Origin of the sequence: Meiothermus sp. QL-1 (assembly GCF_003351145.1) — a bacterium.
Lineage (GTDB): Bacteria > Deinococcota > Deinococci > Deinococcales > Thermaceae > Meiothermus.
In genome coordinates, this window is record NZ_QQSV01000004.1 from 1 (window position 1) to 56,125 (window position 56,125).

A 56,125-nucleotide genomic window follows, 5' to 3' on the forward strand; every position below is an offset into this window, starting at 1 on the left:
GAGTATCTTGGCCACGTCCGAGGGGGCCCACCTGGGCGGCACGGAGAGGAACAGATGCACGTGGTCGGGCATGACCTCCATGTCCAAAACGATCCAGTCCCTCATCGAGCAGGTCTCCCGGAATACCTGCATCAGCCTTTCGCGCACCTCGCCTACAAAAGCGTGCCTGCGGTACTTGGGGGTGAACACCAGATGGTAGTTCAGATTGTAATGTGAATGGCGTGTAGTGCGCTCTTTTGGCACGTGCATATGATAGCACATCCGCCGCCCACTATGCTATGGGCTCCTTCGGAGCACGTGGAGGAGTCCATGTATCCCCGGTTTGAAAACCGGGGGATTATAGATCCCCCACACCCCCTCTTTTCTCTAAACGCCCCGCCGCCAGCGGGCTGCCTTGACGGTGTTGTAAAGGAGCATGGCCACCGTCATAGGGCCCACCCCCCCGGGCACCGGGGTCAGGGCCGAGGCCACCTGGGCCACCTCGGGGGCCACATCGCCCACCAGGATATCGCGGCCCTCCGGGCTTTGCCCTACGCGGTTGATGCCCACGTCCACCACCACCGCCCCGGGCCGCACCATCTCAGGGGTGATGAGACCGGGCCTGCCCACAGCGACCACCAGGACGTCGGCCCGACGGCAGACCTCGGGGAGGTTATGGGTGCGGGAGTGGGCCAGGGTCACGGTGGCGTTCTCCCTGAGCATCAGCGCCGCCAGGGGTTTGCCCACCAAATTGCTGCGCCCCACGATCACCACTTCCCTGCCCGCCAAAGGAATGCGGTAATGCTTCAGCAGGCGCACCACCCCCGCAGGCGTACAGGACTCCAGCGCCTCCAGGCCCATCCAAAGCCGCCCGGTGTTGAGGGGGGTCAGCCCGTCCACGTCCTTCTGGGGGTCGATAGCCTGCAAAACGGCGTTGAAGTCGACCTGAGGCGGCAGGGGCGACTGCACCAGAATCCCGTCCACACCGGGGTCCGCATTCAAGCGGGCGATGTGGGCCAGCAGGGCTTCTTGGGGAGTGCCGGCAGGGAACACGTCCACCTGGCTGGACAGGCCTAGCCGTCTGGCCTGGCGGTCCTTGAGGCGCACGTAGGCCACCGAGGCAGGGTCGTCCCCCAGACGCACCACCCGCAGGTGGGGTACGTAGGGCATCTGGGCCAGAAGGGCCCGGAGTTCGGCGTATACAGCTTCGGCTACCGGAGGACCTGCAAGTCGCAACATCGCATCTCCTAGACTTTACGCAGAAGAGCAGGGCCAGCCATCCAGGCTGGTCGCCCAGGGCGAAGGGCTCAGTCCCGCTCGAGCTTGGCGGTTGCTTCGAACTCACCCGCCTCTATGCGCGCAAGCAGGCGGGCCAGCACCCCATTCACGAAGCGCCCGGAGTCCTCACCCCCATAGCGCTTGGCAATTTTCACCGCTACCTCGATCAGGGGGGCGTAGGGGGTAGGCTCGAACAGCATCTCGTAGGCCGCCAGGCGCAGCACCGAAAGGTCGGTCTGGGCCATCTGACCAAAGCTCCAGCCCTGGATGGTGGACCGAAGCGCCTCGTCCACCAAGGACCGCTGCGCCTGGTAGCCCTGCACCAGCCGGCTGGCAAAGGCCAGGCTTTCCTCGTCCAGCGCCTCCCCCTCCTCGGAGGCCTGGGCCTCCCTCACATGCTGCCAGGCCTCTTCCAGGGAAACCCCACCCACCGTGTGCTCGAAGAGGGCCTTGAAGGCCAGTTCGCGCGCCTTACGCCGCATGGGGCTCCTTGTATTCCACCGCCACCACGGTCACGTTCACCGCTTGCACCCTGAGGCCGGTGGAGGCTGTGATCACCTCGGCCACCGCCCGCTGGGCCTCCCGGGCCGCTTCGATGAGCGAACGCCCGTACTCCACGCTCAGGTTTAGGTCCACCGTAAGGTTGTCCCCGTCCCGCTCAACCCGCACCGGCCGGCCCCGCCGGGAAAACACCTCCCCCACGCTGCGGGCCGTGCCCTGGGCCAGCCGAACCCCCTTCTGTTCTTCCAAAGCCAGGGTCACCAGGCTCACGAGGGCCGACTCGGATAGGTCGTAATCCACCATACCCGTAGTTTACCGCCTCAGTAGGGCAGGGGCCAGGTGCGGAAGTAATCGCGAATCCTACCCCACAGGCCCACCAGGCCGCGGGGCTCCAGAATCAGAAAGAGAAGAATCAGCGCGCCAAAGGCCACGCTCCGCCAGGCCGCAAGCTGGGCCACGTATTGCGGCCCAAAAGCCCCGGCAATCACGCTCAGAAGCTCGGGAACGAGCACGATGAAGACCGAGCCCAAGACCGCCCCCAGGACCGTACCCGCCCCGCCCACGATCACAATCGCCAGGTACTGGATGCTAAAGGCCAGCACGAAGTTGTCCGGGGTCACCGCGCCCAGCAGGTGCATCAGGATGCCCCCCGCCACCCCGCCGTAGAAGGCCGAGAGGGCAAAGGCGGTGAGCTTGGCGCGTACCAAATCCACCCCTGAAAGCTGGGCCGAAAGGTCGTTGTCCCGCACCGCAAACCAAGCCCGCCCCGCTCGGGTGGAAAGCAGGCGCTTGGCGTAGAAAAACATGGGGATGGCGAAGGCCAGCCCGATGTAGAAGACCACCCGGTCATCGGCCAGCAGAAAGCCCAGAAAGGTTCCCTCGGCCGGCAGCTTGCGCCCGGCCACCCCGCCGGTGAACTCAACCCAGCGCTTGAACACATAGTCGGCCAGGAACTGAAAGGCCAGGGTGGCAATGGCCAGGTAAACCCCCTTGATGCGGAGGGAGGGTATGCCCAGCACCACCCCAATCGCCCCGGCCACCACCCCCCCCAGGAGGATGCCCAGGGGGGCCAGATCGCCCGAGAGGTGGCTCGAGACGTAGGCCCCCACCCCCACGAAGGCCGCCTGGCCCAAGGAGATCTGGCCGGCCCCCCCCACCAGGAGGTGCAGGCCCAGCCCGGCCAGCGCCGCCACCAGAATCTGGGTGGCCACGAACATGGGGTACTGGGGTAGAAAAAGCGGCAGGAGCAGCAGCCCCACCAGGGCCAAAGCCAGCCAAAAGCGGCCCTGCGGGGTGCTGGCATAGGCCTCGTCCTGGCGGTAGTCCTCGCGCACGGTGCGAGAGAAGCGGCGGCTGAAAGCGTCGGTCAGGGTCTGGCTCAGGCGATACATGCGTCCTCCAAAGTTCAGGCCCCTACCCGCTGCGGCTGGCCAGTAGAAAAGCCCACCTCGGCCACCCGCACCTCGGCCTCGAGCACCCCCTGTCCCTCCAGATAGCGGATGGGTAGGGAGAGCCGGACCTGCTCTGAACCGTCGTACAGCGCGCGCAGAAGCTCGGCGTAGCGCGACTCCACCGCCCCCCGCTTGACCTTGCGGGTGCGGGTGATCTCCTCATCGTCGGCGTGGAGCTCCTTGGGCAGGATGGCAAAGCGCCGCACCCTGAGCTCCTCGGGCAGGCTCTCGCAGGCCATGCGCAGCTCCTGGCCTATGAGGGCATAGACCTCGGGGTGGGCGGCCAGGCTTTGGTAGGTGGTGAAGACGATGCCCCGCTTGCGGGCCCAGTTCTGGGTGTTTTCCGGGTCAAGCTCAATCAGCGCGGTCACAAAGGGTCTCCCGTGTCCGATGACCACCGCTTCGCGGATGTAGGGCGAGTACTTGAGGCGGTTCTCCAAAAACTGGGGAGCAAAGCGGGTCCCATCGCTCAAGGCCCCCACCTCCTTGAGGCGGCCCAGGAGGATCAGGTGGCCGTTCTCGTTGAAAAAACCCGCATCCCCGGTGCGGAACCAGCCATCCTCGGTAAAGCTCTCCCGGGTGGCGGTCTCGTTTTTGAAGTAGCCGGCGAAGACCTGGGGCCCCCGCACCTGGATCTCGCCGTCGGGGGCGATGCGCACCTCGGTCTTGGGCAGGGGCTTGCCCACCGTCTCGGGCGGGGTGTCGCCGGGCAGGTGGGCCACGGTGGTGGCCGCGGTCTCGGACTGGCCGTAGACCTGGCGGATATCCACCCCCAGCGCACGGAAAAAGGTGAAGACCTCGGGGCCCAGGGGTGCTCCACCGGTGGCCGCGATGCGGCAGGCCGCCAGGCCCAGCCTGGCCCTGATGGGGCGGGCCACCAGTGGGTAGGCCAAAGCCCGGGCCAGGTTCAGGCCAAAGCCGATGGGCTCCTTGCGGAACTCGCGCTGGGCGCACTCCAGCAAAACCCCCATCCCCCAGCGGTAGACCGCCTTCTTGAGCCCATCCGCATCCTCCATGCGGCTCCTGATGATGGCCGCAGCGTCCTCCCAGAGCCGGGCTGGGGCCAGGTAGAAGTCGGGCTGGACCTCCTTCAAATCCTCCCGCAGGGTGGCGGGGTCCTCGGGGAAGTGCACCACCGTGCCGTCGGTGAGGCTGCGCACCACCGTAAGCATCTGCTCGCCAATCCAGGGCAGGGGCAGGTAGGAGAAGACCCATTCCCCTCCTCGGACGTCGATGGTGGCCCGGCCCGCCTCGGCCCCCGCGATGAGCTGGGCGTGGGTGAGCATGGCCAGCTTGCTGCGGGCGGTGGTCCCCGAAGTAGGGGCGAGCAGGGCCACCGTATCCGGCCCCACCCGGGCGCGGGCCGCCTCCACCGCCTGGCGCGCCGCCGAGCGGCCCATCTCCACCACCCGGCTGAAGGGCTGGATCTTCTCGCTCCAGTAGCGGCTCATCCCGGCCTCTTCCCAGACCAGCACGAAGCGCAGCTTGTCCAGGTAGGGCAGCACCTTGTCGAGCTGCTCCTCATCGGAGAGCACAACCCCTCGGCACCCGGAGAACTCGAGGAAGTAGCCCACCTCCTCCGGCATGGCGTCGGCGTAGATGCCCATGGGCATCACCCCCAGGGTCTGGGCGGCCAGCTCGGCCTCCACCCACTCCGGGGCGTTCTGGCCCAGAATGGCCAGCACCCCCCCAGGCTCCAGACCGAGCTGGAGCATGCCCCCCGCCAGCTCCCGCACCCGCTTTTCTAGCTGGGCCCAGGAGGTGGTCTGCCAGACCCCCAAGCGCTTCACCCGCAGGGCCGGGGCCTGGGGGCGGGCCTGGGCGTGGCGAGCCAGGTGGTCAAGCAGGGTCTTCACGCCGACCTCCCCAGATAGGCCTCGGCCACCCGCGGGTCCTGGCGCACCCCGGCCGGCGAGCCCTGGTAGAGCACCTCGCCGTACGACATCACCATCACCCCGGTGGAAAGCTCCAGCACCGCTTTGAGGTCGTGCTCCACCAGGACCAGGGTCACCCCCCACTCCCGCCTGGCGTCGAGCAAAAAGCGGGCCAGGTCCTGTTTCTCCTCCAGGCTCAACCCCGCCATGGGCTCATCAAGCAGCAAAAGCCGGGGCCGTCCGGCCAGGGCCCGGGCCACCTCCACCCGCTTCTGCAGGCCGTAGGGCAGGGCCCCGGCCGGCATGTGGCGGTAGGGCGAGAGGTGCAGGTAATCGAGCACCTCCTCGGCGTGACGGCGAATCCGCCACTCCTGTGGGGCTCGCGGCAGCAGGTCGGTATACCCTCCCACGGCCAGCTCGGCCCCCAGTTTGACGTTGTCCAGCACGGTCATGCCGCGGAAGAGCTCGAGGTTCTGAAACGTCCGCCCCAGCCCCATCCGCACCCGCTCCTGGGGACTTCTGCCCGCCAGGTCCTCCCCCAGGAAAACCACCCGGCCCCGCTGCGGCCTGTAGAGGCCGGAAAGCACGTTCAGCAGGCTGGTCTTGCCCGCCCCGTTGGGGCCGATAATCGCGAACAAATCCCCCTCGGCCACGCTGAAGCTCACCCCCACCAGGGCCTTCACCCCACGAAAGGAAAGGTGGAGGTCCTGGGCCTCCAGAAGCACCCTAGCCAAAACTCACCTCCCTCATACCCACCGCTTCCTCCGACGGTAGCGCTTGGCCTCGGCAAAGCCGCCCGCCACCGCCCCGCCCAGGTAGAACTCCATCACGTCGGCATCGGCCTGGGCCTCCTGCGCGGTGCCTTCGAAGACAATACGCCCCTGCTCCATTACATAGACCCGCTCCACAACGGAAAAAGCCGCCCGGGCGTTCTGTTCTACCAGCAGCAGGGTCAGACCCTTTTCCCGCCGCAGCGCGTCCATCACGTTCATAACCTCCTCGGTGAGCTTGGGCGAGAGGCCCAGGCTGGGCTCGTCCACCACCAGGATTTTGGGCTCGGTGAGGAGGGCCATCCCCAGAAGGAGCATCTGCTGCTCGCCCCCTGAGAGATACCCCCCCTGCTCAAAGCGGCGCTCGTAAAGGCGGGGAAAGCGAGCGAAGATCTCCTCGGTTATCTCCTTCTGCCGCTCGGGGGAAAGCCGGTGCCCGGCAGCCCGCAGGTTCTCCAGCACGGTGAGATAGCGGAAGATGGGGCGGCCCTCGAGGATGGCGGTCAGCCCCAGCGCCGCCACCCGCAAAGCCGGCAGGTGGTGGGTCTCCTGGGCATTGATGCGAATCCGCCCGTCCAGCACCCGCCCGTCGTACTGGGGCAGCAGGCCCGCGATGGCCCGCACCAGGGTGCTCTTGCCGGCCCCGTTGGGGCCCAGCAAGGCCACCGCCTCCCCAGCCCCGGCCCGCATGCTCACCCCCTGCAGGGCCAGGATGACCCCCCGGTAGACCACCTTGAGGTTCTCGACCTGTATTTCTGCCATGCTACACCCGCTCGATGCGGTGCTGACCCAAAAGGCCGTAGGGCCGGAACAAGAGCACCAGCAAGACGATCACAAAGGGGATGGCCTGGGTGATGCCGGGCAGGAGCGACTCCAGGTAAAGCTGCGAGAAGGCCTCAATCACCCCGATGATAAGCCCGGCCAGGACCGCCCCTGGCACCGAGTCAAAACCCCCCAGAATGGCCACCGGGAAGACCACCAGGCCCAAAAGGACCAGGTGGTGCCCCGGCCCCCCGCCCCCAGCCGCCCCGGCCAGAAAGGCCCCGCCCACGGTGGCCATCACCGCCGAGATGCCCCAGGCCACCGCCACCACCCGCGGGGCATTGATGCCCAGGGCCAAAGCGGCGGTCTCGCTTTCGGAGATGGCCCGCAGGAGAACGCCATAGCGGCTGTACTTGAGCATGGCGATGAGCAGAAGGGCCAGCGGAAGGGCCAGAACGAGGCTCCAGACCGCTTTGGAGGAGAGGAAAATCCCCCCCAGGCCAAAGGCCAGGTTGGGCACCTCCTTGGGCGGCTGGAAGACGTTGGCCGCCCCCATGGCCTTCTGCTCTGGGCCCCAGATGAGCAAAGCGGCCCCGTCCAGGGCCGAGGCCAGCCCGATGGTGGCCATGATCACCGCCACCACATTGCGCCCCAGAAGGGGCCGCACAAAAACCCGCTCCACCAGCACCCCGAAGGCGAAGGCCAGGGGCAAGGCCAGCAGGATGGCGAACAGCAGCGGGAAGAAAAGCGAGAAGGTGTAGGTGAGATAGGCCCCAATGAGCAGGAACTCGGCGATGGCGAAGTTGACCACGCTGGTCGCACGGTAAACCAGGACAAAACCTGCCGCTATGACCGCGTACAAAGCGCCGTTGGCCAGGCCGTTGAGGGCCGTTTGGATAGTTAGGGATAAATCCATGCTGCCTCAACATGCCCTGCGGGCCCAGGCCCGCAGGGCCTTCTGCGGGGCCTTTAGACCCGGGTGCCGTCAATCCAGTCGCTGATGGCGTCGAAGCGGCCATCCCGCACGTTGGCCCGCCAGAGCCTGGTGTAGGGCAGCCGGCGGCTGACCCAGCGCAGGTTGCGGGCCTGACCCCCGGCGTTGTAGTCGCCCAGGCTTTCCAGGGCCTCGATCATGCCCGGCCGGGTCAGCTTGCCCGCCGCGTGGGCCCGGCGCATGGCCTCGGTGATCACGTCCATGGCCATCCAGGTGCCCATGTAGTAGGTGGTGCGGTAAGAGAGGTCGCGGCCTTTGGCGCGGCGCAGGGCCCGAATCTGCTCTACTGCGGGCACCGTGGCGTCGTAGTAGTAGGCGTTGTGGTAGGTCACGATGAAGCCATCGGCCGCTGGACCCGCCCGCTGCATCAGGGCCAGTTCGGCCGAGTAGTAGGTGCCCATGAAGGTGGCCCGCACCCCCTGCTCGCGGGCCGCCCGCACCACCAAAGGCTCCACCGTGAGCACGTAGCCGTGGAGGATTACGAAATCGGGCTGGGCCTGGCGCAGCTTGGTCACGATGGGGGTGGCATCGGCGATGGCCAGCGGGGTAATCTCCTCCCCCACGATCTGGAAGCCCAGCCGGGCCGCCCGCTCCTTGATAAAGGGGATGGGGTCGCGGCCGAACTCGGAGTTGGAGTAGCAGAGGAAGATCCTAGCCCCCCGACCCCGCTGGAGGCGAATCTGCTGCAAAAGGGCCCCGGCCATATCGTTGTAGGTGGGGCCAAAGACGAAGATGGTGGGGTAGGTGTTGGGGTCGGCCAGCTCGTTGGAGAAGGAGGTGGCGGTGTAGGGCAGGCGCAGCCGGGTAATCTCCGGGGCCAGCGCCTTGGAAAGCCCGGTGGAGTTGCCGTACACGAAGACCAGCTCCTCCGCGCTCTCGCGCTGCACGATGCGGTTGAAGACCGCCGTGCCCCGGGCCACGTCGTAACCGTCGTCCTCCACGATCAGCTCGAGCCTGCGCCCCCCAATCCCCCCGCTGTCGTTCACCCGGTCGGTGAAGTCGCGAAAAGCCTCCAGCGCAGCATTCCCTGCGAAGGCGAAGGCCCCCGTCAGGGGAAGGATGGCCGCCAGCTTGACCGGGCGGGCCTGGGCCCGGGCAATCATCCAGGGGCTGTAGACGGTGGATGCAGCGATACCTGCTTTGAGTAGTTGCCGACGCGTTATTTTCATGTAGGCCTCCTATTAGGTTTTGTGGTGTCCCTAGAATACATGACCTACCGAAATTTGTGTACCCGGTTCAAAAGCGTCGTGCCTACTCAACTCCCAACGCAAGAACGACCCCCTTTTGGGGGCCGGTCCGCCATGGCGGTAGCAGCAATTTGAACAAAAGACAAATTTCTCAATAACACCAACCAACCCAGCAGGCAAAAAGTGGGCGATCGCCCCGTGCAAACCGACCTAAAAAGCAAAAAACCGTTGACATTGCGACGACCGCTGCCTATACTCGGCCCCAGGTGTTGCCGGCACCGTAAGGAGGTTTTCCCATGTGGACTCGAGGCTTGCTCGCTGCTTTATTCCTAGTCAGCCTGGGCCTGGCCCAGCCCCGCACCAACGTGCGCTTCACCCTGGACTTCGCCTTCCAGGGGCCCACCGCCCCCTTCCTCCTCGCACTGGACAAGGGCTACTACGCCGCTGAGGGGCTCAACGTGAGCATCGACCGCGGCTTCGGCTCGGCCGACGCCATCAGCAAGGTGGCCGCTGGCAACTACGACATGGGTTTTGCCGACTTCAACACCCTCATCGAGTTCAACACCCGCAACCCCAACAACCAGCTTTTGGCGGTCTTCATGGTCTACAACACCACCCCAGCCGCGGTCTTCACCCTCAAGGGCAGGGGCATCGCCCGGCCCACCGACCTGGCCGGCAAGACCCTGGCCGCCCCTGTGGGGGACGCGGGGCGCCGGCTTTTTCCGGTCTTCGCCGAGGCGGTGGGGCTCGAGGCCAGCAGGGTGAACTTCATCAACGTGGACGTGCCCCTGCGGGAGCCCGCCCTAGCCCGCGGCCAGGCCGACGGCATCACCGGCTTCTACTTCACCTCCTTCCTGAACCTGCGCAACCTAGGGGTAAGGCCCGAGGACATGGTCATCTTCCGCTACGGCGACTACACCCAGGACCTCTACGGCAACGCGGTGGTGGTGCGCCGCGACTTCGCCCAGGCCAACCCCCAGGCGGTCGCCGCCTTTCTGCGCGCCTTGGTAAAAGGCTTCAAGGACGTGGTCGCCAACCCCGACGAGGGCATCGCCGCGGTTAGGCGGCGCGACGGCCTTATCAACGAGGCGCTGGAGCGGGAGCGGCTTTTGCTGGCCCTGAACACCCATGTCCTCACCCCGGATAGCCGGGCCTTCGGGCTGGGCTCGGTGCGGCGGGAGCGGGTGGAGCGCAACATCCGCGCGGTGGCCAAGGCCTTCGAGCTGCCCGCCACCCTCCGAGTGGAACAGGTCTGGAGCGACCGCTTCTTACCCCCCCTGGCCGAGCGACGGGTGAGCGGACCGGCGCGCTAGGGCGTTTTGACACCCAGCTCCTGGAGGGCTAGACTCAGAGCCAAGGTACAAGCATGGCCTTTATCGAGCTAAAGGACGTCAGCCTGCGCTACGAAAACGGCTATCTGGCGGTGGAGGGGGTTAGCCTCTCGATCGCCCAGGGCGAGTTTGCAGCCCTGGTGGGACCCTCGGGCTGCGGCAAGTCCACGCTGCTCAGGGTCATCTCAGGCCTGCGGTCACCCAGCAGCGGCAGCGCCACCGTCGGTGGCCGGCCTGTGGGAGGCGCTGCGACCAGCATCGGTATGGCCTTCCAAAACCCCACCCTGATGCCCTGGCGCACCGTCTTGCAAAACATCCTGCTGCCCCTCGAGGTCTCCCCCAAGCACAAAAGGCTCTACCGGCAAAACCCCAGGCCCTACGTCGAGGCAGCCCGCGAGCTCATGGCCTCGGTGGGGCTGGCGGGCTTCGAGGACGCACGCGTGTGGGAGCTATCGGGTGGGATGCAGCAGCGGGCCAGCCTGTGCCGGGCCCTCATCCACCAACCCGATATCCTGATGCTGGACGAGCCCTTCTCGGCGCTGGATGCCTTCACCCGCGAGGAGCTGTGGCAGGCCATGCAGGTGCTGTACCTGAACCGCAGGCCCACGGTAATCCTGGTGACCCACGACCTGCGCGAAGCGGTCTACCTCGCCGACGTCATCTTCACCATGAGCGCCCGCCCAGGCCGCATCGCCCACACCCGCCGGGTGGAGTTCCCCAGGCCCAGGCCCCTCGAGCTCATCTATGATGAGGCCTTCGCCCGCACCGTGCGGGAGCTAAGAGAGGAGATCGGCGGGATGCGCACCCAGCTCAAGGGGGTGGGGGCGTGAACCGGGATGCCCTGGTGGCCGGGCTGGCCGCGGTAGGGCTCTTCCTCCTTTGGGAGCTGGGGGTGCGAATTTTCCAGGTCCCAAGCTTCGTGCTGCCCCCGCCCTCGCAGGCCCTGCAGTCCCTCCTCCCGGTCTGGGGGGTGGTGATGGGCCACGCCTGGCAGACCCTCTGGACCACCCTGGCGGGGTTCGGGCTGGCGGTGGCGGCAGGGGCGCTGCTGGGGGTCGCGGTGGGCACCTCGAAGCCCCTCAACCTGGCCCTCTACCCCCTGCTGGTAGGGTTCAACAGCGTGCCCAAGGCCGCTTTGGTCCCCGTGCTGGTGCTCTGGTTTGGCATCGGCACCGTTCCGGCCATCCTGACCGCCTTCCTCATCTCCTTCTTCCCCATCGTGGTGAACGTGGCCACCGGGCTGGCCTCCGTTCCCCCGGAGCTGCGGGAGGTACTCAGGGTCCTGGGGGCGAGCCGCCTGGAGGCCTTCACCCGGGTCTCCCTCCCCTTCTCCTTGCCCTACTTCTTCGCCTCGCTCAAGGTGGCCATCACCCTGGCCTTCGTGGGGGCGGTCATCTCGGAAATAGCTGCCTCGCAAAAGGGCATCGGCTACCTGATGACCTCGGCCAGCTCGCAGTTCAACGTGCCCTTGGTCTTCGGAGGGCTGCTGATAATCGCGGCCATGGGCATCGCACTCTACGCGGTCTTCGCCTTCTTCGAGCGCCGGATGGTGGGCTGGGCCTACCGCAGCCAGAACGTATGACCCTGGACGAGCTCAACCAGCTTTCCCGGGAGGCCTTCGTGGCAAGGGTGGGCTTCGTCTTTGAAGACTCGCCCTGGGTCGCGGACCGGGCCTGGGCCGAGCGCCCCTGGCCCAGCCTGGAAGCCCTCCACCAGAGCATGGTGCGGGTGGTGGAGGCCGCCCCCCGGGAGGCCCAGCTTGCCCTGATCCGGGCCCACCCCGACCTGGGGAGCCGGGCGCGCATGGCCCCTGCCTCACAGGCCGAGCAGCGGGGGGCCGGTCTGGACGCGCTCTCCCCCGCGGAGTACGAGCGCATTCAGGCCCTGAACCAGGCCTACCGCGAGCGCTTTGGCTTTCCCTTCATCCTGGCGGTGCGGGGCAAGGGCAAGCAGCAGGTTTTCGCCGCCCTGGAAGCCCGGCTCACCAACCCCCCGGAGGCCGAGTTCCAAACCGCACTCAGGGAAATCTACCGCATCGCTTACTTCCGCCTCGCCGATCTGCTCCACCAGCCATGAACATCCTCGACCAAGACCGACTGCGCCTGGTAAGGTGGCCCTGGATTCTGGCCCTTCTGGCCCTCTTCGCCCTGGGCCTCTTCCTGACCCTGCACAACGGATGGCAGGCCCACGCCAGGGAGTGGCTCGGGTTGGTGGTGCGCTGGCTGCACATCATATACGGGATTGCCTGGATTGGGGCCAGCTTCTACTTCATCTTCCTGGAAAACGCCCTGGAGCGCCACGGGGTGCGGGCTGAGCTCTCCGGCAACCTCTGGGCCATCCACGGAGGGGGCATCTACTACCTGGAGAAGTACAAGACCGCCCCCGCCGAGCTGCCCCGGCACCTCCACTGGTTCAAGTGGGACGCCTACCTAACCTGGGTCACGGGGTTCTTGCTCCTGGTCATCGTCTACTACGCCGAACCCAGGGCCATCCTGCTGGCCCCGAACAGCCCCCTCCCCGGCTGGGCAGCCATCCTGATTGCGGTGGGCAGCCTGGCCATTGCCTGGCTGGTCTACGCGGCCCTATGCCGCACCATCCTGCTCTACCGCCCGGCGCTGTTCTTGCTGGTGGGTGGGGCGCTGGTGGCCCTGGCTGCCTACCTGATGGGCCAGGTCTTCAGCGGGCGGGGCACTTTCATGCACATTGGAGCCATGCTGGGCACCATCATGGCCGGCAACGTCTTCTTCGTAATCATCCCCTCGCAAAAGAAGCTGGTGCGGGCCGCGCAGAAAGGCGAGGCGCTGGACCCCGGCTTCGTGGCCTGGGTGCAGCTCCGCTCCCGCCACAACAACTACCTGACCCTGCCGGTGCTCTTTACCATGATTGCCCACCACTTCCCCACCACCTACAGCCACGGGGCCAACTGGCTCATCCTGCTGTTGCTCTTTGGAGCCGGGGTGGCGGTGCGGCACTTTATCAACGTGACCGAGAAGGAGCACAAAAGAACGGTGGTGGAGGGCGGGGCCATGCCTTACCTGCTGGTGCTCGCCGCGGCTTTGGTGCTGGCGGCCTTCTACCTGACCGCCCCTAAGCCCATCCAGGCCACCCAGCCGGTCAGCTTCGCCGAGGTGCAGGCCATCGTGCGCCAGCACTGCCACATGTGCCACGCCGCCAAGCCCACCCAGCCCGGTTTCGCCTCGGCCCCGGGCGGGGTGGCGTTCGACACACCCGAGCAGATCGTGGCCCAAGCCGCCCGAATCAAGCAGACCACGGTGGACACCAACTACATGCCCCTTCTGCTGCCCGGGGTGCCCCCTCTGAGCGAGGAGGACCGAGCCAAGCTGGGGGCCTGGGTAGCCCAGGGCGCCAGAGGACCCTAGTATGGCCAGGCTCACCACCCACGTGCTCGACACCACCCACGGCCGCCCCGCAGAGGGCATGCGGCTCGAGCTCTACCGCCTTTCCCCCTCGGGTGAGCGCGCGCTGCTCACCGCCGCCACCACCAACCCCGACGGCCGCACCGACCAGCCCCTGCTGGCGGGCGAAAGCCTGCCGGTAGGCATCTACGAGCTGGTCTTCTATGTGGCCGACTACTTCCGGGCCCGGGGCCTGGCCCTGCCCGAACCCCCCTTTTTGGGGGAGGTGGTGATCCGCTTCGGTCTGGCCGAGCCCAAAGGGCACTACCACGTGCCCTTGCTGGTCTCGCCCTTCGGCTACAGCACCTACCGGGGGAGCTGAAGCATGGCCCATCCCGAGGCCCTGGCGCAGAAAGTCCTCGAGCGCTGCCGCACCCTGGCCCAGTTTTCCGAGGAGGAGGGCCGCCTCACGCGCACCTTCCTCTCCCCGCCGGTGCGGGCCGTGCACCAGGCCCTGAGGGGCTGGATGGAGGCCCTGGGCATGGCGGTGCGGGTGGACGCGTTGGGCAACCTGATTGGACGCTACCCGGGCCCGCACCCGGAGGCCCCCCTCTTCCTGCTGGGCTCGCACATCGACACCGTGCGCGACGCAGGGCCTTACGACGGGGTGTTGGGGGTCCTGCTGGCGCTGGCCCTGGTGGAGGGGCTGGAGGGCCGGAGACTGCCCCTGGCCCTGGAGGTCATCGCCTTCTCCGAGGAGGAGGGGGTGCGCTTTGGGGTGCCCTTCCTGGGCAGCCGGGCCGTGGCCGGCCAGTTCCCGGCCGGGCTGCTGGCCCTGAAGGACGCGGAGGGCCGGACGGTGGCGGAGGCCATACGGGCCTTCGGCCTGGACCCCGGGGCCATCCCTCAGGCCGCCTACCCCCCGGGCCGGGTGAGGGGTTACCTGGAGTTCCACATCGAGCAGGGGCCGGTGCTGGAGACGCTGGGCTGCCCTTTGGGGGTGGTGGAGGCCATCGCGGGCCAGAGCCGGCTCGAGCTGGCCTTCCAGGGCCAGGCCAACCACGCCGGCACCACCCCTATGGCCCTGCGCAAGGACGCCCTGGCCGGGGCGGCCGAGTGGATGGGCCTGGTGGAGCGCGAGGCCCAGGCCACGCCCGGCCTGGTGGCCACGGTGGGGAGCATCGCCGCCCTGCCGGGGGTGGCCAACGTAATCCCCGGCGAGGTGCGCCTCAGCCTGGACGTGCGCCACGCCCAGGACCCGGTGCGCACCCAGGCCGTGGCCCGCCTGCTAAGGCACGCCCAGCAGGTGGCGGAGCGGCGGGGGCTCGGGCTCGAGCACCGCACCCTGCACGAGCAGCCCGCCGTGCCCACCGACCCTGCGCTCAGCGAAGCCCTGGCCCGGGCCGTGGCCGCCTCGGGCTACCCGGTCCACCGCATGGTCTCGGGGGCCGGGCACGATGCCATGGTGATGGCCTCGCTCTGCCCCACCGCCCTCCTCTTCCTGCGCAGCCCGGGGGGGCTCTCGCACCACCCCGGGGAGTCGGTCCACCTGGAGGACGTGGAGGCGGCCGTAAGGGTGGGGCTATCCTTCCTGGGGGGCTTATGCTCGACCTGATCGTACGCGGCGGCACCCTGGTCACCCCCCAGGGCCTACGGCGGGCCGAACTGGGCGTGCTGGATGGGAAGATCGTTCGGATTGAGCCCGAGATTGCCGAAAAAAGCCGGCGGGAGCTCTCGGCCACGGGGCTCTACCTCTTCCCCGGCCTCATCGACGTGCACGTGCACTTCAACGAGCCTGGCCGGGCCCACTGGGAGGGCATCGCCAGCGGCAGCGCAGCCCTGGCCAGAGGGGGGGGTACGCTCTTCTTCGACATGCCCCTCAACTCGCTGCCCTGCACCCTGGACGGCCCTTCCTTCGACCAGAAGCTCTCGGCCATGCGGGCTTCCGCCTGTACCGACTTCGCCCTGTGGGGGGGGCTGACCCCCAAGAACCTGGACCGCCTGGAGGAGCTGGCCGGGCGGGGGGTAATCGGCTTCAAGGCCTTCATGTGCGACTCGGGCCTGCCCGAGTTCCCCCCCTGCGACGACGGCAGCCTGTACGAGGGCATGCGAATTGCGGCCCGGCTGGGCCTGGTGGTGGCGGTGCACGCCGAATCGGAGGGGCTTACCGCCCACCTTACCCGCAGGATGCGGGAAAGGGGGCGCGGCTGGCGGGAGTACGCGGCTTCGAGGCCGGTCCTTAGCGAGCTTGAAGCCATCCAGCGAGCTCTTTTGCTGGCACAGGAGACCGGCTGCAAGCTCCACATCGTGCACATCAGCTCGGGGACCGGGGTGGCCCTGGCCGCCGAGGCCAGGGCGCGGGGGGTGGATGTGAGCCTCGAGACCTGCCCCCACTACCTGGCCTTCACCGAGGAGGACCTGGAGCGGCTGGGCGCGGTGGGCAAGTGCGCCCCCCCGCTTCGAAGCGGGTCGGAGCAGGACCGGCTCTGGCAGGAGGTGCTGGGGGGCTCGGTGGACATCATCGCCTCCGACCACTCCCCAAGCCCCCCCGAGCTCAAGCAGGGCCCCGACTTCTTCGCGGCCTGGGGCGGGATCGCAGGGGTGCAGTCCACCCTGGCGGTGATGCTCACCCAGGGCTGGCAGCAGCGGGGGCTGGCGCTGGAACGGGTCGCGGCCCTGCTGGCCCAAAACCCCGCGCGCCGCTTTGGGCTCAGGGACAAGGGAGGGCTCGAGCCGGGCAAGGACGCCGACTTCACCCTGGTGGACCTGGGGCAGGAGCACACCCTCGCCCCCGAGGAGCTGGCCTACCGCCACCCCATCTCGCCCTACCTGGGCCGGCGCTTCCGCGGGGTGGTCCGGGGCACCTGGCTGCGGGGCGAGCCGGTCTTCCTCGAGGGTAAAATAACCAGGCCGAGCGAGGTTCGCCTGCAGACGCCATGAGCCTGACCGGTTTCACCCGCGCCCGCGTGGCCGCCAACCACGCCCTGCTCACCCCCGATACCTTCATCCGGGCTCCCCTGCCCGGCTGGACAGGGGCCCTCTGCATCGTGCACATCTCCCCAGAGCTGGGGGCCCGCTTCAAGATGTACACGGTGGAGATGCCGCCCGGAAGCACGGGCGAGATGAGCATTCTGGACATCGAGCGCTTCATCTACGTGACCGCAGGCCAGGTGGGGCTCGAGGTAAACGGGGCCCGGCACACCCTGCCCCCCCACGGCTACGCCTACCTCCCGGCCAACCTACCCCACCGCCTCAGCGCCCAAAGCGAGAGCCGGCTGGTGGTCTTCGAGAAGCCCTACCGGGCTCTGGCCGGGGCCGAGCCGCCGGGCGTGGTGGTGGGGCTTGAGCCCGAGGTGCCCGGCCAACCCCTGATGGGGGATGAGGCCCTAGAGGTGCGGCTCCTGCTGCCGGACCACCCCTCCTTCGACCTGGCGGTGAACACCATGACCTTCGCCCCCGGGGCCCACCTGCCCATGGTGGAAACCCATGTGATGGAGCACGGCCTCCTGTTCCTGGAGGGCGGGGGGGTCTACCGCCTGGGCGACCACTGGTACCCCGTGCAGGCCGGGGACGTGATCTGGATGGCCTCCTACTGCCCGCAGTGGTTCGGGGCCCTGGGCAAGAGCCCGAGCAAGTACCTGATATACAAGGACGTGAACCGGCACTCGCTGGGGCCCTTGTAGGAACGCGCTAGGATAAGTTCCAGTATGAAGCCCCAGGTACAAAGCGAGCGCATTGTGCAGGAGCTCGAGCGCCTGGCTGAGTTCTCCACCACCCCCAAACCCGCCATCACCCGGGTTCTCTTCACCCCACCCGACCTGGAGGCCCGGGCCTACCTGAAGGAACTTTGCGCCGAGGCCGGCCTCCTCATACGGGAGGATGGCCTGGGCAACCTCTTCGCCCGCTGGACGGGCAGCGCCCCGGAGCTGCCCGCCGTGGCCACCGGTTCCCACATCGACGCCATCCCCTACGCCGGCATGTACGACGGCACGGTGGGGGTGCTGGGGGGGCTCGAGGCCATCCGGGCCCTGCAACGGGCTGGTTTTCAGCCCCGCCGCTCCATTGAGCTCGTCGTCTTCACCGCCGAGGAGCCCACCCGCTTCGGCATAGGCTGCCTGGGCAGCCGGGCGCTGGCGGGCGCGCTGAGCCCTGAGGCCCTGCACCTGCTCAAGGACTCGGAGGGCCGCAGCCTGGAGGAGGTGCGCCAGGAGGCCGGCTACACAGAGCCCTTAGAGGAGGTACGGCTCCCCGAAGGCTACTACTCGGCCTTTGTGGAGCTCCACATCGAGCAGGGCCCTGTGCTGGAGCAGGAGGGGGTGCCCCTGGGCATCGTGACCGCCATCGCCGCCCCGGCCTCGCTGCGGGTGACGCTGGAGGGGGAGGGGGGCCACGCGGGCACCGTGCTGATGCCCGACCGCCGCGACGCGCTGTGCGCCGCTGCTGAGATCATCCTGGGGGTGGAGGCCTTCGCCCGTGGCAGCGGCAGCATCAACACCGTGGCCACCACGGGCTCCTGCGAGGTCTACCCCAACGCCGTCAACAGCGTGCCCAGCCGGGTCGTCCTGGGCATCGATGTGCGCGACGTGGAGCAGGCCCGGCGCGACCAGGTGGTGCGCAACATCTTCCAGGGAATAGAGCAGGTCTGCACCCGCCGGGGCATCCGCTACAACGTGGAGGTCATCAACGTGGACCCCCCGACCAAGTCCAGCTCTGAGGTGCTCAGGGCCCTGGTGGAGGCCTGCAGCGAGAGCGCGGTGCGCTTCAAGCTGATGGTGAGCCGGGCCTACCACGACGCCCTGTTCATGGCCCGCATCGCCCCCACCGCCATGCTCTTCGTCCCCTGCCGGGGCGGGGTGAGCCACCGCCCGGATGAGTACGCCGCCCCCGAGGACATCGCCCGGGGGGTGGAGGTGCTGGCCCGGGCCCTGGCCAAACTCTCCTACGCCGAGGAAAAAAGCCCCAAGGACGAGCCCCTCACCCTAAACGACTGATGCAGCTCTTTCCTGCCCTCCGCGAAACCCCCCTGGCCGAGCTCTTCCAGGCCCACCTGCCCGCCGGAGAGCCCTGGGCCTGGGTGCTCTGCTGGCGCCTGCTCGAGGCCGAACCCCTAGCCCGCCGTCTCCTGACCGAGCCCCTCACCCCTGGCCTGGCCGACTGGATTGGGCAGGAGCTCGCGCGCCTGCGCCAGGAGCTGGCCCACCTCCGCCGGGAATACCCCTTCGCCGACTTCGGCCACCGGGCCCCCACCCCGGCCGAGCAGGCGGCCCTGCGGGTCTTGCTCGAAGGCAGCCCAGCCGACCTGCAAGCCCTCTACCGCACCCACGGCTACGGCGTCTACGTGCGGCACACCGCCTTCCTCTACAACCGCCACCTCGAGCCCATCCCCCACCCCGACCCGGTGCGCTTCGCCGACCTGGTGGGCTACAGCCGGCAGCTCTCCGCCCTCAGGGCCAACGTCGAGCGCTTTCTTCTGGGAAAGGGCGCGGTGCCCGTTCTTCTCTACGGCGCCCGCGGCTCGGGCAAGTCCAGCGCGGTCAAGGCCCTCCGCAGCGAGTACGCCTCTCAGGGCCTGCGGCTGGTAGAGGTTCTGCCCGACAGCCTGGAGCGGCTCCCCACCCTGCTCGCCCTCCTGGCTCCCCTTCCCTACCGCTTCGTCATCTACCTCGATGACCTGGCCTTCGCCGCCGAAGACGAGCGCTTCCACAAGCTCAAGGCCCTGCTCGAAGGCGCGGTCTACCAGCGCCCCCCCAACGTGCTGGTCGTCGCCACCTCCAACCGGCGCAACCTGGTGGAGGAGCGCTGGAGCGACCGGCCCGAGCCCGGCGCCCCTGAGCCGGCAGCCTGGGACGCCTTGCAGGACAAGCTGGCCCTGGCCGACCGCTTCGGGCTGGTGTTGACCTTCCCCCCTTTCGACCAGGGGCTTTACCTCGAGGCGGTGGCCCACATTCTGGGCCGCTCCCTGGACGAGGCCACCCGCCAGGCCGCGCTGCGCTTCGCCCTGGAGGGCCGGGGCTTCTCAGGGCGAAGCGCAAGGCACTTCGCTGCTTTGCACGGCTAGGCCCGCGCCAGCTCTACGTGGAAAGGACCCTCCCAGCGCTGGCTGCGCGGCTCGTTTAGCACGGTAATGCGGCCGCTGGCCACGCTCTCCACGGTACCCAGGTTGCGCAGGTACTCCAAAAAGCTCTCCGCGTCGCTAAAGCCGGTGTCGCTGCGGAAGCCCTTGGCATCGCGCAGGCTGGTAAAGCCGTCGCCCCCTGCGGCGATGAAGCTGTTCACCACCGTGCGGTAGGTGGCATTGGGGTCGATGGGCTGGAAGCCGCCCGGGGTGGCCACCTCCACCCGGGTCACCCGCTGGCCTGCCGGGCGGGAGAGGTCGAAGGTGTAGCGCAGGCCGGCCACCCCCGAGAGGAAGCGCCCGGCGGTCTGCTCCCACTGCGAGACCCCGTTCTCCAGCGCGGCCACGATCTCGCTCCCCTTCAGGTCGAGCACCACCAGGGTATTGCCGAAGGGCAGGACCTCGTAAACCTTGCCCACGGTGATGGGACCGGCCGGGATGGTGGCCCGCACCCCCCCGCCGTTCTGCAGGGCAATCACGGTGTTGGCCCCCCGGGTCTTCCACAGCATGGCGTCGGCGATGAGGGAGGCCAGGTTGGTCTCGCGGCGGCGCACGTTGGCCCGCTCCCCGTCCAGGGTGACGCGGGTCTGGGCCACCACCTGGGCGTTGAGGGCGGCGATGGGCATGGCGTAGACCTTGACCGCATCGGCGGTAAAAACGTCCTCGCGCAGGGGCGGGGTCACCAGGATGGGCTGGCCCTGGTAGCTGGTGAGGAGGCCCTTCTCGTCAAAGGTGAGGCGCAGCACCCCCACCACCTTGCCCCACTCCCAGGCCTGGACCACCAGCACGTCCTTGTTCTCGGGGTTCTTGACCACCGTGGGGTAGGGCCCCGCGGGCTGGAGCTCGCGGTGGGGGAACTGGCCCAGAAGGGTGTGGGAGTGCCCCCCTACGATTACCTGGCAGCCCACGATGCGCCGGGCCAGCTCGAGGTCAGCCAAATAGCCCAGGTGGGAGAGGATGATGATCTTGTTCACCCCACGGGCCAGAAGCTCGTTGATGGCGTTCTGGGCCGCCGGAACCGGGTCGGTGAAGCGAACGGTAGGGCCTGGGTTGGAGATGATGGCCGTATCGGGGGTGGTGAGGCCGATCACCCCTACCCGCTCCCCCCCCACGAACAGCACCGTGTAGGGTCGGACCTTAGCCAGCTTGGGCTCGCGCGAAACGTCGGTGTTGGCCGAGACCACTGGGAAGCGGGCCTCGTTTATGAAGCGGGCCAGGCCGTCGGGCCCTAGGTTGAACTCGTGGTTGCCCAGGGCCATCACCCGGATGCCCTCGCGGTGCATGAAGTAGCGGTCGGCCAGGCCCTGGTACTGGTTGAAGTAAAGCGTCCCCTGGAAGACATCCCCCGCGTGGAGGAAGATGGGGTTGCGCTCGGTGGCCCTGAGCCGGTCGAAAAGCGCCACCCGCCGCGCCACCCCGCCCATGGGGGTGGCCTGGCCGCTCAGGGTCACGTTGACCGGCTCGATGCGGGCGTGGGTGTCGTTGACATGCACGATGGTCAGGGCGAAGCTGCCCCCCGTCTGGGCCCGGCCCAGCCCCGCCAGGGCTGCTCCGCTGGCCAGGCCCGCTTTGAGTACGTCTCTTCGGCGCATAGCTTCCTCCTAAACTCCGAGCACATTTTATTTCCCTGGGTCAAGTAAGCATCAAGCCGGCCTAGCGCAAAAAGTCATGCACCGTCCTCACCAAAAGCTCCACCCCCAGCGGAAGCGCCTGCTCATCGATCCAGAAGCCTGGGTGGTGGTGGGGGCGGTTCTGCGCAGGGTCGGGGCTGCCCGCCCCCAACCAGAAGTAGACCCCCGGGCGGCGTTGCAAAAACTCGGCCATATCGTCCCCGCCCATCACCGGCTGGGCTTCCCGCAGCCTCTCCTCCCCCACCACCTCCCTGGCCACCGCCCGGAAGCGCTCCACCAGGGCCGCATCGTTCACCACCGCAGGCGAGCCGGGGCGCCACTCCACCCGGGCCTCCCCCCCCATGGCCCGGGCCACGCCCTCCGAGAGGGCCTCGATTCTGCGCATCAGCCGCTCCCGCAGCGAGGAATCGAAGGTGCGCAGGGTGCCCCGCAGGGTGGCGGTCTCCGGGATGATGTTGTGGGCCCCCTCCCCTGCTGTCACGGTGGCCACGGTGACCACCGCGGCCCCCAGGGGGTCGGTCTCCCGGCTGACCAGGCTCTGCAGGGCTACGATGATCTGGGCCGCCATCAAAACGGTGTCCACCCCCTGGTGGGGCATGGCCGCGTGGGTTCCCTTGCCCCTCAGGTGCAGGGTGAAGGCATCGGCAGCGGCCATCGAGGGCCCTGGCCGCACCGCCACCATCCCTGCGGGCAGGAGGCTATCCAGGTGAAGCCCCACCACCCGCTCCACCCCCTCGAGCACCCCCGCCTCCACCATGGGCCGGGCTCCGGCCACAATCTCCTCGGCAGGCTGGAAAACGAAGCGCACCTCGCCCGCCAGCTCCTCGCGCTGCTGGACCAGCACCGCCGCCACATGGGCGGCGATGGCGGCGTGGGCGTCGTGCCCGCAGGCGTGCATGACCCCAGGGACCCTGGAGCTGTAGGCCACGCCGGACTCTTCCTGGATGGGCAGCGCATCGATGTCGGCCCTTACCAGCACGGTCCTGCCGGGCCTGGCCCCCCTGAGCCGGGCCACCACCCCGGTCTGGGCTACCCCTCGGGTGACCTCGAGGCCCAGCCCCTCCAAAAACTCGGCCAGCTTCCCGCTGGTGCGCACCTCCTGGAAGGCCAGCTCGGGATGCTGGTGAAAGTCGCGCCGCATGGCGATAAGGCTTGGCGTGAGCGAAGCGATGGTTGCCTTCAGGTCCATGGCCCCCAGTCAAACACCAGGCGCGCTGCGGGTCAACCGGGCTCCCGACTTGAACCAAGTACAAATTTTGTTAAACTTGGAGCAAACGATAAGGAGTTCTCTATGAGCAAACCCTGGCTGAAACACTACGATAAAGGCGTACCTGCCGATGTAGAGGTGCCGGAGATTCCCCTTTGGAAAATCCTGGAGGCAAGCGCCCAGAAATACCCCGACAATGTCGCCCTGGAGTTCCTGGGCTACACCCTGGGCTACCGCGGCCTCTGGGAGTCGGTCCTGAAGTTTGCTGGGGCGCTGAGGGCAGCAGGGGTGCAGCCGGGCGACCGGGTAGCGATTATGCTGCCCAACTCCCCCCAATTCGTCATCGCCTTCTACGGCACCCTGGTGGCCGGGGGGGTCTGCGTGAACGTAAACCCCCTCTACACCCCGCGCGAGCTGCGCCACCAGCTTTCGGACGCCGGGGCCGAGACCCTGGTAATCCTGGACATGCTCTGGCCTCGCTACGCCGAGATAGAGCACGAGGTGCCGGTTAAGCGGGTCTACACCACCGGCATCCAGGACTACCTGCCCTTCCCCAAGAACCTGCTCTTCCCCCTCAAGGCCCGCCGGGAAAAGCGCTGGGTCAACCTACCCGCCCACCCCAAACGGCTGGACTTCAAAAAGGCCCTCCGAGCCGCCAGCCCCCTGGCCGAGCCCCACCCAGCCAGGCCCGATGACCTGGCCCTGCTGCAGTACACCGGGGGCACCACTGGGGTGGCCAAAGGGGCTATGCTCACCCACCGCAACCTGGTGGCCAACACCTACCAGAGCATGGCCTGGGGCGGGGATGAGGTGAAGGAGCTCGAGGGCAAGGGGGTGATGCTGGGGGCCATCCCCTTCTTCCACGTCTACGGCATGACCGTGGCCATGAACTACGGCCTGGCCGCGGGCTACAAAATCGTGCTGCTGCCCCGCCCCGAGGTCAAGCCCTGCATCGAGGCCATCGAGAAGCACGGGGTCACCCACTTCCCCGGGGTGCCCACCCTCTACATCGGCTTCATCAACTTTCCCGGCATCGAAAAACGCAAGGTGGGCTCGGTGCGCATCTGCATCTCGGGTTCGGCGGCCCTCCCGGTGGAGGTGGCCAAAAAATTCGAGGAGCTCACAGGGGGCAAGCTGGTGGAGGGCTACGGTCTGACCGAGGCCGCCCCCTGCACCCACTGCAACCCCCTTTTCGGGGAGCGCAAGATGGGCAGCATCGGCATCCCCATGCCCGGTGTGGATGCCAAGATTCTGGACGAAAACCTCAACGAGCTGCCCCCGGGCGAGGTGGGCGAGCTGGCCGTGCGGGGGCCCAACGTAATGCTCGGTTACTGGCAGCGCCCAGAGGAGACCCAGAAGACCATCAAAATCGACTGGCTCCTCACCGGCGACATGGCCCGTATGGATGAAGACGGCTACTTCTACATCGTAGACCGCAAGAAGGACATGATCATCGCCGGGGGCTACAACATCTACCCGCGGGAGGTGGAGGAGGTGCTCTTCGCCCACCCCGGGGTGGCCGAGGCCGCGGTGGTGGGGGTGCCCGATGCCTACAGAGGGGAGACGGTGGCGGCCTTTGTGGTGCCCAAGCCCGGGGTAAACCTCACCGTGGAGGAGCTGGACCGCCACTGCCGCGCCAACCTTGCAGCCTACAAGGTACCGCGCATCTACGAGTTCAGAAGCGAGCTGCCCAAGAGCGCGGTGGGCAAGGTGCTCCGGCGGGAGCTGCGCGAAGCGGCGCTGAAGCAGAGCGTGGGCCGCTAGGCCTGTTTGACAAAGGCGCCGCGGGGTCACTTAAACTGTTCGCGGACCTTCGGGTCTGCCTGCGCCCGTAGCTCAGCGGATAGAGCAGCCGCCTTCTAAGCGGTAGGTCGGGGGTTCGAATCCTCCCGGGCGCGCCACTGTTGGCCAGAAGGAAGCTCCTGTAGGTGTGGCGGTTGCCCGCGTTCCCGGGGAACACCCCGAAGAGCGGGTGCGTTTGCAGGTCTTGCCTGTGGCCGGGTCGTGGCCCACGGTGATCTGGGCTATCCAGCCCTTCCTCTCCAAAGAAGACCGTGCCGGTTCCCCTGGTGGAGCGCTTGGCCATCCTCCTCCTCCCGCGCCTTCTCATTATGGCCCCCTGCCCTCCTTCTATTGCCTCCCGCTTGAGGGTCTGCTACCCTGAGGCCATGCCGTTCAAGCGAATACCCCTCGAGGCCTGAAGCGTTTTTCTGAGGCGCTTTGGGGAGGGGAATGCGGCCCCAGCAGGGGGCAGGGCGTGGTTTTGGGAGGTGCGTGGTGGGCATCCCTTGGTACTCTCACCGTTCCCGTTTTTGGGAGTTGGGCTGTTCTAGGACCCTGTCATGGCTTTGGAGCCTCTGGGGCTTCTACAAGGACCTTCACGAGAAGCCCCTCGAGGAGGGGGAGACCCAGGAGTCGCGGAACGAGGACCTTCTGGTCTTCTGGTGCGATGACTGGCTTGACCTCTCCAACCTCTTGGAAGCGGCTTGGCGAAAGGGGTGCGGGTGGGGGAGCGTGCGCCGCTTCTTCGAGGAGGCCCTGACCTACCCGCCCTTCCTCCGGGGCGTGGAGTATTGGCCCGACTGAATGGAGGCCTTCCTCCTCCACGCGGAGGCCTATGGGAGGAAAGTTTCCCCTGGTGCCCGCGCTAACCTGCTGGTGCACATGGGCAAGCGGGCCCCCCGGGTCGTTCCCCTGCGTACCCAGGATTGGCTGGAGCTCCCTCCTCCCTTGCCCCGCATTCCTGACCTCGAGGCGTTCTGGAAGGAGCTGGCAAAGGCCCCCCTCCTGGAGGCGGAGTTGGACTTCTACGGGGGCTTGGCCACCCTCTTGGCCCTCTACCTCTACCCGGAGGGGGCAGAGGGGTCCCTGGCTTTGGCCCGAGAGGTGGCCGGAAGGCGGTGGCCTTGGCCCTTACCCCAGAGCTTTCGCACCTGGCTTGAAGGGGAAGGCCGCCTCCTCTACCCCTACCACCCCCTCCTGGTGGCCCGAAGGCGGGCCGCCTTCGTCTGGGAGTACCTGGCCCACGCCAATCTGGACTGGGCTCCTTGGGAGCGCCCCTTTCAGGACCTCCTTCCGCCCCTCAGGATGGCGGCCAGGACACACCCCCGGGAAGCAGGGGAGGTGGCCCGCTACCTCCTGGCCCGGGGGAAGGAGGTGAAGGCGAGGTTTCTGAGGGAGGGCAAGGAGGCGCACCTGGCCCTGCTGGAGCACCTTTTGGAGCCCTTTATCCCCCTGGCCCCCCTCGAGGGCAGTTAGCCTTGGCCCCGTCCCCCGGGGGTTCGAATCCTCCCGGGCGCCCCACCGAATACAGGACTTTCCGCGACAGGTTCTGTCGCGCTAGGGCCGCAAACTGGCCCGCGTGAAGCCCGTTGTACGCCTGCTCTTGGCCGCGGCGGGGGGTCTTATCTTAGGCCTGTTTTTTGGTTTCAGCCCGCTGGAGGCATTCGATGGGCCCAAGTGCTGTCCTGGGAGCTAATATAGCGAGGGATGCGCCTGGGCCGCACCGAGGAGATTCGCCTTAGCCTGGAGGCCCTCCTGGAAAACCATCCCGACAGGGTGGTCCCTTTCCTGGAAGGCCTGTTGCGAAGCTGTAAAAACTACGAGGACGCCGTGCGGGTGGCCAGGGAGGGCTTCGCTGTCCTACCCCCTGCCTTCCTTGAGGCGCACCCCCGCGCTAGCGTGCTTTACGCCCAGGCGCTGAACCAGGCCCGGATGCATTCCGAGCTGCTCGAGCTGACCCGAACCCCCCACCCCGCCCTTTCTCCTCCCGAGCGGGCCCAGTTCATGCTGTACCGAAGCTGGGCCCTCCTCCAGGTCCAGCGCTACGAGGAGGCCCTGGGGCTGCTGGAAGAGATACGGGGCGACCTTGAGCCCAGCCACCTGGGCCTGTGGCTGCGCTACCGGGCGAGTGCGCTGGCCCGCTTGAACCGGCCGGGCTGGCAGCAGGGCTTTGAGGCGGCCAGAGCCCATCTCCAAGGAGCTTCCCTGGGCCGATGCCTGATCGAGTGGGCCTACCACCTCCACCAGGAGGGCCACCTCGCCCAGGCCCGCAGCCTCTGGGCCGAGGCGCTGGCCTACCTGGAGGCAGACCCTTACTACCAGGCCTGGGCCCACCACAGCCTGGGCATCACCGTGCTGCACAGCCGGCCTGAGGAGGCCGAGCACCACCTGCTGCAGGCGGTGGAGCTCAGCCGGCGCAAGGAGGCCGCAGCCTTCCGGGCCCGAGCCCTGTGCGGCCTGGCCGCTACGCGGCGGGTGATGGGCGAGTGGGAGCGGGCCCTGCACAGCTACCGGGCCGCCGCCAAGGCCGCCTCCGAGGCCGACGACCGCCGGGAGGCCCACTGGGGCATGGGCTTCACACTGCGCCTCATGAAGCGGCCCAGCGAAGCCCTGGCCCAGTTCTGGCAGGCCCACGCGGCTGAACCTGCCGATTACCTCTATGTGGACATCGCCCTCGCCCACCTGATGCTGGGCGACCTGGAAAGTGCCGAGGTCGCTCTGGGCCAGGCCCGCCAAATCGACCGGAAAAGCGCCATGAAAGCCCTTCTGGCCCGGGCCGAGCTGGCCCGCCAAAAGGGCCAGCCCAAAACTCTGGCCGCTCTGCTGGGCGAAATTGACTGGCAGCAACCGTGGATTCGGGAAGAAAAGCCCTGTCTGGAAGCCCTGTTCACCCTGGCCGAACAGCAGGGGTATCTGGAACCCCAAGAGCCCCGAAAAGAAGCCCTGGTGGTGGAGGTGCAGGCGAGCGGGGTGCTGCAGGTCCGGGTGAACGGCCGGGAGGTTCCCCTGAGTCCCACCAGCCGGGCCGCTGAGATCCTGGTGCTGCTGCTGGAGCACGGAGGCGAGAGCACTTTGGATGCGCTGATGGACCACCTCTTCCCCGAGGAGACCGACCGCCAGAAGGCCCGCCGGGCCATCTGGCCCCACCTCGGGCGGCTCCGGGAGGCGCTCGGCTGGGCGCAGAGCGTGGAGGCCCGGGGAGGCACCTACCGCCTCGACCCCCGGGCCCAGTGGATCTACGACCTGCACGACCCCCAGGTGAGGCGGCGTGGAAAATTTCTGGAGGGCATCTTCTCCAACTGGGTCCAGGAGCGCCGCGAAGAACTCCTCTGCGAGCTGGAGTAACGGGCTCGAGGCTCCCTTTGTTGAGCCAGGGTTTGGCAAGTTATCTGCAAGCAAAAAGCGGTCCGAGCAGCTTTCGACGACCTGTAGACGGGCCAGGCCTAAACTAGAGCCCGTCGAATATGCTCCGCAAAAGCGCCCACCACCAAAAGGCCCAGCACCTGCTGGAGGCCCGCGAACTCCTGCTGGTCCGGCCCTACACGGCCCTCGAGCTGGCCCGGTTGCTTGGGGTTAACAAGCGCACCGCCTTGCGCTACATCGAAGAGCTCGGTGCGATAGAGGTAATGCGGGATGGGCGCTCGCCCCGCTACCAGCTTATGCAGAAGGAGGAGCTGAGCCCGGTGGAGGCCCTGGTCACCCACAGCGCCCTGCGGCTCCTCTACCACCACACCCCCGGCTACGAGCCCACCTACCTCTCAGCGCTGAACAAGCTGGCCCGGCGGCTGCCCATGCCCGTCCAGGAGCTGGCCCTCAAGAGCACCCAGGACCTCCAGCACCGCAGTCTGGCCTACCAGGACCAGGGGCTGGCCATGGCCAGGGTGGCCGAGGCCTGGTTCAAGCAGCAGCTCCTCGAGTTCGACTACCTGAAACCGGGCGGCTCGGGGCGGCCCCGGAAAAACCTCATCGAGGTCTACTTCCTCGAGGTCTCCCGCACCAACCTGGGTATGTATGTCATAGGCTACGAACGCAACCACCACAAGGCCCTGCGCACCTACAAGCTGAGCCGGATGCGCCGGCTGCGGCTGGTGGGAGAGCCCGGAGCCTATACCATCCCCAAGGACTTCGACCCCCGGGCTTATCTGTCGAATGCCTGGGGGGTGGTGGGCAGCAGTGGGGGCCAGCCGGTAGAGGTACGCCTCCTGTTCCGCCCCGAAGCCGCCTACCGCATCGAGGAAGGGGGTTATCCCAACCTGCGCATCCACCACAAGCACCCCGACGGCCGGCTAGAGGTGGTGATTACCGCGGGCACCGACAGCCAGAACTTCCCCCTGGAGCTCCTCTCCTGGGTGCAGAGCTGGGGGGCCCGGGTAGAGGTGCTGGAGCCGGAAAACCTGCGCCAAAGATGGCTGCAGGAGGCCCAGCAGATTGCCGCCCTTCGCGACAAGATTTGACGCGCTAAGAAGGTTATATGGAGCCTATGGAAAACCTAGCCATAGCCCTCTGGGCCAAAAGCGGGGACCCCTACCACCCCCTCCTGGCCCACATGCTGGACACGGCCGCGGTGGCCCTGGCCATCCTGGAGCGGGAACCCGAGCGCACGCGACACCTTTATGCCCAGGACTGGGGCCTACCGGAAGAGGAGGCCAAGAGGCTGGCGGCTTTCCTTGCCGGCCTTCACGACCTGGGCAAGGCCAGCCCCGTCTTCCAGGCGGCCTGGCCCGAAGGGGCAAAGAGGCTTAAGGCCCAGGGCCTCACCTGGGACGAGGAACTGGTAAAGGAAAGCTGGGTGGCCCACGGGGTGTTCACCGAGCTCTACCTGAAGGAAGTGCTCAAGAAGCTGGGCTTCTCCCGCAGGGCCGCCAGGCAAATCGCCCAAGGCCTGGGGGCCCACCACGGCTTCCAGGCCCAAGCCAACGAGCTTGACAAAGGCAGGGACCACGTGGCCTGCGAACCAGAAGGCTGGGATGAGGTCCGGCGCTTCCTGGTGGAGCGCCTTCACCAAGCCCTAGGCACCCCCTGCCAGAAGCTCCCCTCGGACCACAACCCCTCCCCCGCAGCCATCCTGCGGGTCATGGCCTTGGCCTCCTTCGCCGACTGGATTGCCTCAGACGCCAGCTTCTTCCCCTACGCTAACCGGCCCCACCCCCTAAGCTGGGATTACTGGAAGGAAGCCCTAGACCGGGCCAGGAAGGCCTTGGACGCCCTTCCCTGGCCCTCTCCCGTGCCATCATCCCCCAAAACCTTCCAGGAACTTTTTCCTTTCCCCCCCAACCCCCTCCAGCGGAAGGTGTCTGAACTTTTGGAGGGCGTTCAGGAGCCAGTGTTGCTCCTGGTGGAGGCCCCCATGGGCCTGGGCAAGACGGAAGCTGCCCTCTTCGCCTACCACCTCCTGCAAGGCCGGCTTGCGCACCGGGGCCTCTACGTGGCCCTGCCCACCCAGGCCACGGCCAACGGCCTCTTCCCCCGGGTGAAGGGGTTTTTAGAGAAGTTGGGAACCCAAGCCCCCCTGGACCTACAGCTCCAGCACGGGGCCGCCCCCCTGAACCCGGCCTATGAGGCGCTTCTGGAGCGGGCCCGGCCCCAGCAGGTATACGAGGAAGAGGGGGCCGTGGTGGCCTCCGCCTGGTTCTCCGCCAAAAAGCGGGCCATGCTCTCGGGGCACGGGGTGGGCACCCTGGACCAGGCCCTTTTGGGGGTGCTCAAGGTCAAGCACCACTTCATCCGCCTCTGGGGCCTCATGAACCGGGTGGTGGTGCTGGACGAGGTGCACGCCTACGACACCTACACCTCGGGCCTCCTCAAGGCCCTCCTCCGCTGGCTCCGCGCCCTGGGTTCCAGCGTGGTGCTCATGACCGCTACCTTGCCCAAGGCCAAGCGCAAGGAGCTCCTGGCCGCCTGGGGGGTGGCGGAAACCGGCCTTCCCCCTTATCCCCGGGCGGCGGCCTTCTCAGAAGGGAGGCTTCTTGGGGCCTGTGGGCTACCCCCAGAAAGCTCCAAGGCGCTCCGTATAGAAGCCGCTCCGGTGAAACCCTCTTCCCTGGCGGAAGCCCTGAAGGGCGGCCTCCCCGGAGCCCTGGGAGCCATCGTGAACACCGTGGACCGGGCCCAGGCCCTCTACCAGGCCCTGGGGGAAGGAAAGAGGCTCACCCTGGCCGAACTCCTAGACCACCTGGGCCAGGGGCCCGAGGAAGGTCCCTGGCAGGACCTCCATGCCCTGCGGGAGGAAAAGGGGGAGGCCATAGTGGGCAAGCGCCTAGAAGACGGCACCCTGGTCTTCCTCCTCCACGCCCGCTTCCCCGCCGAGGAGCGGGCCCTGAGGGAAGGGGTGGCCCTGGCCCTCTTTGGCAAGCACGGGCCCAGGCCAGAGCGGGCCATCCTGGTGGCCACCCAGGTGGCGGAGCAGAGCCTGGACCTGGACTTTGACCTGCTCTACACCGACCTGGCCCCCATAGACCTCCTCTTCCAGCGGGCAGGCCGGCTCCACCGCCACCCCCGGGCAAGACCAGGGCATCTCCAGGAAGCCTGCCTGCTGGTGGGCGGCCTGGAAGGGGAACCCGAGTTTGGGGGGGAGCTCCACTGGAACCGGGTCTATGAGGACTACGTTCTCCTCTCCACCTGGCTTTCCCTGGGGGAAAGGAAGATGCTGGAGGTGCCGAAGGACCTCGAGGGCCTCCTGGAGGAGGTCTATGGCCGAAGCCCCCAAGACTTCCCCCAAAACTTGCAAAAGCGCGCCCAGGAAGCCCATAAGAGGCTGGCAGAACGCCAGCAAGGGGAGGAGAAAACCGCAAAAAACCTGGCGCTGTGGGAGCTGGAAGGGCTCCTCAGCCAGACCGAGGCCTCTGACCTACCGGTTGCATTCCGCCTAGACGACGAGGCCGAGGACGAGCGCACCCAGCGCTTCCTCACCCGCCTGGGGGACCCCAGCGTGGCCGTGGTGCCCCTCTACAAGGTAGGGGATGGCCATTTCCTTGACCCCTACGGCCGGCACCCCGCCAGGCTCAAAGGGGAGCTTTCCAAGGAGGAGGTGCTGGCCCTCTGGCGGCGTGCGGTGCGGCTTTCCCGCCCTCCCATCCCCAAGGTGCTCCTAGAAAAGGAGCCACCCTCCGCCTGGCGCAAAAGCGGCCTCCTGCGGGGCTTGCGGCCTCTGGAGGTGGGTCAATTCTTCCCTCTGAAGGAAGGGGGCACCCTTGGGGTGGAGCTGGACCCGGAGCTAGGGGTGGTGTACAGGCGGGGTTAAATCCGTCAGGGGTTGTCGGCTTAGGGTGCTACCCTGCGAGGAAAAGGAGGTGGAGCGCTTGGCCAAGTTTAACCTGCTAGAGGAACCCTGGATCCCGGTGCTGGAGGGGGGCCAGGTACGGGAGGTGAGCCTCCGAGAGGCGTTGTTCAGGGCCACTTCCATAGAGCGCATAGAAACCCCCTCCCCCCTGGAGGAGGCGGCCCTGCACCGCCTTTTGCTGGCTGTCCTCTACCGCGCGGCACCGCCAAGGGACCTGGACGAGGCCCTGGACCTCCTGGGAAAGGGCGGATTTGACCGAGGGGGACTAGACGCCTACCTGAACACCCACCAGGACCGCTTTTTCCTCTTCCACGACACCACCCCCTTCCTGCAAATCGCAGACCTTCCCGACCAGGACCCTCTCCCTTGGAGCAAGCTTCTTCCCGAGCTTTCCAACGGCAACAACCCCACCCTCTTTGACCACACCCTGAACAGCAACCCGCCCACCGCCTCCTACGCCCAGGCGGCCCGGGCCCTGGTGGTGCACCAGACCTTTGCCCCAGGAGAGTCGTTGTGGCGCCTGGATGTGCCTGCGGCCAAGGACGCCCCCCTGGCCCGGCCCGCGGCTTTCCTGGTCACCGGGAGAAACCTTTTTGAAACCCTGGTGCTGAACCTGGTGCCCCAAAGGGACCCGGGAAAGCCCATCTGGGAACAACCCCCCCTATGCACCAAAGATGTGGAGGGCTACGCCACCCAATGGCCTCTGGAGGGCGCCGCCCGGGTCTACACCTGGCCTGCCCGGGGGGTGCGGCTTCTGGACCAGGGGAATGGCGTGCGCTTTATGGCCTACGGGCCTGGGGTCATGCCCCAAGACGTGGGTTGGCGGGACCCCATGGTGGCCTACCGCCAGAAAAACAAGACCGGGCAGATCCTCACCTTGCGCCTCAGCATGGAAAAGAGCTTCTGGCGCGACTTCGGCGCCATGCTGCCCGGGGCTGGGGGAAGCTGGCCCGCGGCGCTTTCCCACGCCGCCCAGGTGGCCACGGAGGTGAAGCTTATACCCAGTATCCGGGTCCTGGGTCAGGTCTCAGGCCTGGCCAAGATGCTGGACATCCGGCGGGAGGTCTACCCCCTGCCCCCCGGTCTCATTTCCCCCAAGGGAGAAGCCCTTCTGCAGAGGGCTTTGGAGCTGGCGGAAGAACTGGGCCAGCGGCTCCAAACCGCCGCGTGGCGTCTGGCCCAGGAGGTTCTGGGCACCGACGACCGACGCCAGCTTCAGGCTTTCAGGAACTCCCTTCCCCTCCTGCGCCTTTACTGGGCCGAGCTGGACGGGAGTTTTCCCCGGTTCCTCGAGGCCCTGAACCACCCCGGGGCCATGGACCTTTGGCGGGAAGAACTCAAGAAGGCCGCCCGCCGCGCCTGGGAAGAAACCCGCCGCTCCCTGGGCACCCAGGCCCGGCACCTCAAGGCCCTGGTCCGGGGGGAAGAAACCCTAGGGGCTGCTCTGGCAGCGCTATGAGGAGGTGGGAAGGTGAGGGGAAAAGCGTTTTTGGATTGGCTGGAAAAACTCAAGGAGCAGAAGGCCTGGACGCCTGCTCGGGCCGCCCTAAAGCGTAGCCTGGCCTTTGACCCAGGTGCCTATCCCCCGGCCATGCCCTATGTGGAGCCCTTTGTGCAGAAGGAAAAAGAGGAAGAGGATTGGAAACGAGAAGCCCACTACTTGGTGGCGGCCCTCTATGCCCTGAAGGAAGGGAAGCACCAGGAGGGGCGTACCCTGGCCCGCGCCCTGCGGGAGGCCATGGAGGCCCGGGGCTCAGACAGCCTGGAGCGGCGCTTCCAAGCCCTGCTAGATGCCGACCGGGACCAACTGGCCTTCCGTTTGCGGCAGGCGGTGGGCCTGGTGGAGGGGAGCCTGGACTTCGCCAGGCTCCTGGAAGACCTTCTGGATTGGTTCCAGCCAGAGCGCAGGGTACAGGCCCGTTGGGCCAAAGAGTTCTACGGCAAGGAAAGCGTAGAGGAGGAAAAGGAGGTGGTGGCATGAAGCTTGTGGAAGTGCACGTAATCCAGACCGTGGCCCCCAGCAACCTGAACCGGGACGACACGGGAAGCCCCAAGGACGCCCTCTTTGGCGGGTACCGCCGGGCCCGCATCTCCAGCCAGGCCCAGAAGCGGGCGGTGCGGGTGGCTTTTAGAGATGGACTCGTTGGGCAGTTTAGCCCCACTGACCTAGCTGTAAGGACCCAAAGGTTGATAAGAGAAAGCCTCGTGCCGATTTTGAAAAGCCGAGGAATAACGGAGGACGATGCACTCATAGCCTCGAAGAAGCTTTTGGAGGTGTTGAAAAAGAAGGATGGTTCCTTCTTCAAGAAGGACGAGCCAGAGCAAACTTCGTACCTGCTTTTCGTAGGCAATGTAGAAGTAGAGAAATTGGCTGATCTTGTTCAGCGTGAGCTCGCAGTGCTTCTGAGGGATGCCCTTTCAGACAAGACAAAGAAGCAGTTGTTTAATGACTTGGAAGGTATTCTGAACGGAGGCAAGGCCGTAGATCTGGCCCTCTTTGGCCGCATGCTGGCCGACCGGCCCGAGCTGGGGGTGGACGCCGCCGCCCAGGTGGCCCACGCCATCTCCACCCACAAGGTGGACCGGGAGTTTGACTTCTACACCGCTGTGGACGACCTCAACCCCAAGGAGGAAACCGGGGCGGGGATGATGGGGGATGTGGAGTTCTACTCCGCCACCCTGTACCGCTACGCCGTGGTGAACCTGGAGAAGCTCCTGGAAAACCTCCAAGGGGACAAAGACCTGGCCCTCAAGGGCACCCTGGCCTTCCTGGAAGCCTTCGCCCTCACCCTGCCCACCGGCAAGCAAAACAGCTTTGCTGCCCACAACCCCCCCCTCTTCCTGGCCTTCCGCGCCGGGAAGGGCCTGCCCCGGAACCTGGCCACGGCCTTTGAGCGCCCCATCCGCCCCCAGGAGGACAAACCCCTTTCCGCCCTTTCGGTGGAGGCCTTGGTCAAGGAGTGGGAGAAGTTTGACCGGGTCTTTGGCCCCCTGAAGCCTGAGTGGAAGGGGGCCCTGAACCTCACGGAAGGGAATACGGGCAGCCTGAAAGTGGTGGAGAGCCTGGCTGACCTCAAAGCGGACGTAGAAAAGGCCCTGCAAGACCTATTAGGGTAAGGAGGAGGCAATGTATGCCTACCCTTCTCCTTAGACTCCAGGGTCCCATGCAGTCCTGGGGCACCCGGAGCCGCTTTGACTACCGGGATACCTGGCCCTACCCCACCAAGAGCGGGGTCTTGGGGCTTTTGGCCGCCGCCTTGGGCCGGGACCGCAAGGAAGACATCTCCGACCTGGCCGCCCTGCGCATGGGGGTGCGGGTGGACCGGAGGGGCGTGCTCAAGGTGGATTACCAGACCGCCCAGGGGGTCCTGAACTCAGAACAGAGCAAAACCCGAGACGTGCAGAGCTGGCGGTACTACCTTTCGGACGCTGCCTTCCTGGTGGGCCTGGAAGGGGACGCGGGTCTGCTGAAAGGGGCCCACCAGGCGCTCCTCAACCCCAGGTTTGCCCTTTACCTGGGGCGCAAGGGGTACGCGCCCAGCCCACCCCCCTACCTCCCCGATGGCCTGCGGGAAGAACCCCTGGAAATAGCCCTCCGCGCCTACCCCTACCTGTTCCCCCAAAGGCCCAAGGAGGACCTGCTTCTGGTCCTCGAGGCGGAGCAAGGCCGCCTGGTGTACGACCAGCCCATTGCCCCCTTCGCCGAGCGGCGCTTTGGGGCCAGGTACGTGGAGGAAAAACTCCTTGGCAAGGAGGAGGTTCCCCTCAGGGAGGAAGCCCATGTGGGTTAGCAAGCTGGTGCTCAACCTGCGCTCCAAAGCCGCCCGCAGGGACCTGGCCAACCCCTACCAGATGCACCGCACCCTCTCCAAAGCGGTGTCCCAGGCCCTAAAGGAGGGGAAGGAGCGGCTCCTTTGGCGCCTCGAGCCCACCCGGGGCCTGGAAGCCCCCGTGGTCCTGGTCCAGACCCTCACCGAGCCCGACTGGAGCGTTCTGGAAAAGGACTACGCCGAGGTCTTTCCCCCTAAGCCCTTCAACCCCGTTTTGCAGGAAGGCCAGGTGTTGCGCTTCCGCCTCCGCGCCAACCCCAGCAAGCGGGCCAAAGACCGGGGGGAAAGGGTGGCCCTCAAGACGCCCGCGGAGAAAATCTCCTGGCTTGAGCGCAAGCTGGCGGAAGGGGGCTTCCGCCTCCACACGAACGAGGAAGAAGGGCCCATGGTTCGCATCCTCCAAGATAACTTTCTGGAAGTGCGCAAGTCTGGCCACCTCATTCAGGTGCAGGCGGTGCTCTTTGAAGGCACGCTGAAAGTGGTGAACCCAGAGGAGGCCCTCCAGGCCCTCTCCAGGGGCATCGGGCCCGGAAAGGCCCTGGGGCTTGGCCTGCTTTCCCTCAGGCCGTAGGAGGCTTCATGCCACCGGTGCCCAACACCCGCAACCTCAAGGAGCTACCCAAGTTCCGGGATGGGCTCTCCTACCTCTACGTGGAGCACGCCTTCATTGAGCAAGAGGCCCAGGGCATCGGCATCTATACCCAAGAGGGCCTGACCCTGGTGCCGGTGGCGGCCCTGGGGGTGCTCTTTCTGGGCCCCGGCACCCGCATCACCCACGCGGCCATCCGGGCCCTGGCCGGCAACGGCTGCACGGTGGCCTGGATTGGGGAGGGCTTTGCCCGCTTTTACGCCCAGGGCCTGGGGGATACCCGAAGCGCCCTCAGGCTCCAGCGCCAGGCCAGGGCCTGGGCCGACCCAAAGCTCCACCTGGAGGTGGTCTTCCGCCTCTACCAAAAGCGTTTCAAGGAGCCCCTGCCCAAGGACCTCAGCCTGGAACAGGTGCGGGGGCTGGAGGGGGTACGGGTACGGTCGGCCTATGCCCGCTGGAGCCAGGAGACCGGGGTACCCTGGCACGGCCGGAGCTACGACCGCCGGAACTGGGCCTCTTCCGACCCGATAAACCGGGCGCTCTCTGCTGGAGCGGCCTATCTCTATGGGCTGGCCCATGCCGCCATTGTGAGCAGCGGGTTTAGCCCCGCCCTGGGCTTCATCCACGTGGGCCGGCTCCTTTCCTTCGTTTACGATGTGGCCGACCTCTACAAAACCGAGGTCCTGGTGCCGGCCGCCTTTCTCACGGTGGCGGAGTCAGACCTCGAGGTGGAGCGCCGCATACGGCAGAAGCTTCGGGAACGCATCCTGGAGGAGCGTCTTTTAGAGCGCATGGTGGGAGACTTACTGGACCTCTTCAAGGGGTTGGGCCTGCCCGAGGAGGAAGAGGACGAAGAAGACCCCACCCGTCCCGGAGGGCTTTGGGACCCCGCAGGAGAGGTGGAGGGCGGGGTGGCCTATGGTGGTGATGATCCTGGAGAAAGTGCCGAAGAGTCTTAGGGGAGAGCTGACCCGCTGGCTCCTGGAGGTGGACACTGGGGTATTCGTGGGCCGCCTGAGCGCCACCGTGAGGGAGCTTCTGTGGGAAAAAGTGGTGCAAAAGGCCGGGGAAGGCCGGTGCGCCATGGTCTGGCGTACCAATAACGAGCAAGGCTTTTCCCTTAAGCTCCACAACCACCCGGACCGCACCCTGCAGGACTTTGATGGTATAGTGTTAGTAACTGTGCGCAACGCCGAGGCCATGCAAAAGGCGGAAAAGCTAAAGCGCATGTCCAAGGCCTTGCGCGGGGATCTTGACAAGAAAACCCCGGACTAGTTCCGAAAAAGATACTTAGCGGGGGGTCAGAGGGGATTTTTGCCGTCTGGGTCATGTGTAGTCCCCACACGCGTGGGGATGGACCGCGGACCCCCGGCATCATCGAGGGGGGGAGCATGTAGTCCCCACACGCGTGGGGATGGACCGTTGCCGAACCCCGAACCGTCCACCATAGCTACGTAGTCCCCACACGCGTGGGGATGGACCGACTCCGGTTTTCGCTTGTACCCCCACGCCATACGTAGTCCCCACACGCGTGGGGATGGACCGGGCTATAGCCGCCGCGGCAGCAGGGGGGATGTAGTCCCCACACGCGTGGGGATGGACCGGGCGCTGTTGAAGAACCTCGGTGCGATTCATTGTAGTCCCCACACGCGTGGGGATGGACCGTAGGGCCCTAGCCGCAAGGGGAGTAGCGTGGAGTAGTCCCCACACGCGTGGGGATGGACCGAAACCACGTCCAGGACGATAGAAGAGGTTGCGGTAGTCCCCACACGCGTGGGGATGGACCGGACGGGTACGTGTCGAATTTTTGGCGGGCCATGTAGTCCCCACACGCGTGGGGATGGACCGGGGAAAATGCGAAACTCCTCAGGGGGCGACCCCGTAGTCCCCACACGCGTGGGGATGGACCGAAACCACGTCCAGGACGATAGAAGAGGTTGCGGTAGTCCCCACACGCGTGGGGATGGACCGGACGGGTACGTGTCGAATTTTTGGCGGGCCATGTAGTCCCCACACGCGTGGGGATGGACCGGTGGACGCGCGCTTCCTGGACCCGGCGTATTTGTAGTCCCCACACGCGTGGGGATGGACCAGATGCGCGCGATGAAGGGCCTGGCCACCAGGCGTAGTCCCCACACGCGTGGGGATGGACCTATGAGGCCGAGTTTGTCGAGGCCGGCGGGGCAGTAGTCCCCACACGCGTGGGGATGGACCGACTGGGGCTGGCCGGGCCTGAAGGCGGTCTGGGTAGTCCCCACACGCGTGGGGATGGACCGCCTTTCGCTTCACCTTCTCCTCAAGGGCCTGCCGTAGTCCCCACACGCGTGGGGATGGACCGGTCCACGCGCTGTAGATGATTTTTCTCAACGAGTAGTCCCCACACGCGTGGGGATGGACCGTGGGGCGGGTTGGGCGTCGTCGGTTTCGCCGTCGTAGTCCCCACACGCGTGGGGATGGACCGAGAGGGCGAGCCATCGGCCATCGCTGCCGTAGCGTAGTCCCCACACGCGTGGGGATGGACCGAGGGCGTCGTCTACCTCCCGCCACTCCGGGCTGTAGTCCCCACACGCGTGGGGATGGACCGCTGCCCAAACCTTACCTGAATGTTCCGCCACAGTAGTCCCCACACGCGTGGGGATGGACCGCCGAACCCTGATAGTCCGTCAGCGTGGGACGGGTAGTCCCCACACGCGTGGGGATGGACCGACCCGAGCGGCTAGGCGGGTTATCCCGATTCCGTAGTCCCCACACGCGTGGGGATGGACCTGGGTGCTGAGTCGCCCGGCCTGTACCTCGACCGTAGTCCCCACACGCGTGGGGATGGACCGCCATCGACTATTCCCCCAGCGCGGCCCTCACGGTAGTCCCCACACGCGTGGGGATGGACCGCTGGCCCGGCTGTATGCTGTAGGGCCCGAACCCGTAGTCCCCACACGCGTGGGGATGGACCGGATTTTGCCGATGAGCATGAGCATAAACCCCTGTAGTCCCCACACGCGTGGGGATGGACCGTCCTCCTCGAGGGCGCGCGCAATGGTCTTGCCGTAGTCCCCACACGCGTGGGGATGGACCGGGCAATCCGGCTCAGTCGGGGTAAGGAGTTGCCGTAGTCCCCACACGCGTGGGGATGGACCGCGGGCGAGGCCGCCGGCGAGATTGACCTTCCCGTAGTCCCCACACGCGTGGGGATGGACCGCGACCTCGTCGGGGGCCCGCTGGATGCTCCGCGTAGTCCCCACACGCGTGGGGATGGACCGGAAGTCCGAGGTATACCGCATCCTAAGGGCCCGTAGTCCCCACACGCGTGGGGATGGACCGAAACCGTCCTCCTCCTCCCGCCGGTGGGCAAGGTAGTCCCCACACGCGTGGGGATGGACCGCTGCGCCTGGCCGTTTTCAGCACCACTCACCACCGTAGTCCCCACACGCGTGGGGATGGACCGTCCCCAGAACGCCTGTTATGAGCGTGGCCCAAGTAGTCCCCACACGCGTGGGGATGGACCGCCTGGTCCTGGCAACCCGCAAGGAGGAGCAGTGTAGTCCCCACACGCGTGGGGATGGACCAGCGACGTGTATCGCATTCTGAGGGCCCACCTAGTAGTCCCCACACGCGTGGGGATGGACCGCCCTGGACCTCATCGCACATCTGGGCGGCCACGTAGTCCCCACACGCGTGGGGATGGACCGTGCTCGGCTCGAGCGGTCTCGTGCTCGGCTCGAGTAGTCCCCACACGCGTGGGGATGGACCGTATATCGGCCATGGTAGGCATCTCGCCATCGTCGTAGTCCCCACACGCGTGGGGATGGACCGGTCAACGTTCTGCTCGTAGAGCTCCTGCTTCTCGTAGTCCCCACACGCGTGGGGATGGACCGCGCAGCGGCAGCGATGTTGAGACTGGCCACCAGTAGTCCCCACACGCGTGGGGATGGACCGGTTGCGCACCAGATTAACTTCCGGCTGCAACAGTAGTCCCCACACGCGTGGGGATGGACCTCGCTCGCTCGTAAAGCTCTCTAGAGCGAGCGAGTAGTCCCCACACGCGTGGGGATGGACCTTGGGCTACGGGTCCTCAATCGTGCCGGTATGGGTAGTCCCCACACGCGTGGGGATGGACCGGCTGGCCCCCGGCGTGGTGTTTAAGAAGAATAGTAGTCCCCACACGCGTGGGGATGGACCGCCTCAACCGCAACTAGTCAACGAGCCCTCGGCGTAGTCCCCACACGCGTGGGGATGGACCGACGCTTCCGCCCCCTTTGCCGCGCCTTCGCATGTAGTCCCCACACGCGTGGGGATGGACCGGCATCCTCATAGCGTAGCCGCACGTGCTCATCGTAGTCCCCACACGCGTGGGGATGGACCGATTTCCGTCATTTCGCTCCTCCTCTGTTTTGGGTAGTCCCCACACGCGTGGGGATGGACCGGCTTCGATAGTTGGTCTTCTCCCGTTACTTTGCGTAGTCCCCACACGCGTGGGGATGGACCTATGTCTCTCTGGACGAGCTGTAAACGGGTGAGGTAGTCCCCACACGCGTGGGGATGGACCGGAGACCATCTGGTTCAGCCCGCACTGCCTGGACGTAGTCCCCACACGCGTGGGGATGGACCTCCTCGCGTCTGCGGTTTTTCTCTCGTCCATGGCGTAGTCCCCACACGCGTGGGGATGGACCGGGTCAGGGGAAATCAACGATAGATGCCGCGTCCGTAGTCCCCACACGCGTGGGGATGGACCTCTCGTTAGCGACCGCCTGCACCCGCGCCGGGAGTAGTCCCCACACGCGTGGGGATGGACCGAATAGGGCGGGGAAAGCACTCCAACCCTGGCTGTAGTCCCCACACGCGTGGGGATGGACCGCCCTCGGCAGCGCTTGGATGGCCGCCAGGTTGGTAGTCCCCACACGCGTGGGGATGGACCTCTACGCCGAGCGGCTGTGGGGCACGCTGGGCAGTAGTCCCCACACGCGTGGGGATGGACCTCTTGCCCCGGCAGACCAGTGCTCGACAAGCTCGTAGTCCCCACACGCGTGGGGATGGACCGCGGTCGGAGGCCGTCGGGGACGCGATTTGGCCGTAGTCCCCACACGCGTGGGGATGGACCGGGGTATTCGCGGCTAGAGAAAAATCAGTTATAGTAGTCCCCACACGCGTGGGGATGGACCGGGCATGGGGCCCCAAACCAACCGCGACCATCCGTAGTCCCCACACGCGTGGGGATGGACCGCGCGTCCCGCATATCGCCCCGGTCGGCCCCGCGTAGTCCCCACACGCGTGGGGATGGACCCTGAGTAGGGCAATAAAGAGAAAACCAGTCCCAGTAGTCCCCACACGCGTGGGGATGGACCGAACCTCCGCCAACATCCCCTCCGCCTGTCCGTGTAGTCCCCACACGCGTGGGGATGGACCTCCGAGGTATACCGCATCCTGAGGGCTCACCTCGTAGTCCCCACACGCGTGGGGATGGACCGCGCTGGACCTGCGGCAACTGGCTACCCAGGCCGTAGTCCCCACACGCGTGGGGATGGACCGCCCTCGGCCGGGCCGACCGGGCCGACAAAGGCGTAGTCCCCACACGCGTGGGGATGGACCATTGGGCCACGGCCCGGTCGTGCCGAACCAACACGTAGTCCCCACACGCGTGGGGATGGACCGCCCTCCTGCAAGGGCGGCCGCACGCCTGGCAGTAGTCCCCACACGCGTGGGGATGGACCGCAGCTCTGCAAAGGCCCGACCACGACCCCGGGGTAGTCCCCACACGCGTGGGGATGGACCGAGGGCAGAATCATTGAGCTAATCAACCTAGCCGTAGTCCCCACACGCGTGGGGATGGACCAGTAGCGGTACTCCCTGGCCTGCAACAGCTCGCGTAGTCCCCACACGCGTGGGGATGGACCGTGAAGCGCCAGGGCCTCGAGGCCCGGGTTATAGTAGTCCCCACACGCGTGGGGATGGACCGCCCCCCCATGCCCACACGAAGCCCGGCCTTGTGTAGTCCCCACACGCGTGGGGATGGACCGTCCTGACCGGTAGGCAGGCAGGGGTGCCCAACGTAGTCCCCACACGCGTGGGGATGGACCTGCCCGCTTTGGGAATTTTTTGTAGGGTATTGGGTGTGCTCTACTACCAGTGGCTCGCCTTAGTGTTGTGGTTTGGGCTGGCACTAGCCCACCCCTTTCAGGGTAGCGGGGGATATGTGGAAGGACAGGTGGATTTCGAACCCAACGACGCCCCACCTCGCGCTGGCGTGCCCACCGTGGCTTGGATTGAGTACATCCGCATTGGCGGAAAACACTTCAACCCCCGTGACTGTTTTTGCACCTTGATGTTTTACCAAGGGCAGGTTAGCGCTCGAGTACAGCCCGATGCCCAGATACGAATGCAATTCAACCCCCGCACGGGCCGCGTGGAGGGGGTGGTGCTGTTTCCCAAACCTGGGCCCTACTTCCTAGTGCTGCTTGGCCGCCCCTTGCCCGGCCGGCCGCTGCCGCCTTTTATTATGCAAAGCATCATTCAGGTTCTGCCGCGTTAAACTGTGGGCCCATTCAGGCTGTGCACGGCCCTTCAGGGCATAATAGGCTCACACAGGGAGGCTAAGGTGAGAAGCATAGTTGGGCTTTTGCTGCTGGTGTTGCTCCTACCAGGAGCTCTGGCCCAGCAGCTCCGCGAGCAAATCCGCAAGTACACCCTGGACAACGGCCTGCGGGTGCTGATGGTGCCCGATAAGACCGCCCCAGTCATCCACTTCAACCTGATGTTCGATGTGGGCGGCGTGGACGAGGCACCAGGCCTGGGAGGCATCGCCCACATGGTCGAGCACATGGCCTTCAAGGGCACGCCCAGCATCGGGAGCCTGGACTGGCCAAAGGAAAAAGCCGCCCTAGAGGCCATTGACAAAGCCCGCGCCGAGCTCGACCAGGCCATTGCCAGAGGAGCCCCCCAGGCGGAGATCGAGCGGCTTACCCAGGCCTTCAACAAGGCCCGCGAGGAAGCCCAGAAGCTGGCTTTGCCCAACCCCATCGACCAGCTTTTCACCAACAACGGCGAGCAGGGGTTAAACGCCTCCACCGGTTACGACCGCACCGACTACCGGGTCTCACTGCCCTCGAACCGGCTGGAGCTATATCTCCGGGTCTATGCCGACGTCATGATGAACGCGGTCTTCCGCAGCTTCTACGAAGAAGTAGACGTGGTGCTGGAAGAACGCCGCCAGCGCAACGAGAATGACCCCAACGGGGCCCTGACCGAGGTCTTTTTGCGCGCGGCCTTCCAGGTACACCCCTATGGCCGGCCCCTGATTGGCAGCCGGGAGGAAATCCTGGGCTACCGGGTGGACAAGGCCCTGGAGTTTTGGAGGACCCACTACCACCCCAACCGGGCAGTGCTGGTGCTGGTAGGAGATGTGGAGCCTGAGCGGGACATCCAGCTTGTGCGCCGCTACATGGGCGTGGTCCCGAGGGGCCCGGAGCGGCCCAACCTGAACATCCCCACCGAGCCACCCCAGACCGCCGAGCGGCGGGTGACCCTCGAGTACAACGCCCAGCCAGCCCTGCGGATTGGCTTCCACAAGCCCACCTACCCCAACCGCGACGCCTACGTGATGGACATGATTGACGCCATCCTGACCGAGGGGCGTACCAGCCGCCTCTTCCGCCGGTTGGTGATCCAGGAGCAAGCTGCGCTGAACGTGAGTTCCAGCTCGGCCTCGCCGGGCTTCCGCTACCCCAACCTGTTTGTTATCTCGGCCCAACCCCGCGCACCGCGCACCACCGCAGACCTGGAGCGGCTCATCTACGAGGAGCTCGAGCGGCTCAAGAACGAGCCCGTGAGCCCCCAGGAGCTGCAAAAGGTGCGCAACCAGACCCGCGCCGCTTACCTGAGGGTGTTGCAGGGCGGACCGGGCCTGGCCCAGACGCTAGCCTTCTACGAGCTCTTCTTTGGCGGCTACCAGCGCATCTTTGAGGAGGAGGCTATCTACAACACCATCACCGCGGAGGAAATCCAGCAGGTGGCCCGCAAGTACTTCACGCCCGAGAACCGCACCGTAGCCACCCTGGTTACCAAAGGAGGTAGCCGATGAGAGCGCTTTGGATGCTTTGGGTTGGGCTCTCGCTGGGGTTTGCCCAGGGGCTCGGGGTGCCGGCCGACTGGCCCGACCCCTTCAAGATGCAGTTCCCCCGCATCCAACCCACCCCCTTCCGGCCCTTCGAGGTCACGCTCACCAACGGCCTCCGGGTCCTCCTTATGGAGGATCGGAGACTGCCTTTCGTTTCGGGCCGCGTTTACATCCGGGCTGGCTCCATCTACGAGCCCGACGACAAGGTGGGCCTGACCGGCATCTTCGCCGCGGTGATGCGCACCGGGGGGGCGGGCGAGCGGAGCCCCGACCAAGTGGACGAGATTCTAGAAACCCTGGCGGCCAGCGTGAGCGTCTCGAGCGACAGCCTGTTTACCTCGGTGGCCTTTGAAACCCTGAGCGAGAACCTGGACCAGGTCCTGCAGATTTGGGCCGATGTGCTGGTGCGGCCCCGTTTTGCCCCAGAGCGGCTCGAGCTGGAAAAGGGCCGCGCTTTGGAGGCCATCCGCCGCCGCAACGACCAGCCTACCCAGATTGCGGTGCGGGAGTTCGTGCGCCGGATCAACGAGGGCCACCCCGCCGGGCGCATCAGCAGCGCAGCCTCGGTGCGGGCCATCAGCCGCGACGACCTCCTGGCCTTCCACCAGCGCTTCTTCAAGCCCAACAACGCCATCCTGGCCATTACCGGCGACTTCCGCATCCCCGAGATGGTGGGCCGGCTCGAGCGGGCCCTGGCCGGCTGGCGGCGGGGCGAGGTGAGCCTGCCCAGCTTTCCTCCCCCAACCCCCAGGCCCGCCATCTACTTCCTGCAAAAGGAGACCAACCAGAGCGTCATCTACATGGGCCTCCCCACCGTGACGGCCTTCGCCCCTGGCTACAGCGAGCTCGACCTCCTGAGCCGCATCCTGGGCGACGGCTTCAACAGCCGGCTCTTCCTGGAGGTGCGCACCAAGCGGGGGCTGGCCTACGCCACCGGTGGGGCCCAGTCGCAGGGCTTTGGCTGGCCGGGCTTCTTCTACGGGGCCTCCATCTCGCGGGTGGAGAAGACCGCCGAGGTCATCGAGCTCATGCTGGCCCAGTTCCGCGACCTGCGGGAGCGCCCGGTGAGCCAGGAGGAGCTCGAGCTCTTCCGCAACAACATTCTCAACGCCGAGGTCTTCCGCTTCACCTCCCGCCAGGCGGTGGCCGAGCGCATCGCCCGCACCCGGATGCTGGGCCTGCCCCCCGACTACTACGAACAGTACGTGCGCCAGATCCAGGCCGCCACCCCAGCCGATTTGCAGCGGGTGATGCAGCAGTACGTGCGCCCGGAAGCCTTCGTCATCGTGGTGGTGGGGGACAAGCGCCAGTTCGACCGGCCCCTCTCGAGTCTGGGCAACGTAATCGAGGTGCCGCTGGAGTAGCGCCAATACTGTTGATAGCGTATTATCAGCAGTATGGCCGCGCCCGCGGTAGAGCTAGAGCGCTTTTCGGTACGCTTCGGTGAATTCCAGGCCCTGGAAGAGGTGAGCCTCGAGGTGCCCCCCGGGGCCTTCGTCGCCATCGTGGGACCCAACGGGGCGGGGAAAAGCACCCTGCTCAAGGCGCTTTTGGGCCTGGAGCGCGGGGCCCTGCGCGACGGTCCCACCCGGGTCTCGGGGCAGGTGAGGGTGCTGGGCCTGCCGCCCGGTCGGGTGCCCCCGGGCTGGGTGGGGTATGTGCCCCAGGTCAAGGGCTTCGACCGCAGCTTCCCCGCCCTGGCGCTGGAGGTGGTGGTCTCGGGGCTGCGGCGCCGCTGGCCCTTTTTCATCACCCAGAAGGAGCGCTCGGAGGCCGAGGCGGCCCTGGCCCAGGTGGGGGCCCTGCACCTGGCCCGCCGGCGCCTGAGCAGGCTTTCTGGAGGTGAGCTACAGCGGGTCTACCTAGCCCGAAGCCTGATCCGCAGGCCCAGACTCCTTTTGCTGGATGAGCCCGCCACCGGGGTGGATGCGGTGGGCGAGGCCGACCTGTACCGGCACCTCGAGGCCTACCAGGCCGAGAGCGGGGCTACAATCCTGATGATCACCCACGACTGGGATGCGGCCCGCCACCACGCCAGCCGGGTGCTGGTGCTAAACCGGCGGGTGGTGGGCTACGGTCCTCCCGAGGAAGTGCTTTCCCCAGCCTACCTGGGCCAGGCCTTCGGCCACGTGGGGCATGAACACAGCCTGGCGCTGGGGGCCTGATGCTGGAGGCCTTGCAACTGCCCTTTATGCAGCGGGGCCTGCTGGCGGGCCTGCTGGTAGGCGGCCTGGCCAGCTACCTGGGGGTCTTGGTGGTCCAGCGGCGCCTTTCCTTCCTGGGCGATGGCCTGGCCCACGCGGCCTTTGCAGGGGTCGCGCTGGGGCTCCTGCTGCACCAGGAGCCCCTCTGGGTGGCCCTGCCCTTCGCGGTGGGGGTGGCCCTGCTCATCACCTGGGTGCGCGAGCGAAGCAGCCTGGGCGACGATACCGCGATTGGCATCTTCTTCGCGGTCTCGGTGGCCTTGGGGGTGCTCTTCATGTCGCTGCGGCAGGGGTTCGCCCAGGATGCGGTGGCCTACCTCTTCGGCTCTATCCTGACCGTGACCCCCACCGACCTTTGGACGATGGGCCTGGTGGCCCTGGGCGTGGTGCTTCTGAGCCCGCTGTGGCCCCACTGGGCCTACGCCACCTTCGACCGAGAGCTGGCCCTGGCCGACCGAGAGCCGGTGGGGCTCCACGACTACCTGCTCGCGGGGCTTTTGGCTTTGGTGGTGGTGGTCTCGGTCAAGGTGGTGGGCATCGTGCTGATCGCCGCCTTTCTGGTCATCCCCGCCGCCACCGCGCGCCTCCTCGCCCGCACCTTCGCCGGCATGACCCTGCTCTCGGTGGGGCTGGGGGTCTTTTCGGTGCTGCCTGGCCTGGCCGCAGCCTACCTGCTCGACGTGCCCGCCGGCAGCGCCATCGTGCTTGTCCAGGCCCTGCTCTTCGCCCTGGCGCTCACCCGGCGCTAGGTGAGAAAACCCTCTATCTCCCACGGGTTTTGCGGGTTTATACTGGAGGCATGTGGGTATCCACCAAGGCGCAGTACGGCCTCAGGGCCCTGGTGGAAATTGGCCTGCGCCAGCCAGAGGCGGTACCCCTCAAGGAGGTGGCCGAGGCCCAGGGCATCAGCCAGCACTACCTGGAGCAGATTGCCGCCCAGCTCCGCCGCTCGGGCTTCATCCGCAGCGTGCGGGGGGCCAGGGGTGGGTACCGCCTGGGCCGCCCGAGCGAAAAGATCACCGCGCTGGAGGTGGTGGAGGCCCTCGAGGGCAGCCTGGCCCCGGTGATCTGCCTGGACGACCCTGAGTCCTGCTGGCAGACCGGGCACTGCTCCACCGAGAACCTCTGGAAGCGGGTGGACGAGGCCATGCGGGGGGTTTTGCGCAGCACCACGCTCAAAGACCTGATCGAGGAGCGGAAGCAGATCGAGGCCCGCCGGCTGGTCCAGCTCGAGCCGGCCATGCCCAAGGAGCGATGATCTACCTCGACTACGCCGCCACCACCCCCCTCGACCCCGAGGTGCGGGCCGCCATGGAGGCCTGGCAGGGGGTCTACGGCAACCCCAGCTCGGTCCACGCCCTGGGCCGGGAGGCCCGGCGGCTGCTGGAGGAGGGCCGCGAGCGGCTGGCCGCAGCCATAGGCTGCCGGCCCCGCGAGCTGGTGCTCACCAGCGGCGGCACCGAAGCCAACGCCCTGGCCATCTACGGGGTGGCGCTGGCCCGGGGGCGGGGGCATCTGGTGAGCACCCAGGTGGAGCACTCGGCCACCCTGGGGGCCCTGCGCGGCCTGGAGGCCTTGGGGTTCGAGGTCACCCTCCTCCCCCCCGACCCCTATGGCCTGGTCCACCCCGAGCAGGTGGCCGAGGCCCTGCGGGAGGACACCCTGCTGGTCTCGGTGATGACCGTCAACAACGAGCTGGGGAGCCTCTACCCCATAGAGGCCATCGCCGAGGTCTGCCGGGCTCGAGGGGTGCTCTTCCACACCGACGCGGTGCAGGCCGTGGGCACGGTGCCCTGCCGGGTGGAGGCCCTGGGCGCCGACCTGGTCTCCCTGGCCGCGCACAAGTTCTACGGGCCCAAAGGGATTGGGGCGCTCTACGTGCGCAAGGGGGTGGAGCTCTTCCCTCTGCTGCCGGGAAAGCAGGAGCAGGGCCGCAGGGGGGGCACCGAGAACCCCCTGGCGGTCTACGGGATGGGCCTGGCCGCCGAAAAGGCGGTGCGGCTCCTACCCGAGGAAAGCCAGCGGCTTCTGGCGCTGCGCGAGCGGCTGGAGCGGAGGCTGCTGGCCCTCGAAGGGGTGGAGCTCAACGGTCACCCCACCCAAAGAAGTCCCAAGCACGTAAACGTGACCGCCAGGGGGGCGGATGGGGAGGGGCTCCTGCTCAACCTCGACCTTCTGGGGGTGGCGGTCTCCTCGGGCTCGGCCTGCAGCAGCGGCAGCCTCGAGCCCTCCCACGTGCTGCTGGCCTTGGGGCGCAGCCGGGAGGATGCCAGGGCCTCGGTGCGCTTCAGCCTGGGGCGCTTCACCACCGAGGAGGAGGTGGAGGCTGCTGCCCGGGCCTTTGCCGAGGCCCTGGCCCGCTCGAGGCCCGCCCCTGCCTAGGGGGGCAGCAAAGCCGGGTTGGTGGTGAAGCTGGTGTCGGTAAGGGACTCGAGGAAGGCCACCAGGTCGTCTATCTCCGCCTCGCTCAGGCCCAGCGGGCGAATCAGGGGGTCGGCGTTCAGGTTGGGCTCGCCCCCCCGGTTGTAGTGCTCCACCACCTCGCGCAGGGTCTTCTTGGAGCCGTCGTGCATGTAGGGAGCGGTCAGGGCCACGTTGCGCAGGGTGGGGGTCTTGAACTTGCCCACGTCCTCATCACGTCCGGTGGCCTGGGCCAGCCCGATGTCCTTGTAAACGGTATAAAGCCCGTTGTTGCGGGGCTCGTCGTCGGTGAAGTCGGGGCCCACATGGCAGTGGAAGCAGTCCCCCCGCTCGCTGAAGAACAATTCCATCCCGCGCAGGGCCGCCTCGGAAAGGGCCTGGTCGTCGCCAGCCTGGTAGCGGTCGAAGGGGCTATTGAAGGAGAGCAGGGTGCGCTCGAAGGCGGCGATGGCAAAGGCCACCGTCCTGAGCGAGGGAGGCTCGCCGAAGACCTCCTGGAAGGCCCGGGCGTACTCGGGAATGGCCGAGAGCCGCGCGGCGAGCTCCTCGGGCTCCATGCCCATCTCGTGGTGGGCGGTGAGGGGGCCTACCGCCTGGAGCTCGAGCCGGGGCGAGCGCCCCTCCCAAAAAAGGCGCTGCCGAAAGGCCACGTTGGTCAGGGTAGGGGCATTGCGGCTCCCCTTGCGGCCAAACACCCCGGTGCTCACCGGGTTGCCTCCGTCGCTGAAGGCGAACTCGGGCCTGTGGCAGCTCGCGCAGGCCACCCGACCATCCTTGGAAAGCCTGGGGTCGTAGAAAAGCCGCCGGCCCAGCTCCACCTTGGCCGGGGTCTGGGGGTTGTCGGGCGGGATGGGCACCGCCCGGGGCCCGGCCAGGGTCCGGGGGTCGGGGGGAAGGTGCAGGACTGCCGGGGTTACCGCGGGGCGCTCCAGGGCCAGAAGGCCGAGGCCCAGAAGCACCAGCGCCCATCCCCGCCGCATCCTCACTCCCCCAAGCTGAAAGCGTCGAGCATGTTGTGGTACACCACCGACATCCAGGGGCGCGTCTGGGGGCTCAGGCCGTGGAGCTGGCGCAGGGCGGGCTCCCGCCAGTCCAGGAAAACCCCCCCAGGCCCAGGCCAGAAGGCCCGCCCCAGGTCGAGGTTGAGGACAAGGACCGCCCCGCGGGGAGGAATCTCCAGCCGCACCCGGCGCATCTGCAGGTCGTGCAGGCGCACCGGAAGGCGAAAGGCATCGGTGCCCATGTGGATGACCCACTTCCGGCTGCCCTCGGGCAGAAAGGCGGTGCCCTCGAGGCGGTAGAAGATATAGCCCGGGTTCCAGGCCCAGTACATCCCCGAGTTGATGCCCAGCGGCCAGGCCTGGGTGGCGGCGTCCTGGTGGTTGAGCTCCCGCGGCACCCCCACATCGAAGCGCAGGCCCCGGTACTCCCCGGGCGGTGCCTCGAAGCGCATCAGGGGCACCCCCTGGGTGGGCGCACTGGGCTTGAACTCAGCCAGCACCAGCCCCTCCACCCGCACCTCGCGGCCATCGGGGCGCACCAGGGCCAGATCGGAGAGGTAGAACTTGAGCAGGTCGATGCGATAGCGCTGGCCCTGGGGGGTCTGGTAGGTGCGGCCCCAGGCGAAGGCCTGGTCGCCCACCCGCAGGCTGAGGCGGAGCTCCACCGGCGCGGCCAGCCCCCCTGCCAGCAGCACAGCCCCTAGCCAAACCAAAGGCCTCATACCGCCAGCCTAGCAGGCCTTCATCCCGCCCCCTGGGTCACCTGACGGACACCCGGCGGAACTCGCGGTCCAGCCAGGCCAGCGCCGGCCCCTCGAGCGAGCCGACATCGATGGGCTCCGAGCCCCGGGTCTCGAGCCGCACCGACCCCAGGCCATCGGGCCGCACCGCAAAGCGCCAGCGCATCTCCACCGTGGCCTCGACCTGTCCCGAGGCCCCGCGGCGCTGGGAGACGTAGACCGCGGTGCTGCCCACCCCCTCCTGCTGGAGCCAGGCCCCGTAGCCGGGCAGGGGCTGGGCCCGCAAGGCGTAGTAGGCCGCCACCGCCTGGGCCAGGCGGACCACCACCGGGTGCTCCCCTGCCGCGAGGGGCACGCTCAGGATGGGCAGGCTGGCCCCCACATCGTAGACCACCTCCCCCGCCTCGGCCCGCAGCGCGGGGGCGCAGGCGGGCAGGACGAGCAGGAAAAGCAGCAGCAAAGCGCGCATGGCCCCATTCTAGCCCAGAAGCCCGGCCCAGTCGGTGGGGGGCCTGGGCTCGGCGTACCCGGTGTCCATCTGGGCGAGCTGGAGCCGGCCCGAGTACTCCTCGTTCACCGCCTGCCAGTAGGTGTACTCCTCAATCACCCAGATGCCGCTCTCGCGCGCGCCGTTGCCGCTGGCGCGGATGCCGCCGAAGGGCAGGTGGGCCTCGGCCCCCACGGTGGAGTTGTTGATGCTGGTCATGCCGGCCTTGATCTCGGTCTTGAAGCGGTAGGCCCAGTCCCGCCGCTGGGTGTAGACCGCGCTGGAGAGGCCGTAGGGGTGGGCGTTGGCCGCCTCGATGGCCTCGTCGAGGCCCTCCACCCGCACCAGGTTGACGGTGGGGCCGAAGATTTCCTGCTCGAACTGGCGCATGCCGGGCCGGGCCTCCCAGACCGTGGGCCAGCCGAAGAGCCCGGCCTCGGGGTCGCCCCTGAAGTGGGGGTAGGGCCGGGCGCGGGTGATCTGGCCCTGGCCAAATAGGAGGCAGGCCCCGTCCTGCTGGCCCCAGGTGTAGTGCTCGAGCCAGCGCTCGAAAAGCCGGGCGTTGATGAAAGGCCCATAGGTGACCTCGGGGTGCTCGAAGGGGTTGCCCACCACCGTGGCCTCGGTCCGCTCCAGGAAGCGCTTTTTGAACTCATCGTAGATGGGGGCCTCCACGATGATGTTGCCCGCGCTGGTGCAGCGCTGGCCTCCGGTGGCGAAGGCGCTCCACCAGGCCCCCTCCACAGCCAGCTCGAGCTCGGCGTCCCTGAGCACCACCAAGGGGTTCTTGCCCCCCAGCTCTAAGGTGGGCCGTATCAGGTTGCGCCCCGCCACCTCCCCAATCCAGCGGCCCACCTGGGTGCTGCCGGTGAAGGCGAACTTGTTGAGCAGGCCCTCGTCCATCAACTCCACCAGCCACTGCCCGGTGGAGTCCTTGCCTCCGCCGAAGACCACGTTGATGACCCCTGGGGGAAGCCCGGCCTCCTCAAACAGCCTGACGAAAACATAGGAAAGCGCAGGGGAATCGTCCGAGGGCTTCCAGACCACGGTGTTGCCGGCCAGCACCGCTGGAATCAGCTTCCAGGCCGGCACCGCGATGGGAAAGTTGCCCGCGGTGATCATGCCCACCACCCCCAAAGGCCGGCGGAAGGTGAAGAGCTCCTTGTAGCGCATCTCGCTGGGGACGGTCTGGCCATATAGCCGCCGCCCCTCCGAGGCGAAGAAGACCGCGGTGTCTATGGCCTCCTGCACATCGCCCCCCGCCTCCTTGAAGGTCTTGCCCACCTCCCGCACCATGAGCCGCACCAGCGTGGGTTTCTCCCGGGTCAGAATCTGGGCCAGGTTCTGCAGGACCCCGCCCCGCACCGGTGCAGGGGTGCGCGACCACTCGAGGAAGGCCTGCTGCGCGGCCCGGGCCGCCTTGCGCAGGGTCTCCTTGGTGCCCACGGGGAACCGGGCCACCAGGTCCTCCCGCTGGGCAGGGTTGCGGCGCTCCTCCACCGGCCCCTCGAAGACCTCCTCGCCCCCAATCAAGTGCCCTATCTCCAGCACGTTGCCGTACTTGCTCGGATGCACCCGCATGCGCCCTCCGAACTACTCGGCCGGTGCCAGCTTGGCCCGCAGGGCTTCCGCCGTGGCGGGCGGCACCAGCTTGGAAACATCCCCCCCAAAGCGGGCGATTTCCTTGACCATAGTAGAGGAAACAAACGACCAGCGGGTAGCGGCCATGATGAAAAGGGTCTCCGGGCGGTTGCCGAGCTGGCGGTTGAGGTGGGCCATCTGGAGCTCGTTTTCATAGTCGGAGACCGCCCGCAACCCCTTCACGATAACCCGGGCCCCCAGCCTTCGCATGTACTCGGCCAGAAGGCCGTGGAAGGTATCCACCTCCACATTGGGCAAGCGGGCCTCGAGCACCGCCCGGCGAATGATGGCCACCCGCTCCTCGGGGGTGAAGAGCCAAACGTGCCGCTTGGAGGGGTTTTCCAGCACCGCCACCGTGACCCGATCGAACAGCCTGGAGGCCCGCTGGATTACGTCGAAGTGGCCGTTGTGGAGGGGGTCGAAGCTCCCCGGATAAACCACGTGCATAAAACCTCGCTTCCGGGCCGTATCATCCCACACCCCACCCCGCAGCGCAACGCCCTAGCCCTCCACAATGGTAAGGGCGTTGCGGCCGTAAACCCGCCGCTCGCCCTGGGGCAGCACCAGCTCGCTGGGGTGCTGAAGGATGTAAAGCCCCCCCACCTCCACCAGCCCCGACTGCAACAACCGCTCGAAGTCCTGCCGCAGGTCGTGAGGGTAGGGCGGGGCCATGAAGGCCACGGTGAAACGCAGGCCCCTGTGCCGGGCCTCCTCCAAATAGCGCTCCACCGGTTTTGCCTCGAGGCGCACGCGCAGCCGGGCCTTGCGGGCATTCTCGCGGATGCAGGCGACGGCCTCGGGGTCCTTCTCCACCAGCACCACCTCGAAGCCCTCCGAGGCTGCCTCCAACCCCACCGCCCCGCTGCCAGCGTAGAGGTCCAGGAAGCGCCCCTGCCTCGGGTAGCGGTAGCGCAGGTAGTCGAACAGGGCCTTGCGCAGCCGGACCGGGCTGGGCCGGGCCGAGGCGGGCACCCGCAGGGACACCCCACGGGCCGTACCACCCAGGATGCGCAGCATCGCCTGACCCCCGACCTCAGAGCCTGGGCACCTGGGTGGGGATTTGGACCACGCTCGGATTGCGGAACCAGATCTGGCAGGCGGCCTCGCGGCGGGAGGTGGGCACGCGCACGCTAAAACGGCTGCTCTCCCCCGGGGGCAGGCTGCCCCTGGCGATGGGGGCCGAGTTGGTACCGTAAACCTGTTGAGGGGAAACCCCACCCAACCTATCCAGGCCCCCCTCCACCACCCGCAGGTGGACCCGAATCCCCTGCAGGGTGCGGCCCGCGGTATTCTCTACCACCCCCTGGGCCACCCAGGCCCCGCCGGTATAGGTGCAGCTCCAGCTCGTGACCCGCAGCTTGTAGGCCCCTTGGGCCAATCCAAAGCCCAGCGAAAGCAAAACTATGGGGAAAAGGCGCTTCATAGCCGGAGTATAAACCCAGAGCGCCATTTGACAGCCGCACCCTGGGGTCACTTAGCATACAGCCATGAAAATTGAGGCGGCCGAGCTAAGGCTCATCTCCCTCCCCCTCAAGTTCCGCTTCGAGACCTCGTTTGGGGTGCAGACCGAACGGCACATCATCGTGCTCACCCTCTTTGGCGAGGGGCTGGAGGGCTACGCCGAGACGGTGATGGAGTACATCCCCCACTACCGCGAGGAAAGCCTCTACGGGGCCTGGGACCTCCTGGAAAAACTGCTGCTGCCCAGGGTGCTGGGGCGGGACTTCGCCAACCCCGAGCTTCTGTGGCGCGAGATGACGGGCTTCCGGGGCAACCGCATGGCCAAGGCCGCCCTCGAGATGGCCTTCTGGGACCTGTGGTGCAAGGCCCTGGGCCTGCCTTTGTGGCAGGTCCTGGGCGGGGTGCGGCGCGAGATTCCGGTGGGCATCAGCCTGGGGATTGAGCCCAGCCTGGAGGCCACCCTGGACAAGGTGGCCCAGGCCCTGGCCCAGGGGTACAAACGCGTCAAGCTCAAGATCAAGCCCGGGTGGGACGTAAAACCGGTGCTGGCGGTGCGGGAGGCCTTCCCCGAGGCCAACCTCACCGTGGACGCCAACTCGGCCTATAGCCTGGCCGACATCCCGGTCTTCCGCGCCCTGGATGCGGCCCGGCTCGACTACATCGAGCAACCCCTGGCCTACGACGACCTGGTCGACCACGCCAGGCTCCAGGCCCAGATCGCCACCGCCCTCTGCCTGGACGAGTCCATCACCTCCCCCGAGGACGCCCGCAAGGCCCTGGGCATGGGCGCCGGGCGGGTCATCAACCTCAAGCCCGCGCGGGTGGGGGGAATCCTGCAAGGCCGCAAGGTGCACGATATCGCCGAAAGCCACGGCCTGCCGGTCTGGATGGGGGGCATGCTGGAAGCGGGAATCGGAAGGGCCGCCAACATCCACGTGGCCACCCTGCCCATGTTCGTGAAGCCCGGGGACACCTCGAGCGCCAGCCGCTACTGGCAGGAGGACATCATCGAGGAGGCCCTGGAGGCTAAGGAAGGCCTGATGCCTGTGCCGCAGGGGCCGGGGCTGGGGGTGCACCTGAAGCGGGACTTCCTGGAGAAGATTACCCACAAGTCGGCCTACCTGACCCCAGGCCACGCCTAGTCCGCCATGCTAGAGGTCCTCATCCGCGAGATGCACGAACCCGAGGAGGTGCTGGAAATCCCACGGCTGGAGCGGGCCATCTGGAACGACCCCGGCGAGACCATCCGCCCGGGCACCCTGCTGGCCCTGCTGCACGAGGGCGGCCTGCTGGCCGGGGCCTTTTACCGCGGAGAGCTGGTGGGGTTCGTCTTCGGCTTCCCCACCCACCGCCCCACCGACCATCACTCCCACATGGCCGGGGTGCTGCCGGCCTACCAGCACCTGGGCATCGGCTACCAGCTCAAGCGCTTCCAGCGCGACTGGGCCCTATCGCGGGGGTATGAGCGGGTGGTCTGGACCTTTGACCCCCTGCGCGGTCTGAACGCGCACTTCAACCTGCGCAAGTTGGGGGCCACCTTCCAGCGCTACATCCCCAACTGCTACGGCCCCATGGGGGGGCTCAACGCCGGGGCCCCTTCCGACCGGGCCTACGCGGTCTGGGAGTTGAAGAGCCCCCGGGTGCTGGCCCGGCTCTACGCCCCCCCGCCCCCGCCGGACACAGAGGGCCTGCCCCTGGCCAACCGAGTGGAGGGCGAGGCGCCGCAGGAGGCCCGGCTTGGCCTGGAGGCACCGCGCATCCTGGTGCAAATCCCCGAGGACTGGGGGGGCATCCTGCAGCGCGACCCCGGCCTGGCCCTGGCCTGGCGGGAGCACAGCCGGGAGGTCTTCGGCCACTACCTCGCCCGGGGCTACCGGGCCGTGGAGTTCGTGCGGGGGCCCAACCGCTACCTGCTCGAGCGGGAGGGAACTTGAGCGAGATCTGGACCGCCGAGGTGGTCTACACCGGCTTCGGCACCCCCATGCGGCAGGGCGGCCTGCTGGTGCGGGCAGGCCAGGTGGCAGCAGCGGGTCCGCTGGACGAGCTAAGGGCGCGGTACCCCGAGGCGCCGGTGATCCCGAAGGGCCGGGCCCTGAGCCCCAGGGTGGCAAACGCCCACACCCACCTGGACCTGTCCACCCTGTCCT

General features: G+C 67.1%; 53 protein-coding genes, 1 tRNA gene and 1 CRISPR repeat array (1 of these 55 cut by a window edge). Of the genes, 35 read left to right on the plus strand and 19 right to left on the minus strand.

Going from position 1 to position 56,125, the window contains the following annotated elements; all coding sequences use genetic code 11:
• The 10 genes from tnpA to DV704_RS06040 form a co-directional block, all read right to left on the minus strand.
• Window positions 1-261 (minus strand): IS200/IS605 family transposase (gene tnpA, locus DV704_RS05995; protein WP_369911002.1); only part of this gene is annotated, 261 nt, incomplete at its 3' end.
• 105 nt (window positions 262-366) lie between these two features.
• Window positions 367-1,218: a bifunctional methylenetetrahydrofolate dehydrogenase/methenyltetrahydrofolate cyclohydrolase FolD gene (gene folD / locus DV704_RS06000; protein ID WP_114798675.1), complete on the minus strand. Its 852-nt coding sequence runs from the start codon at window positions 1,216-1,218 to the stop codon at window positions 367-369.
• A gap of 68 nt (window positions 1,219-1,286) precedes the next feature.
• Window positions 1,287-1,739: a transcription antitermination factor NusB gene (gene nusB / locus DV704_RS06005; protein ID WP_114798676.1), complete on the minus strand. Its 453-nt coding sequence runs from the start codon at window positions 1,737-1,739 to the stop codon at window positions 1,287-1,289.
• Window positions 1,729-2,061: an Asp23/Gls24 family envelope stress response protein gene (locus DV704_RS06010; RefSeq protein WP_114798677.1), complete on the minus strand. Its 333-nt coding sequence runs from the start codon at window positions 2,059-2,061 to the stop codon at window positions 1,729-1,731. The genes nusB and DV704_RS06010 overlap by 11 nt, the downstream gene beginning before the upstream one ends.
• A 17-nt stretch (window positions 2,062-2,078) precedes the next feature.
• The gene (locus DV704_RS06015; protein ID WP_114798678.1) at window positions 2,079-3,149 is read right to left on the minus strand and encodes a branched-chain amino acid ABC transporter permease; all 1,071 of its coding nucleotides are present in this window, start codon (window positions 3,147-3,149) and stop codon (window positions 2,079-2,081) included.
• Window positions 3,150-3,163: 14 nt separating this feature from the next.
• Window positions 3,164-5,065: an AMP-binding protein gene (locus tag DV704_RS06020; RefSeq protein ID WP_114798679.1), complete on the minus strand. Its 1,902-nt coding sequence runs from the start codon at window positions 5,063-5,065 to the stop codon at window positions 3,164-3,166.
• Window positions 5,062-5,817, minus strand: a complete 756-nt coding sequence (locus DV704_RS06025) for an ABC transporter ATP-binding protein (RefSeq protein WP_114798680.1) — start codon at window positions 5,815-5,817, stop codon at window positions 5,062-5,064. The genes DV704_RS06020 and DV704_RS06025 overlap by 4 nt, the downstream gene beginning before the upstream one ends.
• Before the next feature lie 12 nt (window positions 5,818-5,829).
• On the minus strand, window positions 5,830-6,615 hold the full coding sequence (locus tag DV704_RS06030) for an ABC transporter ATP-binding protein (protein ID WP_114798681.1): 786 nt from the start codon (window positions 6,613-6,615) through the stop codon (window positions 5,830-5,832).
• 1 nt (window position 6,616) lies between these two features.
• The gene (locus DV704_RS06035) at window positions 6,617-7,531 is read right to left on the minus strand and encodes a branched-chain amino acid ABC transporter permease (RefSeq protein ID WP_114798682.1); all 915 of its coding nucleotides are present in this window, start codon (window positions 7,529-7,531) and stop codon (window positions 6,617-6,619) included.
• A gap of 53 nt (window positions 7,532-7,584) precedes the next feature.
• Window positions 7,585-8,772, minus strand: coding sequence for an ABC transporter substrate-binding protein (locus DV704_RS06040; protein WP_369911033.1), 1,188 nt, complete (start codon window positions 8,770-8,772; stop codon window positions 7,585-7,587).
• A gap of 320 nt (window positions 8,773-9,092) precedes the next feature.
• Between DV704_RS06040 and DV704_RS06045 the strand changes: the two genes are divergently transcribed.
• From DV704_RS06045 to DV704_RS06095, 11 genes are read left to right on the plus strand one after another with little or no spacing between them, the layout of a single operon-like run.
• Entirely contained in the window at window positions 9,093-10,109 is a 1,017-nt protein-coding gene (locus tag DV704_RS06045) for an ABC transporter substrate-binding protein (RefSeq protein ID WP_114798684.1), read from the plus strand.
• Window positions 10,110-10,162: 53 nt separating this feature from the next.
• The gene (locus tag DV704_RS06050) at window positions 10,163-10,957 is read left to right on the plus strand and encodes an ABC transporter ATP-binding protein (protein WP_114798685.1); all 795 of its coding nucleotides are present in this window, start codon (window positions 10,163-10,165) and stop codon (window positions 10,955-10,957) included.
• Window positions 10,954-11,709 carry an ABC transporter permease gene (locus tag DV704_RS06055; protein ID WP_114798686.1) on the plus strand — a complete coding sequence of 252 codons (756 nt, stop codon included), beginning with the start codon at window positions 10,954-10,956 and terminating at the stop codon, window positions 11,707-11,709. The genes DV704_RS06050 and DV704_RS06055 overlap by 4 nt, the downstream gene beginning before the upstream one ends.
• Window positions 11,706-12,203, plus strand: a complete 498-nt coding sequence (gene uraD / locus DV704_RS06060; protein WP_114798687.1) for a 2-oxo-4-hydroxy-4-carboxy-5-ureidoimidazoline decarboxylase — start codon at window positions 11,706-11,708, stop codon at window positions 12,201-12,203. Before DV704_RS06055 ends, uraD begins: the two co-directional genes overlap by 4 nt.
• Entirely contained in the window at window positions 12,200-13,507 is a 1,308-nt protein-coding gene (locus tag DV704_RS06065; RefSeq protein WP_114798688.1) for a urate hydroxylase PuuD, read from the plus strand. The genes uraD and DV704_RS06065 overlap by 4 nt, the downstream gene beginning before the upstream one ends.
• A 1-nt stretch (window position 13,508) precedes the next feature.
• Window positions 13,509-13,865 (plus strand): hydroxyisourate hydrolase, encoded by a 357-nt coding sequence (gene uraH, locus DV704_RS06070; RefSeq protein WP_114798689.1) that lies wholly within the window; start codon window positions 13,509-13,511, stop codon window positions 13,863-13,865.
• Window positions 13,866-13,868: 3 nt separating this feature from the next.
• Window positions 13,869-15,098: an allantoate amidohydrolase gene (locus tag DV704_RS06075; protein ID WP_114798690.1), complete on the plus strand. Its 1,230-nt coding sequence runs from the start codon at window positions 13,869-13,871 to the stop codon at window positions 15,096-15,098.
• On the plus strand, window positions 15,086-16,423 hold the full coding sequence (locus tag DV704_RS06080; RefSeq protein ID WP_114798691.1) for an allantoinase: 1,338 nt from the start codon (window positions 15,086-15,088) through the stop codon (window positions 16,421-16,423). Before DV704_RS06075 ends, DV704_RS06080 begins: the two co-directional genes overlap by 13 nt.
• The gene (gene allE, locus DV704_RS06085; protein WP_114798692.1) at window positions 16,420-17,166 is read left to right on the plus strand and encodes a (S)-ureidoglycine aminohydrolase; all 747 of its coding nucleotides are present in this window, start codon (window positions 16,420-16,422) and stop codon (window positions 17,164-17,166) included. Before DV704_RS06080 ends, allE begins: the two co-directional genes overlap by 4 nt.
• 24 nt (window positions 17,167-17,190) lie before the next feature.
• A complete protein-coding gene (locus tag DV704_RS06090) occupies window positions 17,191-18,474 on the plus strand; it encodes a M20 family metallo-hydrolase (protein WP_114798693.1) in 1,284 nt (427 codons plus the stop codon).
• Entirely contained in the window at window positions 18,474-19,541 is a 1,068-nt protein-coding gene (locus DV704_RS06095) for a DUF815 domain-containing protein (protein WP_114798694.1), read from the plus strand. The genes DV704_RS06090 and DV704_RS06095 overlap by 1 nt, the downstream gene beginning before the upstream one ends.
• Here DV704_RS06095 and DV704_RS06100 read toward each other — a convergent pair.
• Window positions 19,538-21,190, minus strand: coding sequence for a bifunctional UDP-sugar hydrolase/5'-nucleotidase (locus DV704_RS06100; RefSeq protein WP_114798695.1), 1,653 nt, complete (start codon window positions 21,188-21,190; stop codon window positions 19,538-19,540). The genes DV704_RS06095 and DV704_RS06100 overlap by 4 nt on opposite strands.
• 61 nt (window positions 21,191-21,251) lie before the next feature.
• Entirely contained in the window at window positions 21,252-22,418 is a 1,167-nt protein-coding gene (locus tag DV704_RS06105) for a M20 family metallopeptidase (RefSeq protein ID WP_114798696.1), read from the minus strand.
• A 102-nt stretch (window positions 22,419-22,520) separates the two neighbouring features.
• Here DV704_RS06105 and DV704_RS06110 point away from each other — a divergent pair, with 102 nt between their 5' ends.
• The 21 genes from DV704_RS06110 to DV704_RS06210 all read left to right on the plus strand — a co-directional run bounded on the left by DV704_RS06110 (window position 22,521) and on the right by DV704_RS06210 (window position 48,609).
• Entirely contained in the window at window positions 22,521-24,200 is a 1,680-nt protein-coding gene (locus DV704_RS06110) for a long-chain fatty acid--CoA ligase (protein ID WP_114798697.1), read from the plus strand.
• 61 nt (window positions 24,201-24,261) lie between these two features.
• Window positions 24,262-24,337 (plus strand) — tRNA-Arg (locus DV704_RS06115).
• A 376-nt stretch (window positions 24,338-24,713) separates the two neighbouring features.
• Window positions 24,714-25,022 carry a hypothetical protein gene (locus DV704_RS06120; RefSeq protein ID WP_158539609.1) on the plus strand — a complete coding sequence of 103 codons (309 nt, stop codon included), beginning with the start codon at window positions 24,714-24,716 and terminating at the stop codon, window positions 25,020-25,022.
• A 78-nt stretch (window positions 25,023-25,100) separates the two neighbouring features.
• The gene (locus DV704_RS06125; RefSeq protein WP_147279588.1) at window positions 25,101-25,694 is read left to right on the plus strand and encodes a hypothetical protein; all 594 of its coding nucleotides are present in this window, start codon (window positions 25,101-25,103) and stop codon (window positions 25,692-25,694) included.
• A gap of 231 nt (window positions 25,695-25,925) precedes the next feature.
• Window positions 25,926-27,563 carry a helix-turn-helix domain-containing protein gene (locus tag DV704_RS06130; RefSeq protein WP_114798700.1) on the plus strand — a complete coding sequence of 546 codons (1,638 nt, stop codon included), beginning with the start codon at window positions 25,926-25,928 and terminating at the stop codon, window positions 27,561-27,563.
• 119 nt (window positions 27,564-27,682) lie between these two features.
• Entirely contained in the window at window positions 27,683-28,672 is a 990-nt protein-coding gene (locus DV704_RS06135) for a YafY family protein (protein WP_114798701.1), read from the plus strand.
• A 26-nt stretch (window positions 28,673-28,698) separates the two neighbouring features.
• The gene (cas3, locus tag DV704_RS06140; RefSeq protein WP_369911008.1) at window positions 28,699-31,458 is read left to right on the plus strand and encodes a CRISPR-associated helicase Cas3'; all 2,760 of its coding nucleotides are present in this window, start codon (window positions 28,699-28,701) and stop codon (window positions 31,456-31,458) included.
• A gap of 58 nt (window positions 31,459-31,516) precedes the next feature.
• Window positions 31,517-32,956, plus strand: coding sequence for a type I-E CRISPR-associated protein Cse1/CasA (gene casA, locus DV704_RS06145; protein ID WP_199489951.1), 1,440 nt, complete (start codon window positions 31,517-31,519; stop codon window positions 32,954-32,956).
• A gap of 12 nt (window positions 32,957-32,968) precedes the next feature.
• Window positions 32,969-33,478, plus strand: coding sequence for a type I-E CRISPR-associated protein Cse2/CasB (gene casB, locus DV704_RS06150; protein ID WP_114798704.1), 510 nt, complete (start codon window positions 32,969-32,971; stop codon window positions 33,476-33,478).
• Entirely contained in the window at window positions 33,475-34,614 is a 1,140-nt protein-coding gene (gene cas7e / locus DV704_RS06155; RefSeq protein ID WP_114798705.1) for a type I-E CRISPR-associated protein Cas7/Cse4/CasC, read from the plus strand. The genes casB and cas7e overlap by 4 nt, the downstream gene beginning before the upstream one ends.
• 14 nt (window positions 34,615-34,628) lie before the next feature.
• A complete protein-coding gene (cas5e, locus tag DV704_RS06160; RefSeq protein ID WP_114798706.1) occupies window positions 34,629-35,288 on the plus strand; it encodes a type I-E CRISPR-associated protein Cas5/CasD in 660 nt (219 codons plus the stop codon).
• Window positions 35,278-35,898, plus strand: a complete 621-nt coding sequence (gene cas6e / locus DV704_RS06165) for a type I-E CRISPR-associated protein Cas6/Cse3/CasE (RefSeq protein ID WP_114798707.1) — start codon at window positions 35,278-35,280, stop codon at window positions 35,896-35,898. Before cas5e ends, cas6e begins: the two co-directional genes overlap by 11 nt.
• A gap of 8 nt (window positions 35,899-35,906) precedes the next feature.
• On the plus strand, window positions 35,907-36,875 hold the full coding sequence (gene cas1e / locus DV704_RS06170; RefSeq protein WP_114798708.1) for a type I-E CRISPR-associated endonuclease Cas1e: 969 nt from the start codon (window positions 35,907-35,909) through the stop codon (window positions 36,873-36,875).
• Window positions 36,835-37,191, plus strand: a complete 357-nt coding sequence (cas2e, locus tag DV704_RS06175) for a type I-E CRISPR-associated endoribonuclease Cas2e (RefSeq protein WP_114798709.1) — start codon at window positions 36,835-36,837, stop codon at window positions 37,189-37,191. The genes cas1e and cas2e overlap by 41 nt, the downstream gene beginning before the upstream one ends.
• Before the next feature lie 57 nt (window positions 37,192-37,248).
• Window positions 37,249-41,988: direct repeats of the CRISPR family, unit length 29 nt; unit sequence GTAGTCCCCACACGCGTGGGGATGGACCG.
• Window positions 41,989-42,022: 34 nt separating this feature from the next.
• Complete coding sequence (locus tag DV704_RS06180) at window positions 42,023-42,439, plus strand: hypothetical protein (RefSeq protein ID WP_233498269.1); 417 nt, start codon at window positions 42,023-42,025, stop codon at window positions 42,437-42,439.
• 66 nt (window positions 42,440-42,505) lie between these two features.
• Window positions 42,506-43,987 (plus strand): pitrilysin family protein, encoded by a 1,482-nt coding sequence (locus tag DV704_RS06185; RefSeq protein WP_114798711.1) that lies wholly within the window; start codon window positions 42,506-42,508, stop codon window positions 43,985-43,987.
• Window positions 43,984-45,387: a pitrilysin family protein gene (locus tag DV704_RS06190; RefSeq protein ID WP_199489947.1), complete on the plus strand. Its 1,404-nt coding sequence runs from the start codon at window positions 43,984-43,986 to the stop codon at window positions 45,385-45,387. The genes DV704_RS06185 and DV704_RS06190 overlap by 4 nt, the downstream gene beginning before the upstream one ends.
• Window positions 45,388-45,420: 33 nt before the next feature.
• Window positions 45,421-46,188, plus strand: coding sequence for a metal ABC transporter ATP-binding protein (locus tag DV704_RS06195; RefSeq protein WP_114798713.1), 768 nt, complete (start codon window positions 45,421-45,423; stop codon window positions 46,186-46,188).
• Complete coding sequence (locus DV704_RS06200; RefSeq protein ID WP_114798714.1) at window positions 46,188-46,976, plus strand: metal ABC transporter permease; 789 nt, start codon at window positions 46,188-46,190, stop codon at window positions 46,974-46,976. The genes DV704_RS06195 and DV704_RS06200 overlap by 1 nt, the downstream gene beginning before the upstream one ends.
• A gap of 50 nt (window positions 46,977-47,026) precedes the next feature.
• Window positions 47,027-47,485, plus strand: a complete 459-nt coding sequence (locus tag DV704_RS06205) for an Rrf2 family transcriptional regulator (RefSeq protein ID WP_114798715.1) — start codon at window positions 47,027-47,029, stop codon at window positions 47,483-47,485.
• Window positions 47,482-48,609 carry a cysteine desulfurase family protein gene (locus DV704_RS06210; protein ID WP_114798716.1) on the plus strand — a complete coding sequence of 376 codons (1,128 nt, stop codon included), beginning with the start codon at window positions 47,482-47,484 and terminating at the stop codon, window positions 48,607-48,609. The genes DV704_RS06205 and DV704_RS06210 overlap by 4 nt, the downstream gene beginning before the upstream one ends.
• Here DV704_RS06210 and DV704_RS06215 read toward each other — a convergent pair.
• The 7 genes from DV704_RS06215 to DV704_RS06245 are packed head-to-tail and all read right to left on the minus strand — an operon-like array spanning window position 48,606 to window position 53,940.
• Window positions 48,606-49,628 carry a cytochrome-c peroxidase gene (locus tag DV704_RS06215; protein WP_114798717.1) on the minus strand — a complete coding sequence of 341 codons (1,023 nt, stop codon included), beginning with the start codon at window positions 49,626-49,628 and terminating at the stop codon, window positions 48,606-48,608. The genes DV704_RS06210 and DV704_RS06215 overlap by 4 nt on opposite strands.
• 2 nt (window positions 49,629-49,630) lie before the next feature.
• A complete protein-coding gene (locus DV704_RS06220) occupies window positions 49,631-50,371 on the minus strand; it encodes an MbnP family protein (protein ID WP_114798718.1) in 741 nt (246 codons plus the stop codon).
• 37 nt (window positions 50,372-50,408) lie between these two features.
• Window positions 50,409-50,858, minus strand: coding sequence for a hypothetical protein (locus DV704_RS06225; protein ID WP_158539610.1), 450 nt, complete (start codon window positions 50,856-50,858; stop codon window positions 50,409-50,411).
• A 9-nt stretch (window positions 50,859-50,867) separates the two neighbouring features.
• A complete protein-coding gene (locus DV704_RS06230; RefSeq protein WP_114798720.1) occupies window positions 50,868-52,457 on the minus strand; it encodes an aldehyde dehydrogenase family protein in 1,590 nt (529 codons plus the stop codon).
• Between the two features lie 12 nt (window positions 52,458-52,469).
• Window positions 52,470-52,964: a pantetheine-phosphate adenylyltransferase gene (coaD, locus tag DV704_RS06235; protein WP_114798721.1), complete on the minus strand. Its 495-nt coding sequence runs from the start codon at window positions 52,962-52,964 to the stop codon at window positions 52,470-52,472.
• A 54-nt stretch (window positions 52,965-53,018) separates the two neighbouring features.
• On the minus strand, window positions 53,019-53,534 hold the full coding sequence (locus tag DV704_RS06240; protein ID WP_114798722.1) for an RsmD family RNA methyltransferase: 516 nt from the start codon (window positions 53,532-53,534) through the stop codon (window positions 53,019-53,021).
• Window positions 53,535-53,550: 16 nt separating this feature from the next.
• Window positions 53,551-53,940 carry a hypothetical protein gene (locus tag DV704_RS06245; protein WP_114798723.1) on the minus strand — a complete coding sequence of 130 codons (390 nt, stop codon included), beginning with the start codon at window positions 53,938-53,940 and terminating at the stop codon, window positions 53,551-53,553.
• Between the two features lie 64 nt (window positions 53,941-54,004).
• Here DV704_RS06245 and menC point away from each other — a divergent pair, with 64 nt between their 5' ends.
• The 3 genes in view from menC to DV704_RS06260 are tightly spaced (at most 47 nt apart) and all read left to right on the plus strand, a layout consistent with a single transcriptional unit that may run on beyond the window.
• Window positions 54,005-55,120 (plus strand): o-succinylbenzoate synthase, encoded by a 1,116-nt coding sequence (menC, locus tag DV704_RS06250; RefSeq protein ID WP_114798724.1) that lies wholly within the window; start codon window positions 54,005-54,007, stop codon window positions 55,118-55,120.
• A gap of 6 nt (window positions 55,121-55,126) precedes the next feature.
• Window positions 55,127-55,912 carry a GNAT family N-acetyltransferase gene (locus tag DV704_RS06255; protein ID WP_114798725.1) on the plus strand — a complete coding sequence of 262 codons (786 nt, stop codon included), beginning with the start codon at window positions 55,127-55,129 and terminating at the stop codon, window positions 55,910-55,912.
• A 47-nt stretch (window positions 55,913-55,959) separates the two neighbouring features.
• Window positions 55,960-56,125, plus strand: the 5' end (the start) of a protein-coding gene (locus tag DV704_RS06260; RefSeq protein ID WP_114798839.1) for an amidohydrolase family protein. 875 nt of this gene lie beyond the right edge of the window; the window shows 166 of its 1,041 coding nt (coding positions 1-166); its start codon is at window positions 55,960-55,962; the stop codon falls past the right edge of the window.

Excerpts from the sequence above, each read along its gene's own strand:
- DV704_RS06075 (WP_114798690.1), top strand. The coding sequence starts at position 13,869 with ATGGCCCATCCCGAGGCCCTGGCGCAGAAAGTCCTCGAGCGCTGCCGC.
- DV704_RS06210 (WP_114798716.1), top strand. The coding sequence starts at position 47,482 with ATGATCTACCTCGACTACGCCGCCACCACCCCCCTCGACCCCGAGGTG.
- DV704_RS06105 (WP_114798696.1), bottom strand. The coding sequence starts at position 22,418 with ATGGACCTGAAGGCAACCATCGCTTCGCTCACGCCAAGCCTTATCGCC.
- nusB (WP_114798676.1), bottom strand. The coding sequence starts at position 1,739 with ATGCGGCGTAAGGCGCGCGAACTGGCCTTCAAGGCCCTCTTCGAGCAC.
- DV704_RS06245 (WP_114798723.1), bottom strand. The coding sequence starts at position 53,940 with ATGAAGCGCCTTTTCCCCATAGTTTTGCTTTCGCTGGGCTTTGGATTG.
- DV704_RS06100 (WP_114798695.1), bottom strand. The coding sequence starts at position 21,190 with ATGCGCCGAAGAGACGTACTCAAAGCGGGCCTGGCCAGCGGAGCAGCC.
- DV704_RS06190 (WP_199489947.1), top strand. The coding sequence starts at position 43,984 with ATGAGAGCGCTTTGGATGCTTTGGGTTGGGCTCTCGCTGGGGTTTGCC.
- DV704_RS06090 (WP_114798693.1), top strand. The coding sequence starts at position 17,191 with ATGAAGCCCCAGGTACAAAGCGAGCGCATTGTGCAGGAGCTCGAGCGC.
- DV704_RS06255 (WP_114798725.1), top strand. The coding sequence starts at position 55,127 with ATGCTAGAGGTCCTCATCCGCGAGATGCACGAACCCGAGGAGGTGCTG.
- cas1e (WP_114798708.1), top strand. The coding sequence starts at position 35,907 with ATGCCACCGGTGCCCAACACCCGCAACCTCAAGGAGCTACCCAAGTTC.
- DV704_RS06205 (WP_114798715.1), top strand. The coding sequence starts at position 47,027 with ATGTGGGTATCCACCAAGGCGCAGTACGGCCTCAGGGCCCTGGTGGAA.
- allE (WP_114798692.1), top strand. The coding sequence starts at position 16,420 with ATGAGCCTGACCGGTTTCACCCGCGCCCGCGTGGCCGCCAACCACGCC.
- DV704_RS06030 (WP_114798681.1), bottom strand. The coding sequence starts at position 6,615 with ATGGCAGAAATACAGGTCGAGAACCTCAAGGTGGTCTACCGGGGGGTC.
- DV704_RS06035 (WP_114798682.1), bottom strand. The coding sequence starts at position 7,531 with ATGGATTTATCCCTAACTATCCAAACGGCCCTCAACGGCCTGGCCAAC.
- DV704_RS06215 (WP_114798717.1), bottom strand. The coding sequence starts at position 49,628 with ATGCGGCGGGGATGGGCGCTGGTGCTTCTGGGCCTCGGCCTTCTGGCC.
- cas3 (WP_369911008.1), top strand. The coding sequence starts at position 28,699 with ATGGAAAACCTAGCCATAGCCCTCTGGGCCAAAAGCGGGGACCCCTAC.
- uraH (WP_114798689.1), top strand. The coding sequence starts at position 13,509 with ATGGCCAGGCTCACCACCCACGTGCTCGACACCACCCACGGCCGCCCC.
- DV704_RS06050 (WP_114798685.1), top strand. The coding sequence starts at position 10,163 with ATGGCCTTTATCGAGCTAAAGGACGTCAGCCTGCGCTACGAAAACGGC.
- DV704_RS06195 (WP_114798713.1), top strand. The coding sequence starts at position 45,421 with ATGGCCGCGCCCGCGGTAGAGCTAGAGCGCTTTTCGGTACGCTTCGGT.
- DV704_RS06225 (WP_158539610.1), bottom strand. The coding sequence starts at position 50,858 with ATGCGCGCTTTGCTGCTGCTTTTCCTGCTCGTCCTGCCCGCCTGCGCC.
- DV704_RS06125 (WP_147279588.1), top strand. The coding sequence starts at position 25,101 with ATGGGCAAGCGGGCCCCCCGGGTCGTTCCCCTGCGTACCCAGGATTGG.
- DV704_RS06200 (WP_114798714.1), top strand. The coding sequence starts at position 46,188 with ATGCTGGAGGCCTTGCAACTGCCCTTTATGCAGCGGGGCCTGCTGGCG.
- cas6e (WP_114798707.1), top strand. The coding sequence starts at position 35,278 with ATGTGGGTTAGCAAGCTGGTGCTCAACCTGCGCTCCAAAGCCGCCCGC.
- DV704_RS06015 (WP_114798678.1), bottom strand. The coding sequence starts at position 3,149 with ATGTATCGCCTGAGCCAGACCCTGACCGACGCTTTCAGCCGCCGCTTC.
- uraD (WP_114798687.1), top strand. The coding sequence starts at position 11,706 with ATGACCCTGGACGAGCTCAACCAGCTTTCCCGGGAGGCCTTCGTGGCA.
- cas5e (WP_114798706.1), top strand. The coding sequence starts at position 34,629 with ATGCCTACCCTTCTCCTTAGACTCCAGGGTCCCATGCAGTCCTGGGGC.
- cas7e (WP_114798705.1), top strand. The coding sequence starts at position 33,475 with ATGAAGCTTGTGGAAGTGCACGTAATCCAGACCGTGGCCCCCAGCAAC.
- DV704_RS06010 (WP_114798677.1), bottom strand. The coding sequence starts at position 2,061 with ATGGTGGATTACGACCTATCCGAGTCGGCCCTCGTGAGCCTGGTGACC.
- menC (WP_114798724.1), top strand. The coding sequence starts at position 54,005 with ATGAAAATTGAGGCGGCCGAGCTAAGGCTCATCTCCCTCCCCCTCAAG.
- DV704_RS06080 (WP_114798691.1), top strand. The coding sequence starts at position 15,086 with ATGCTCGACCTGATCGTACGCGGCGGCACCCTGGTCACCCCCCAGGGC.
- DV704_RS06065 (WP_114798688.1), top strand. The coding sequence starts at position 12,200 with ATGAACATCCTCGACCAAGACCGACTGCGCCTGGTAAGGTGGCCCTGG.
- coaD (WP_114798721.1), bottom strand. The coding sequence starts at position 52,964 with ATGCACGTGGTTTATCCGGGGAGCTTCGACCCCCTCCACAACGGCCAC.
- DV704_RS06240 (WP_114798722.1), bottom strand. The coding sequence starts at position 53,534 with ATGCTGCGCATCCTGGGTGGTACGGCCCGTGGGGTGTCCCTGCGGGTG.
- DV704_RS06095 (WP_114798694.1), top strand. The coding sequence starts at position 18,474 with ATGCAGCTCTTTCCTGCCCTCCGCGAAACCCCCCTGGCCGAGCTCTTC.
- DV704_RS06220 (WP_114798718.1), bottom strand. The coding sequence starts at position 50,371 with ATGAGGCCTTTGGTTTGGCTAGGGGCTGTGCTGCTGGCAGGGGGGCTG.
- DV704_RS06110 (WP_114798697.1), top strand. The coding sequence starts at position 22,521 with ATGAGCAAACCCTGGCTGAAACACTACGATAAAGGCGTACCTGCCGAT.
- cas2e (WP_114798709.1), top strand. The coding sequence starts at position 36,835 with ATGGTGGTGATGATCCTGGAGAAAGTGCCGAAGAGTCTTAGGGGAGAG.
- DV704_RS06045 (WP_114798684.1), top strand. The coding sequence starts at position 9,093 with ATGTGGACTCGAGGCTTGCTCGCTGCTTTATTCCTAGTCAGCCTGGGC.
- DV704_RS06230 (WP_114798720.1), bottom strand. The coding sequence starts at position 52,457 with ATGCGGGTGCATCCGAGCAAGTACGGCAACGTGCTGGAGATAGGGCAC.
- folD (WP_114798675.1), bottom strand. The coding sequence starts at position 1,218 with ATGTTGCGACTTGCAGGTCCTCCGGTAGCCGAAGCTGTATACGCCGAA.
- DV704_RS06135 (WP_114798701.1), top strand. The coding sequence starts at position 27,683 with ATGCTCCGCAAAAGCGCCCACCACCAAAAGGCCCAGCACCTGCTGGAG.
- DV704_RS06130 (WP_114798700.1), top strand. The coding sequence starts at position 25,926 with ATGCGCCTGGGCCGCACCGAGGAGATTCGCCTTAGCCTGGAGGCCCTC.